The organism is Streptomyces sp. NPDC012508 (assembly GCF_042902595.1).
Taxonomy (GTDB): Bacteria; Actinomycetota; Actinomycetes; order Streptomycetales; family Streptomycetaceae; genus Streptomyces.
This window is the reverse complement of the sequence record NZ_JBIBEO010000003.1, coordinates 278,674-336,344: the sequence shown is the minus strand read 5'-3', so window position 1 is coordinate 336,344 and position 57,671 is coordinate 278,674. Positions and strand designations below refer to the sequence as shown.

The window sequence follows — 57,671 nt, the reverse complement described above, 5'->3', positions numbered from 1 at the left end:
ACCGTCGGTGTAGAGCGCGGCGCTCTGGTGCGGGTTCTCGCCGTAGCGCAGGGACGACTTGCGCTCCCACGTCTTGCCGAGGAACTCAGGCAGCTCCGCGTCCTCGTCGGCCGCGTAGCTGTCGGTGAACCAGGAGGCGACCGCCACGTCGTACGCGGCGGTGTGCTGGAAGGCCTCGGCCGCCAGGCGCTTGCGCGTGGTCAGGTCGAAGCCGCCGTCCTTGGCCGCCGCGAGGACGTCGGCGTACCGGGCCGGGCTGGTGACGACCGCCACGGACGGGTGGTTCTTGGCGGCGGCGCGGACCATCGACGGGCCGCCGATGTCGATCTGCTCGACGCACTCGTCCGGGGTGGCGCCGGAGGCCACGGTCTCCTTGAACGGGTACAGGTTGACGATCACCAGGTCGAAGGGCTCCACGCCCAGCTCGGCGAGCTGGTTGCGGTGGTCCTCCAGGCGCAGGTCGGCCAGGATGCCGGCGTGCACGCGCGGGTGGAGGGTCTTGACCCGGCCGTCCAGGCACTCGGGGAAGCCGGTGAGCTCCTCGACCTTGGTGACCGGGACACCGGCGGCGGCGATCTTCGAGGCGGTGGAGCCGGTGGAGACGAGGGCGACACCCGCCTCGTGCAGGCCGCGAGCCAGCTCCTCAAGGCCGGTCTTGTCGTAGACGCTGACGAGTGCGCGGCGGATGGGGCGCTTCGTACCTTCGGCGGTCACGGGATTGTTACCTTTCGTCCCTCAATGCGGTAGCCGTGCCGGGCCAGACGCCCCACGACCTCGACGAGCAGCGAACGCTCGACTTCCTTGATGCGCTCATGGAGAGCGGCTTCATCGTCCTCGTCCCGGACCTCGACCACGCCTTGGGCGATGATCGGACCGGTGTCGACGCCGTCGTCGACGAAGTGGACGGTGCATCCGGTGACCTTCGCGCCGTACGCGAGTGCGTCCCGCACTCCATGGGCACCGGGAAAACTGGGCAGCAGGGCCGGGTGGGTGTTGACGACCCGGCCGCCGAAGCGGGCGAGGAACTCCTTGCCGACGATCTTCATGAAGCCGGCGGAGACGACGAGGTCGGGCTCGTACGCCGCGGTGGCCTCGGCCAGGGCGCGGTCCCACTCCTCGCGGGTCGCGTGGTCCTTCACCTTGCACACGAAGGTGGGCAGTCCGGCACGCTCGGCCCGCTCCAGGCCGGCGATGTGGTCGCGGTCGGCGCCGACGGCGACGATCTCTGCGCCGTACCCCTCGGGGTCGGCGGCGATGGCGTCGAGCAGCGCCTGAAGGTTGGTGCCGGAGCCGGAGACCAGGACGACGAGGCGGGCGGCGGCCACTGGGTCACTCTTTCCGTGGTGTTTGTACGGTCGCACGAACGAATCGTGCCTCTGGATACGGGGAACCCTACGAAGGGCCCGACCGTCAGCAACGATACCGGCACACGGGAAGGCCCCCACGGGACGGGGGCGTGGCCGGGGGGTAGCGTCGGGGTTCGACGACAGTTCGGCCCGTGGTCGACCCTTGGTGGAAAGAGCAGTTGAGCACGTGGCCGAGCCGGTGGTTGGGCCAGTGGCCGAGCCAGTAGTGGAAACGGCAGTTGAGACAGCAGTTGAGACAGCAGTTGAGACGACAGAGGGAAGACGTTCAGCAGATGCCGGAACGCCAGTCCACGGACGACAACAACCCGTTCGCGCCGCCGCCCGAGGGGCAGCCGGACCAGCCGTGGCAGCCGCGGCGGCCGGAGGGCTCGGACGACGACACGTCGTCCGGGTCGTCCGGATCCTCCGACGGCTCCGACCGCTCCGGGGCCCCGGGCCGCTGGAGCAGCCGCCAGCCCGGCCGCTCCTCCGACGGCTTCGGCCGCCGCCCGGAGCGCCCCGGCGGCCCCGACGGCCAGGGCCAGGGGCCGGGCCCCAGGTGGGACCCCACGGACCCGACGCAGCGGCGGGCGCGGTACGCGCTGCTCGCGGGCATGTGGGCGTTCTTCTTCGCCATCTTCGAGATCCAGGAGCTGGCGCTGCTGCTCGGCGCGCTCGGCATGTACTGGTCGATCAGCGCGCTGCGGTCCAAGCCGAAGGCCCAGGCCCAGGCTCAGACGCAGGGGCAGGCTCCGGGGCAGGCGCCGGGTCAGGTCCCTGCCCCGCCGCAGCCCCTGTCCGCGAGCGGCCCGCAGCCGCCCGCCCAGCCGGGAGGCACGCGGGTCGCGGCCCGCGCCCAGCGCACGGCGGCCGTCAGCGGACTGGTCGCCGCGGTCCTGTCGCTGCTGATCGTCGCGGGCGGCTTCACCCTGCAGATGGTCTACCGCGACTTCTACACCTGCCGCGACGACGCTCTGACCAGGTCGGGCCAGCTGGCCTGCAACGACCTGCTGCCGGAACCGCTGCGGGAGCCGTTCGGCGTACCGAAGTAGGCACGGGAGGGCCAGTAGGCCCGGGCGGCCGGCCCTACGCCTCGCCGTCCGGACCCGCCGGAGACTGGGCCGCCGGAGACTGGGCCGCCGGCGGCGGCAGGGGCAGAGGGGGCAAAGCCGGTTCCCAGGCCGCCGGCAGGTAGTCGTACGGCTCGTACTCGCCGTCGTCGTCCTGCTCCGCCTCCTCGGGGAGCAGGACGGGTACGGGCACGGGCACGGGTACGGGCACGGGTACGGGAGCGGGCGCCGGTACGGAATCCGGAACGGGTCCCGGCGCCATGGCGGCACCGGCCCGCGGCTCCGTCGTCGCCTTCGGCCTGGGCGCCGGTTCCATGCCGCGCCGCGACCAGGCCCGTACCCCCAGCGCCACCGGCACCCCCACCGCCGCACACCACAGCACCGCCGCCGCGCCGGCCTGCCACCACACCGGCCCGAACTCCGCCAGCCGGCCCGTGCCGAGCGGGCCTCCCGCGGCCGCCGCCAGCAGTGCCGTCGCCGCCCCGCACACCCAGGCGCCGATCAGGGCCGTCAGCGCCGTCTCCCGGGCCGTCCAGGTACGCGCCGACCGGCCCACGCCCGCCCCCAGGACCACGGCCGCCACCAGCGGGACCGCCGCGGCGGCCCAGTGCGGCCAGCTGCCCCGGGCCTCGGCGGGGAGGGCCGCCAGCAGCGGGAAGGGCGGGACCGCCGCGGCGCCGGTGAGGCCGAGCGGGGTCGCCGATGCGCCCGTACCGAGTGCGAATCCGGGCCCGAGGCCGTACGACGCACCCCACACCGCCGCGTTCGGCACCAGCGCGGCGGCCAGGAGCAGGACCGACACCTGCCCCGACCACTCGCCCGAAGGGCCCGCGAGCCGGGTGTAGGAATCGTGCGCCGCACCCGCGTGCCAGACCAGCGAGGCGGCGAACACGGCCGCCCCGCCGCCCAGCAGGGCCACGAACGCCGGTCCCGCCGAGCGGAGAGCCACCGCCGTCTGTTCCTGCCTGGGCAGGGGCCGCCCGGCCGACGTCCAGACGCCCAGACCCGTCGCCGCCGCCACCGTCCCGGGCAGCCACAGGCCGGCCGCCAGCGGGTCGGCGGGCAGCGGGCCGCTCGCCGCGTAGACCACGACAGCGGCCGCGACCAGCAGATATCCGCCGGCCACGGCGGCCACCGCGGCGCTCGCGGCGCTCGCGGACGACTGGTACCCGGCCTCCTCCTCGACGTCGGGCCCGAGGGCGTACGGCTCCATGGCGTGCGGCTCCATCGTGTCCCGGGCGGCCCGGTGCAGGAGCCAGCCCGGCAGGACCATGAGCAGCAGCGGCGCCATACCGACGGGCGCGGGCACCCCGGCGAGGGCCTCCGTGCGGATCAGGTCGACGCCGTGGGCGAGCAGCCACAGCCCGGCGGCCGCGTGCAGGGCGCCGCCTGGGCCGCTGTCGGGGTACGGCGAGCTGATCCACAGCCCCGTCACGAGCACCGCAAGGGTTCCGAGGCCGAGCCCCGCCGCGACCGCGCCGCGCACGAAGGCGGTCGCCAGGGCGGCGGACCGGCCGCCCTGGACCACGGTCCCGGCCGCCGGTGAGAGGGGCCGTTCGGTCAGTTGGGTCACGCGCCCATGCTGCCAACGACACGCGCTTTTCTCGCGTAACAGGCAAAACGCCGCTGTGTCGCTCAAGATACGTTTATGTACTTTTCCGCCCGGAACGCTTCGGGAGGTCGACGTCCATGAACCGGAGCATGCCCTCCCCCAAGGAGCGGCGCAGACTGCGCGAGGCCAGAGGTTTGAGCGAGGACCAGGTCGCGGAGGCCATGGGTGTCACACGGGCCACGGTCCGGTCCTGGGAGACCGGCCGCACCACACCACGGGGGCGCAAGCAGGAGGCGTACGCGAAGCTGATCGGCGCGTACGACGAGCAGCGCACGCCGTCCGATCCGTCGCCGGAGCCGACGCCCGCCGGGGCGCCGGAGCCGACGGCGCCGGTCCAGCCCCCGAAGCCCTCCGTGGGCGCCGGGGCCGCGACCGCCAACACCCGTCCGCGGGCCGCGACCAAACGCGCGGCCAAGCCGCCCAAGGCCCCCGCGGCAGCCGCCCTCGGCATCGGCGGCGGCATCGCCGCCTTCGGTGGCATCGGCGGCGGCCACAAGCCCCCACGGGCCGTCCGAGCGGGCGCCCCGGGCGCCCAGCAGCCCCTGGAGAAGCTGAAACCGGTGGAGACTCCCCCACGGCCCCTGCACGCCCCGGCGGAGCAGGCCCCGGCAGGGCAAGTCCCGGCCGAGCCGACGGCGGCCGGGTATTTCCCGGCCGAGCAAGTCCCCGCCGAGCCGTTCCCGGCCGAGCAGGCCCCGGCCAAGCCGTTCCCCGCCGAGCAGGCCCCGGCCGACCAGGCCCCGGCAGGGCAAGTCCCGGCCGAGCCGACGGCGGCCGGGTATTTCCCGGCCGAGCAAGTCCCCGCCGAGCCGTTCCCGGCAGGGCGGGTCCCGGCCAAGCCGTTCCCCGCCGAGCAGGCCCCGGCCGAGCAGTTCCCCGCCGGGCAGGCCCCCGCCGAGCCGTTCCCCGCCGAGCCGACGGCGGCCCCTGAGCAGTTCCCGACCGAGCCGCCTCCCGAGGCTCTCGCGGAGCCCTCCCTCACCCCGGAGGAGGCCTTCGACGCGCTCTACGCGCACGCGGCGCCCGGTCTCCTCCACCAGACGTACCTGCTCACCGGCCGCCGCCGGCTCTCCCGGGAGTCCGTCGAGCACGCCTTCCACCACGCCTGGCAGCACTGGCCCGAGGTCGCGGTCGACCGGGACCCGGTGGGCTGGGTGCGGGCGGCGGCGTACGAGTACGCGCTCTCCCCCTGGCACCGGCTGCGCCGCACCCACAAGCACCCGGATGCCCCGCCGACCGAGGCGAGGCGGCGGGAGCTGCTCGCGGCGCTCCTGGAGCTGCCGCCGCCGTACCGCCGTACCGTCCTGCTCTACGACGGTCTCGGCCTCGACCTGCCCGAGACGGCGGCCGAGACCGAGGCGAGCACCCCCGCCGCAGCCAACCGCGTGCTGCACGCCCGTACCGTCATCGGACAGCGCGTACCCGAGCTCGCCGACCCCGACGTCCTCCATCGGACGCTGGGCGCGCTGGCGACGGAGGCGCCGACGGCGACGCTCCCGGAGGCGCGGTCCGTACGGACCGGCAGCGAGCGGAGCAGCCGGATGTGGACGCGGGCGGTGATCGGGGTGACGGCGGCGCTCATCGCGGTGACCGCCATCACGGCCGCGACCGCGCCGACGCAGTACCTGCCGCTGATCCACCCCGGTGAGACGGTCAACGGCGTGCCGGTCCGCGGCGGCTCGCCGCAGCTCACCCCGGAGGACGTGAAGCTCCGCGACACGCTCCGCTCCCAGCCCCACAACGGGCCGGAGCGGCTGATCCCGGACCCGCACTAGAGCGCGGACCCCGCGTACGCGCGTGGGCCCCGCCCCCTGCCCGGTTTCCCGGGAGGGGGCGGGGCCCACCTGTGCGGTCAGACGATTCCGCTTCAGCCCGCGAGGATGGCGCGCGCCAGCTTGGCCGTCTCGGTCGGCGTCTTGCCGACCTTGACGCCGGCGGCCTCGAGGGCCTCCTTCTTCGCCTGGGCGGTGCCGGAGGAGCCGGAGACGATGGCGCCGGCGTGGCCCATGGTCTTGCCCTCGGGCGCGGTGAAGCCCGCGACGTAGCCGACGACCGGCTTGGTGACGTTCTTCGCGATGAAGTCCGCCGCACGCTCCTCGGCGTCGCCGCCGATCTCGCCGATCATGACGATCAGGTCGGTGTCGGGGTCGGCCTCGAACGCCGCGAGGGCGTCGATGTGCGTGGTGCCGATGACCGGGTCGCCACCGATGCCGACGGCGGACGAGAAGCCGATGTCACGGAGCTCGTACATCATCTGGTACGTCAGCGTGCCGGACTTCGAGACCAGGCCGATGCGGCCCGGCTTCGTGATGTCGCCCGGGATGATGCCGGCGTTGGACTGGCCCGGGGTGATGAGACCGGGGCAGTTCGGGCCGATGATGCGGGTCTTGTTGCCCTTCGACTGCGCGTACGCCCAGAAGGCGGCGGAGTCGTGGACGGCGATGCCCTCGGTGATGACGACCGCGAGCGGGATCTCGGCGTCGATCGCCTCGACCACGGCGGCCTTGGCGAAGGCCGGCGGGACGAAGAGGACGGAGACGTTGGCGCCCGTCTTCTCCATCGCCTCGGCGACGGAGCCGAAGACCGGGACCTCCGTGCCGTCGAAGTCGACGGACGTACCGGCCTTGCGCGGGTTCACGCCACCGACGATGTTGGTGCCGTCACCCAGCATGAGCTTGGTGTGCTTCATGCCCGTGGCACCGGTCATGCCCTGGACGATGACCTTGCTGTCCTTGGTGAGGAAGATAGCCATGGTGTGCTTGACCTCGTCCCTTACTTCGCAGCCGCGAGCTCGGCGGCCTTGTCGGCCGCGCCGTCCATGGTGTCCACACGCTGCACGAGCGGGTGGTTCGCGTCCGACAGGATCTTGCGACCCAGCTCCGCGTTGTTGCCGTCGAGGCGCACGACCAGCGGCTTGGTGACCTCTTCGCCCTTGGTGGCGAGGAGCTCCAGGGCCTGGACGATGCCGTTGGCGACCTCGTCACAGGCGGTGATGCCACCGAAGACGTTGACGAACACGGACTTGACGTCCGGGTCGCCCAGGATGATCTCCAGGCCGTTCGCCATGACCTCGGCGGAGGCGCCGCCGCCGATGTCGAGGAAGTTGGCCGGCTTCACGCCGCCGTGGTTCTCACCCGCGTACGCGACGACGTCCAGGGTCGACATGACCAGGCCGGCGCCGTTGCCGATGATGCCGACCTCGCCGTCCAGCTTGACGTAGTTGAGGCCCTTGGCCTTGGCCGCAGCCTCGAGCGGGTTGGCTGCGTCCTTGTCCTCGAGCGCCTCGTGCCCGGGCTGGCGGAAGTCGGCGTTGGCGTCCAGGGACACCTTGCCGTCCAGCGCCAGGATGTCGCCGGAGGCGACCTTGGCCAGCGGGTTCACCTCGACGAGGAGCGCGTCCTCGGCGACGAAGGTGTCCCACAGGGTCACCATGACCTCGGCGACCTTCTCGGCGACCTCGGCCGGGAACTGCGCCTGGGCGACGATCTCGCGGGCCTTCTCGATGGTCACGCCCTCGACGGCGTTGACCGGCACCTTCGCGAGCTTCTCGGGGGTCGTCGCGGCGACCTCCTCGATGTCCATGCCACCGGCCACGGAGGCCATGGCGAGGAAGGTGCGGTTGGTGCGGTCGAGGAGGTACGAGACGTAGTACTCCTCGAGGATCTCCGGAGCGGTCTCCGCGATCATCACCTTGTGGACCGTGTGGCCCTTGATGTCCATCCCGAGGATGTCCGTCGCGCGGGCGACGGCCTCGTCCGGGGTGGCGGCCAGCTTCACGCCGCCGGCCTTGCCGCGGCCGCCGACCTTCACCTGCGCCTTGACGACCGACTTGCCGCCAAGACGCTCGGTGGCCTCGCGCGCCGCCTCAGGCGTGTCGATGACTTCACCGGCCAGCACCGGTACACCGTGCTTGGCGAAGAGGTCCCTCGCCTGGTACTCGAACAGGTCCACGCGCGTCCGTCCCTTTTCTGATGATCGCGGTTCGTTGTCTGCGTGGGCGTGCCGCGAAGGGCAACGTGACTGCGCTGTCACAAGGGAGGCGTACACGGTGTCCGTGGACGCGGCATGTCCGTCTCGCAGGTTATCCCCGCAGGCCGTGGGTCCCTAAATCGCAGATCACACCGGAGCGGTGATACGAGTCACAGATCGTAGGGGTCCCGGGGCGGTCCGTAGGGGGCCCCTAGGGTGGCTCCGGGGCCCTGACACAGGTGGGAACAGGGGTGTACGGGCCTCACGGCGCGCCAGGATGCGAGGTGAGGGGCCTGCGGACCCGGATGTGATATGGGCCTCAGTGCGCCCGGACACGCCCGCTCGGGTGGTGGATCGGCTACGGATTCCGTAGCGCCTCCGCCGCGTCCGGGACGGGCAGCGGCCGCTTCTCGATCGCCGCCGCCATCACCTCGGGGAAGAGGTCCGGGGTGCAGGCGAAGGCGGGGGCGCCGAGCGCGGCGAGGGCCGCGGCGTGCTCGCGGTCGTAGGCGGGGGCTCCCTCGTCGGAGAGCGCGAGGAGGGCGACGAACTGCACGCCGGACGCCTTCATGGCCGCGACCCGCTTCAGCATCTCGTCGCGTATGCCCCCCTCGTAGAGGTCGCTGATGAGGACGACGACGGTGTCGGCCGGCCGGGTGATCTGGGACTGGCAGTAGGCGAGGGCCCGGTTGATGTCGGTGCCGCCGCCGAGCTGGGTGCCGAAGAGCACGTCGACCGGGTCGTCGAGCTGGTCGGTCAGATCGACGACCGCCGTGTCGAAGACGACGAGCCGGGTCGCGATCGACCGCATGGAGGCGAGGACGGCGCCGAACACGGAGGCGTAGACGACGGAGGCCGCCATCGAGCCGGACTGGTCGATGCAGAGGACCACGTCCTTCTTGACCGACTGCGCCGCCCGGCCGTAGCCGATGAGCCGCTCGGGGACGACCGTGCGGTACTCGGGCAGATAGTTCTTGAGGTTGGCGCGGATCGTGCGGTCCCAGTCGATGTCCCGGTGCCGGGGGCGGCTGATGCGGGCCGAGCGGTCGAGCGCGCCGGTGAGGGTGGCCCGGGTGCGGGTGGCGAGGCGCTTCTCGAGGTCGTCGACGACCTTGCGTACGACCGCCCGGGCCGTCTCCTTGGTCGTCTCGGGCATCACCTTGTTGAGGGAGAGGAGTGTGCCGACGAGGTGGACGTCGGCCTCGACGGCCTCCAGCATCTCGGGCTCCAGGAGCAGGGTGGAGAGCCCGAGCCGGTCGATGGCGTCGCGCTGCATGACCTGGACGACGGAGCTGGGGAAGTACGTCCTGATGTCGCCGAGCCAGCGGGCGACGGAGGGCGCGGAGGCGCCGAGACCGGCGGACCTGTCGCGCCCGGTGCCGCTCTCCCCCGGCTTCCTCGCCCCTCCTCCGTAGAGCGCGGTCAGGGCGCCGTCCATGGCGGCGTCCGTGCCGGTGAGGGAGCAGCCGGTGCCGTCCGCCTCGCCGCCGCCGAGGACCATGCGCCAGCGGCGCAGCCGCTCGTCGTGCCCCGTGCCGTCGATCGTGCCGGTCATCGGTCCACCCCCACCATGTCGATGTCTCCCAGGATCAGCGTGAGCACCGGCAGGACTCCGTCGGCCCGCTCCTCGTCGAGGCCGGTACCGAATCCGGGCAGGCCGGCCTCCGCACGGTCGGCGGTGGCGGACGGGCCGCGGGCGACCAGCTCGCCCAGCGTGCGGCGCACGCCCGGCTCGTACGCCGAGAACGTGCGGCGCAGCAGCGGCAGGACATCGGTGAAGGCGTCCGCCGTGACGCCCGTCAGCCAGGTGTCGACCAGCGCGAGCAGCCGTTCGTCGTGGACGAGGAGCATGCCTCCGCCGGAGGCGCCGCCGACGAAGCCCTCGATCCAGGCGGCGGCGTCGGCGGGCGGGGTCCCGGGCGACAGGGCGAGGCTCATCAGCCGCGCGGCCTCGTCCTCGTCCAGGCCGCCCTCGTCGAGGAGCAGTCGGGCGGCCCGGCCCCGGATGGTGCCCGGCACGCTGTCGCGTGCGGCGAGCCCGCGCAGGACGCCGGCCCATCTTCCGGTCAGCCCCGCGTTGTCGGTGAGCAGCTGGAGCGCGCCGTGGACGCCGTCGAGATGGCCGCGCATCTCGACGGCGGCGTCGGTGTCGAGCCCGGTGCAGGCGGGCGGCAGGCCGACGCAGATCCGTTCGGCGAGCCCGGCCGCGACCTCGCCGAGCGCGGCGGTGTCGGTGGCACGTACGTCTCCGTAGCGCAGGGAGCGGGCGAGCGCGGGGAGGGCCTGGGCCAGGTGGGCGACGTCGGTGTCGAGCGCGGCGCGGTCGGCGAGGGCTGTCATGACGACGGGCAGGGCGCCGCCGAGTCCGCCGAGCAGGCACTGCTCGGCGAGCGCGGTGACGTCGGCGAGCGCGGTGGCCTCCAGGGCGCGGGCCTCGGCCTTGGCGGTCGCGGCGGATTCGACGGTGGTGCCCCAGACGCCGGCCTCGGCGACGCGGACGTGCAGCTCGGGCTCCCAGCGCAGCCGCCAGCTCTCCCGGAAGGTGCCGGTGCTGCCGCGTCCGGCGATGGGGGTGCCCCAGCCGATGCCGAGCAGGCCGAGCCGGTGCAGCAGGCGGCTGCGTGCCGCGTCGTTCTCCTTGCGCAGATCGAGCTCCAGCTCCCGCTCCTGCGCCTCGGGTCTGAGGCGCAGGCTCCGCTGGAGCCGGGCGAGGTCGCGCTGGAGGGGTACGGCGGGGGCGGCGGCCGGGACCTCGCCGAGGACGTCGCCGACGACGAGGCGGTCCCGCACGAGGTCGAGCCGGATGTCGGAGCCGTCGCACATCACGGCCCGTACGGCGTCGGTGGTCTCGCCGAGCCCGGCCAGCGGCCTGCCGCGCATCGCCGCGAGGGTCTCCGCGAGCCGCACGGCCTCGATGACATGGGCGGAGGAGACCATCGCGTCCTCCGCCCTGAGGAGGCCCGCGACCTTCGTCATCCAGCGCTCGATAGGGCGGTCGGGGGCGTCGAAGAGGTGTCCGTACCAGCCGGGGGCGTCGATGCCGGCGCCGTATCCGGAGCGGCGGGCGAGGCGGCGGTGGGTCCAGGGCACCCACGTCATCTCGGTCTTCACCTTGGGCAGGCCCTTGAGCAGGGCGCGGTCGGCGGTGGCGGTCGTCCTCCGGATCAGCGCGGGCACGTGCCAGGCGCCGCAGACGACGGCCACGTCGTCGCCGAACTCCTTGCGGGCGGCGCGGAGCTGGATCCGCATGTACGCCTCGCGGACCAGGTCGCGGGCGTGACCGCCGTGACCGTACGTCTCGCGCAGGGCGCCCATGGCGTCGGCGAGCGCCTCGAAGGGGGTGACGGGGTCGGCGGCGCCGCGCAGCTCGACCACGTCCTCCCACCAGCGCTCGGGGTCGGCGTAGCCGGCGGCGCGCGCGAGCTCGGCGATCGGGTCGATCCGCACTCCCTGGTCGGCCTCGTCCTCCTCGCCGTCGCCCCAGGTGGGGTCGGTGGCGGCGAGGGTGTGGGCGGCGGGGAGGTCGATGAAGCGGACGGCGGCGCCGTGGGCGAGGGCCCAGCGGATCGCCACCCACTCGGGCGAGAACTCGGCGAAGGGCCAGAACGCGGCCCGGCCGGGGTCGTCCACGGCGTGGGCGAGCAGTGCGACCGGCGGTCGCATCCCGTCGTCGGCGGCGAGCGGGAGAAGGGCGTCGGCCTCCGGGGGGCCCTCGATCAGCACGACCGCAGGCTGCCGCGCCTCCAGCGCCCCCCGCACGGCCCGGGCGGACCCGGGCCCGTGATGCCGCACCCCGAGGTAGAGCGGCCCGGACGCCCGGACGGCGGGCCCGGCCGCGCCGGAGGGCGCCGCCACGGAGGGTGCGGCTCCGGCAGCCGCCACAGCCGTGGTGGTCGTGGGCGTCGGCGTGGGTGCCCCGACCTCCTGAGGCGCCCCCACGCCGGCCCCCTGAGGTGTCGTCACCCTCACCGGTGCGACCTCCGCCTGAGGCGCTGTCATGCGCTCACCTCGCGGCAGGCGCGGTAGAAGTCCTTCCAGCCGTCTCTCTCCCGGACGACCGTCTCCAGGTACTCCTGCCAGATGACGCGGTCGGCGGCCGGGTCGCGGACGACCGCGCCGAGGATGCCTGCGGCGACGTCGGCGGGGCGCAGCACGCCGTCGCCGAAGTGGGCGGAGAGCGCGAGGCCGCCGGTGACGACGGAGATGGCCTCGGCCGTGGACAGCGTCCCCGAAGGGGACTTGAGCTTGGTACGGCCGTCGGTGGTGACCCCGTCGCGCAGCTCGCGGAAGACGGTGACGACCCGCCGGATCTCCTCGACGCCCTCGGGCACGGCCGGCAGGTCGAGCGAGCGGCCGAGCTGGTCGACGCGGCGCGCGACGATGTCGACCTCCGCCTCGGGGGTGGCGGGCAGCGGCAGCACCACGGTGTTGAAGCGGCGGCGCAGCGCGCTGGAGAGGTCGTTGACCCCGCGGTCCCGGTCGTTGGCGGTGGCGATGAGGTTGAAGCCCCGTACCGCCTGGACCTCCTGACCCAGCTCCGGCACGGGCAGGGTCTTCTCGGACAGGATCGTGATGAGTGTGTCCTGCACGTCGGCGGGGATGCGGGTGAGTTCCTCGACGCGGGCGGTCAGCCCTTCGGACATGGCGCGCATGACAGGGCTGGGCACGAGCGCGTCCCGACTGGGGCCGTGGGCGAGCAGCTTGGCGTAGTTCCAGCCGTACCGGATCGCCTCCTCGGGCGTCCCGGCGGTGCCCTGGACCAGCAGCGTCGAGTCACCGCTGACGGCGGCGGCGAGGTGCTCGGAGACCCAGGTCTTGGCGGTGCCGGGCACGCCGAGCAGCAGCAGCGCCCGGTCGGTGGCGAGTGTGGTGACGGCGACCTCGACGATGCGGCGCGGCCCGACGTACTTCGGTGTGATCACCGTTCCGTCCGGGAGCGTCCCACCGAGGAGATAGGTGGCGACGGCCCACGGCGAGAGCTGCCAACGGGCGGGCCGCGGACGGTCGGCGGCGGCGGCGAGCGCCTTGAGCTCGTCCGCGAAGGCGTGTTCGGCGTGCGGGCGCAGGACTTCGGAACCGAGGCCTGCCGCGGCCGGGACGGCGCCCGCCCCGGTGTCGCTACCGGCACCGGGCACGGCGCTCGCGATGGTTTCGGACACGGTCATGGATCCCCCTCCAGATCGTTCGACCTGATGTGGGATCCACCGTGCACCATGCCACTGACAGTCGGCCGTCGCCGCAGGTCAGAGGCTGAATCAGGATGCGCTCGGGGCGTCAGCCGGCGATCGGGGAGACCGCGACGCAGCCCCCGGTCATCGCCTCCTCGCCCTTCGCCTCCTTGATGACCTTGCCCTCGTGGATGACCTTGCAGGTGAGGTCGGCCGGGGTGAGCGAGATCGGCATGACGGCCGGCGGCATGATGCCCTTCAGCGTCACCGTCTTCTTCCACGGCGTGGTCGGCTTCGTCTCCTTCTCGAGCTTCGGCTCCATGGCCGTGCCACTGCCGCCGTGGTAGTCGATCGTCTCGATGCCCTTCCCCGTGACCTCGTACGTGACCTCGTAGGTGTCGTTCACGGCCTTGTCGACCTGGTCGGCGGCCTTGTCGGCGGCGGAGCAGGCGCCGAGACCGAACGCGAGGCCGGTGACGGCGAGCGACGCGACGGCGGTGCGGATGGTGCGCTTCATGAGGGATCCCCCTGGTGCGATGGTCGGTGGCAGGCCTCGGCAGAAAACCGTAAAGGACTGGCAAAGTCAAATACCTGGCGATGCGCGTCCGGAGCCGTTGGAGCAGGTCAAGTCCATTGTCAGTGGCGCCCCCTACCGTCGAGGGCATGAAGACACAGGGGGTGCGCTGGACGGCGGATCAGGTGCTGGCACTGGCTCCTGACGACGCCTCGCGCAGAGCGGGAAGCAAGCTCGGCACGGCCGGACCCTGGTCCGGTACGGGCAGCGCGGGCGACGGGGCCGTGTGGGGCCTGTGCAAGGGCAGCGGCAGCAAGCCGTACCGGACGGTCGTCGACACCACGGGCCCGGCCAGTTCGTGCAGTTGCCCCAGCCGGAAGTTCCCGTGCAAGCACGCGCTGGGGCTGCTGCTCCTGTGGGCGACGGACACGGCGGCCGTCGCGGACGCCGACGTACCCGACTGGGCATCCGGGTGGCTGGAGGGCAGACGCGAGCGCGCCGCCGTCCGCGCGAAGGGCGCGGAGGGTGCGGGTCCGGCCGTCACCGCCGACCCCGAGGCCGCGCGCCGCAGAGCGGAGCGGCGGTCGGCCCGGATCACCTCGGGCGCCGAGGAGCTGGAGCAGCGGCTCGCCGATCTGCTGCGCGGCGGCCTGGCCTCGGCCGAGCAGTCCGGTTACGGCCTGTGGGAGGAGACCGCGGCCCGCATGGTCGACGCCCAGGCGCCGGGACTCGCGGGCCGTGTAAGGGAGTTGGGTGCCATACCGGGGTCGGGTCCCGGCTGGCCGGTCCGGCTCCTGGAGGAGTGCGCGCTGACCCATCTCCTCGACCGGGCCTGGCTCTCCGTGGACCGGCTCCCCGGCCCCCTCGCGGCGACGGTACGGACCCGGGTGGGCCTGACCGCCCCCGCCGAGGGCCCCTCGGTGCGGGACCGTTGGCTCGTCCTCGCCCAGTACGACAGCGGAGACGGCAAGCTGACGACGCGTCGCATCTGGCTGCACGGCCGCGACACCGGGCGCACGGCCCTGCTGCTCTCCTTCGGAGCGGTGGGTCGCGCACCCCGACTGGCGCTTCCGGTAGGCGTGGTGATCGACGCCGCGCTCGTCCCGCACGCGGGCGCGGGGGCGCTCAGGGCCGAGCTGGGAGAGCAGTTCGCCGCTCCGGCCCCGCTCGACGCCCCGCCCCGCGGCGGCACCGTCGGCGACGCGCTCACGGCCTACGGCCACGCCCTGCGGGAGGACCCCTGGCTGGACTCCTGGCCGGTGACGCTCTCCGACGTCGTACCGATACCGACGGACCACGGCTGGCAGCTCGCCGACGCGGCCCCGGCCGCGGACGGCGGCGCGGCGCTGCCCCTCAGCGGACCCGCGCTCGGGCGGCCCGGCCTGTGGCGGCTCGCCGCGCTCTCCGGGGGCGGCCCGGTGACCGTCTTCGGCGAGTGCGGACACCGCGGGTTCACGCCGCTCGCCGCCTGGTCGGCCGACGCCCCCGGCGAGACGGTCCCGCTGCACTGACTCCGTACGCCCGACTCGTCACGCGCGCCCCCGTACGACTGCCCTGGTACGACCGCCCCCGTACGCCCCGACTCCGTACAGCCGACTCGACAAACCCGACGCCGTACGACCGGCTCCATACACCCGACGCCGTACGACCGCCCGACGACAGCCTGGAGGATCCATGGACGCCTGGGAAGAACTCGTCACCTCGGCGCTGCTCGGCACGGATCGCCGGCCGCCCGCGCTCCCCGCGACGGCGGCCGGTGGCGCGCCTGTCGCCCTGCTCGACGCCGCCGCGCTGCACACCGTGCGACGCAGGGCGGGCCTGCGGCCCGGGCCCGCCGCTCCGGCGCCCGAGCCCGCGCCGGAGGACCACCGCCGCCCCCTGCCCGACGCCGCGCGCCGCCGACTCGGCCAGTTGCTCGCGGGCCGTGCCGCCCCCGCCCCGTCCGGCGGGCGGCGCGGGGCGGCGCCCGACCTCGCCGAGCTGCTCCCCCAGTGGCTCGCCGCCGCCAACGAACACGGCTACAGGGCACCTGCCTCCGCCCTGCCCGCTCTTCTCGACGCCGCCCGCGCCCGTACGGATCTACGGCCCCAGGCGCTGACCCTCGCCGGGCCGCGCGGACTCTGGCTGGCCCGGCTCAACCCGGACTGGAAGTTCGCCCTGCGCGGCGCGGGAGGCAGCACCACCCTCCCCGACGCCCGGGACCGCGAGGCGGTCGAGGCCCTCTGGGAGGAGGGCCTGTTCGCCGAGCGGGTCGCGCTGCTCGCCTCCGTACGGACCGAGGATCCGGCCGCCGGCCTGGCCCTCCTGCGTTCCACCTGGACGGCGGAGCGTGCCGAGGACCGGCTGATGTTCCTCGATTCCCTGCGGGCCGGGCTCTCCGGCGCGGACGAGGAGTTTCTGGAGGAGGCCCTGTCCGACCGCAGTCGTAACGTGCGGTCCACCGCCGCCGAACTGCTCTCCGCCCTGCCCTCGTCGGCCCTCGCCGACCGGATGGCGGACCGCGCGTCGTCCTGCGTCTCCCTGGACCGTACGGCGGGGCGCGCGACGATCGTCGTGGAGGCGCCGCACGAGTGCGACGCCGGGATGCAGCGGGACGGAGTCGTCGCCGTCCCGCCGACGGGCCGGGGCGAGCGGTCCTGGTGGCTGGGCCGGATCGTCGAGTCGGCGCCGCTGGCCTGCTGGCCGGAGCGGCTCGGAGGGCGTACGCCCGAGGAGATCGTCGCGCTGCCGGTCATGGACGACTGGGCGGCCGAGCTGCATGCGGCGTGGTGCCGGGCAGCCGTCCGCCAGCGGGACGCCGACTGGTCGCGGGCGCTGCTCGGCGCCCCGTCCGCCCCGCCGGCGACCGGCCCGGGCACGTCATCCCTGGCGGAACGGGCGAAGCTGCTCTCGATCCTCCCGCACGAGGAGCGGGCCCGCTGGGTCGCCTCGTTCATCGCGGCCCACGGCCTCTCGGAGGCCTTCCAGCTCCTCGGCGTCTGCACGGTGCCCTGGTCGGATCCGCTGGGCGGGGCGGTGATCGACGCCCTGGACATCGCCCGGGACGCGGGCAGCTACCCCTGGAGCTTCAGCGGGGTGATGGGCCTCGCCGAACGCTGCCTCTCGCCCGACGCGGCCAACCAGCTGGAGTCCCTGACCGCCCTCACGACGGACCCGGAGGACGCGTCCCCGGGCGCCGGCGGGTACTGGTCGGAGGCGTTCCAGCGCCTGGTGTCCACCCTCCGCCTGCGGGCGCAGATGCAGACGGAGCTGACGGAGCCGACGCCGTAGCGGACGGCAGCCGACACCCCACCGGGGTAGCCGAAAGGGAGCGCGGCCGGCGCCCCGGCGGGCGGCGGACTGGGCCGTTCGGGTGATAGAGCGTCACAGTTTCCCGGCGCTTCCCGGCGCCTCGGCGGCCCGCGTCAGGGCCCGCCGTGCGCTCAGCCCCGCCCCACCACCCCGGGGGTTACGCGGCGACGCGGACGTTCGCGTTGACCCACTCCACGATGGACGCCGTCGTCGCGCCCGGCGTGAAGATCTCCGCCACACCCTTCTCCTTCAGCGGCGCGATGTCGGCGTCCGGGATGATGCCGCCGCCGAAGACCTTGATGTCCTCCGCGTCGCGCTCCTTCAGAAGCTCCAGGACCTTCACGAACAGCGTGTTGTGGGCGCCCGAGAGGATCGACAGGCCGATCGCGTCGGCGTCCTCCTGGATCGCCGTGTCCACGATCTGCTCCGGCGTCTGGTGCAGACCCGTGTAGATGACCTCCATGCCGGCGTCGCGCAGTGCCCGCGCGATCACCTTGGCCCCGCGATCGTGGCCGTCGAGACCCGGCTTGGCCACCACCACGCGGATCGGACCGGTCACACCCATCACTGCCTCCACATGCGACCCCCGCGCCTGATTGCCGGGGAGGTGAACGAACGTTATCGCCAGCATCCCGCACGCCGCTGTTTCGCGGTGGGCACCGAGGGGGAAATCACACGGTGGGACATTGTTCGCCTGCGCCGGACCCCCGGGCCCTCCTCCTGGGCCCACCAGCCGCAAGGGTCGTGCGCAAGGGAGCCGCAACGGGGTAGCCGTACGTCCGGGCCGTCAGCCGGCGGCCCGGACGTACGGCTCACCGGACTACCGTTCGGCGCCCGCGTGCCGCTCGGAGGTCGCCGATGGAGCTCACCCGGCTCACCAAGGTCACCACTGCACTGAAGGCCAACGCCCTCGAGCTGGCGATCCTCACCGGCCATCTGCTCCTCTACCCCTCCGGCATCGTCTCCGAGCGCCCCGAGGCCGCCCCCGACCCCGACGCCGCGCCGGGGACCCGCGCCGGGACGGGGCGCCCCGTGGTCCTCCTCCACGGCTTCGTGGACAACCGCAGCGTCTTCGTCCTGCTGCGCCGCTCCCTGGTCCGGCACGGCCGTCACCCGGTCGAGTCTTTCAACTACTCTCCGCTCACCTGCGACCTGCGCGCCGCCGCCGAGCTCCTCGGCCGCCATGTCGAGGAGGTCTGCACCCGCACCGGCCACCACGAGGTGGACATCGTCGGGCACAGCCTGGGCGGGCTCATCGCCCGTTATTACGTACAGCGCCTGGGCGGTGACGCGCGGGTGCGCACGCTGGTCATGCTCGGCACCCCGCACTCCGGGACGACCGCCGTCCCGTGGGCGGGCGCCCACCCCCTGGTCCGCCAGATGCGCCCCGGCTCCGACGTCCTGCAGGAACTCGCCGAGCCCGCGCAGGGGTGCCGGACGCGCTGCGTCAGCTTCTGGAGCGATCTGGACCAGGTGATGGTCCCGGTGGAGACGGCGCGCCTCGACCACCCCGATCTACGGGTGCACAACGTTCAGGTCAGCGGGATCGGCCATCTCGCCCTGCCGGTGCATCCGGCCGTCGCGGCGGGGATCTGCGAGGCGCTGGACATCGACGAGCCCGACACCGCACCGGAAGCCGAACCGGGGGCCGCGTCCGTAGCCTGAACCGGCCCGGCGCCCCGGCATGACGTCAGGACGTCTGACGCCCCATCAGAAGGTGTCTGTTCTTCGAACGTTCCTCGAACACAAGCCAAAGCTCTGTCCCGGGGCCGCCGAAACACGGCCGATTGCCCGTTTCCTGTGGAACCAAAACCCTAGGAAGATTGTCGGTCGCGTATACCGCCGGGTACAGTCGCGCCACTGCTTTACCCCGGGACACCCTCGACGGGCCCGCCCCGGACTGGTCCTGCCGCCGAGGCGAGAGAGAAGTTGGTGAACGACCAGCACCCCCACGCCGGGTACGTCGGAGACGACGCCCACAGCACCGGCAGCTTCGCCACGGACCCGCTCTTCGGCGCCCTCCCGGGCGGCTACGACGCCGGTCACAGCGGTCAGTACGACACCACGCAGTGGAGCGGCAGCCACCAGTGGGAGACCGGCGCGTACGAGACCACCGGTCAGTACGACACGACCGGGCAGTACGGCACCGGCGTCCAGTACGACACCACCGGACAGTGGGACGCCTCCGCCTGGAACGAGGCCCAGCAGACGGGTCAGTACGAGACCGCGCACTTCGCCTCGTACGACACCACCGGCCAGTGGACGACCCCCGCCTTCGAGACGGGTACGTACGACGCCACGGCCTGGAACTACGCCGCGCCGCAGCAGGACGTCCTGGTCGCCGAGCCCGTGGTTCCGCAGCAGTACACCCCTGAGTACGAGTTCGTCCCCGCGCCCGAGCCGCAGGCCGAGCAGACGGACACATACGAAACCCCGTACGAGGACACGAACGAGCAGCCCTACGAGGCTCCGTACGAAGCGCCCTACGAGGACACGTACGAGTACGACTACGAGCCCCCCGCGGAGTCCGGGGAACCGGCCGCCGAGCTCCTCGACGAGTCTCCGGCCGTCCCGGAACCCGCCGCCGCCCCCGTCGGCCGCCCTGTGCGCCGCTCCTCCGGTGGCAGCCGAGGCCGTCGCCGTACGCCCGCCAAGCGCTCCGCGCTCCTGACCGTCGCCGTTCCCTCCGCCTGCGTCATGGGCGTTGCCGGGATCGCCGCCGCCTCCGTCGGCGGGCTCACGGACCCGGGCGCCGACAAGAAGGACGACACGACGGCGCTCGCCGCCGCCGATCCCTCCTCGGTCAAGCCGGTCGCCGCCAACAACAAGCTCGACACCCAGCTCGCGGCGCTCAGCGCCGACGCCCGCGACTTCGGCGACCGCGCCAGCCGCACCCAGGAGCGCATCGACCTCAAGGCGCGCCAGGAGGCGGAGAAGAAGAAGCGCGAGGAGGAGGCGGCCCGCAAGGAGGCGATGCGCCCCAAGTTCGCGCTCCCGGTGAAGCTGCACCAGCTCAGCGCGAGCTACGGCCAGGCGGGCGTCAACTGGATGTCCGTGCACACCGGCATCGACTTCCCCGTGCAGTACGGCACGAAGGTGATGGCCGCGACCGACGGCACCGTCCGCACCCAGTGGAACAGCGCCTACGGCAATATGGCGATCGTGACCGCCCCGGACGGCACCGAGACCTGGTACTGCCACCTGAGCAGCACCAAGATCCGCTCGGGCAAGGTCAAGGCCGGCGACGTCATCGCGTACTCCGGCAACTCGGGCAACTCCACCGGTCCGCACCTCCACTTCGAGGTCCGGCCGGGTGGCGGGGCCGCGATCGACCCGGAGGCATGGCTGCGCAGTCACGGCCTCAACCCGACCGGCTGACGATTCCGTACGGACGTACGCGAGAGGGGCCCCGGCCGAAGCCGGGGCCCCTCTCGCGTACGTACCGCTACAGCTTCTCGACCGGCGCGTACCGCAGCAGCAGCCTCTTGGGCTTCTCGTCACCGAAGTCGATCGTCGCCTGCGCGTCGGCTCCCGCGCCCGTCACCTGCATGACCGTGCCGAGGCCGAACTGGTCGTGCGTGACCCGGTCGCCGACCTGGAGCGTGATCACCGGCTTGTCGGTGGTCCGGCGGGTGGCGAAGCCCGAGGGGCCCGAGCGCGCGCGGGAGGAGGAGAGCGAGGAGGTGATCCCCGAGGTCGGCCCGGCGGGCTTGACCATGGGACCGGTCCGCTTCCACTCCAGATACGTCGCCGGGATCTCCTCCAGGAAGCGCGAGGCCGGGTTGTACGAGGGCTGGCCCCACGCGCTGCGCATCGAGGAGCGGGTCAGATACAGCCGCTCGCGGGCGCGGGTGATGCCCACGTACGCGAGGCGCCGCTCCTCCTCGAGCTCCTTGGCCTGGCCGAGCGCGCGCATGTGCGGGAAGACGCCGTCCTCCATGCCGGTCAGGAACACCACCGGGAATTCGAGGCCCTTGGCGGTGTGCAGCGTCATCAGCGTGATGACGCCGGAGCCCTCCTCGTCCTCGTCGGGGATCTGGTCGGAGTCGGCGACGAGCGCGACCTTCTCCAGGAACTCGGCCAGGGTGCCGGTCCCCTCCTCGCCCTGCTCCTGCTCGAACTCCAGGGCCACGGCCGCCAGTTCCTGGAGGTTCTCGATCCGGGTCTCGTCCTGCGGGTCGGTGGAGGCCTGCAGCTCGGCGAGGTATCCGGTCCGCTCCAGGACGGCTTCGAGGACGACGGCGGGGCCGGCGCCGGAGTCGACGACCGTGCGCAGCTCCTCCATGAGGGCGTTGAAGCGCTTCACCGCGTTCGCGGACCGCGCCGCCATGCCGTACGCCTCGTCGACCCGCTTCAGCGCCTGCGGGAAGGTGATCTTCTCCCGGAGGGAGAGGGCGTCGATCATCGCCTCGGCGCGCTCGCCGATACCGCGCTTGGGCACGTTCAGAATGCGGCGCAGCGGGACGTTGTCCTCGGGGTTGGCGAGGACGCGCAGGTAGGCGAGGACGTCGCGGACCTCCTTGCGCTCGTAGAAGCGCACGCCGCCGACGACCTTGTAGGGCAGGCCGACGCGGATGAAGATCTCTTCGAAGACCCGGGACTGGGCGTTGGTCCGGTAGAAGACGGCGACGTCGCCGGCCTTTGCGTCGCCCGCGTCCGTGAGCCGGTCGATCTCGTCGGCGACGAACTGGGCCTCGTCGTGCTCGGTGTCGGCGACATAGCCGGTGATCTGCGCCCCGGCGCCCGCGTTGGTCCACAGGTTCTTGGGGCGGCGGGACTCGTTGCGCTCGATGACGGCGTTGGCGGCGGAGAGGATCGTCTGCGTGGAGCGGTAGTTCTGCTCGAGCAGGATCGTCGTCGCGTTCGGGTAGTCCTCCTCGAACTGGAGGATGTTGCGGATGGTCGCGCCGCGGAAGGCGTAGATCGACTGGTCCGCGTCACCGACGACGCACAGCTCCGCCGGGTCCAGGTCCTCGTAACCGGTGCCGACGAGCTCTCGTACGAGGGTGTACTGGGCGTGGTTGGTGTCCTGGTACTCGTCGACGAGGACGTGGCGGAAGCGGCGGCGGTAGTGCTCGGCGACGTCCGGGAACGCCTGGAGCAGGTGGACCGTCGTCATGATGATGTCGTCGAAGTCCAGGGCGTTGGCCTCGCGCAGCCGTGCCTGGTACATCCGGTACGCCTCGGCGAGCGTCTTCTCGAAGCCGTCGACGGCCTGGTCGGCGAAGGTCTCCTCGTCGATCAGCTCGTTCTTCAGGTTCGAGATCTTGGCGCTGAAGGACTTCGGCGGGAACTTCTTCGGGTCGAGGTCCAGGTCGCGGCAGACCAGCGCCATCAGGCGCTTGGAGTCGGCGGCGTCGTAGATCGAGAAGGAGGACGTGAAGCCGAGCTTCTTGCTCTCGCGGCGCAGGATGCGGACGCAGGCGCTGTGGAACGTCATGACCCACATGGCGTTGGCGCGCGGGCCGACGAGGTGCTCGACGCGCTCCTTCATCTCACCGGCGGCCTTGTTGGTGAAGGTGATCGCCAGTATCTGGCCGGGGTGGACGTGCCGGGTGCCCAGGAGGTGGGCGATGCGGTGGGTGAGCACCCGGGTCTTGCCGGAGCCGGCGCCCGCGACGATGAGCAGCGGGGTGTCGGTGTGGACGACGGCGGCGCGCTGCTGTTCGTTCAGCCCGTCCAGGAGCGCGGCGGGGTCCACGACGGGGCGGGCGGCTCCGTCGCGGTAGTACCCGTCCCGGGCCGGAGGCGCGTCGAAGCGCCCCTCGAAGAGGTCGTGCGGGACCTCGTCCGCGGCCGGGGCGCCGTGGGCGTGGTGCTCGTCGTCCTCGGGCGGGGGCGGGGGCTCCTCCGAGGAGTGGTTCTGGAGGCTCGCCAGGAAGCTGTCGTCAAAGAGGCTGCTCATCGCCTAACGAGTCTAGGCCGCCGCACCGACAGCGAGTCCCCACCTCCCGAAGTGACAGAAATATCACGGAGGGTGACAGTCCGCTTCAGGTCACGGAAATGTATCGGGCATATCGAACATCGGCCTTCACAGCACCCTCACCGGTTGGCTAGCGTGCTCGCCCAGGCAGCCCGTCCGCTCCGACGGCGAAACGCGCCGAGCGGGCCGCTCACGCCGAAACCGGCCCTGCCCCACGGCAGTTGTCGCCGGTCGTTCCCCTCGGCGGCCACGGAAGGAGATGCCGGTCTTGGCGTCCCATCGCAAGCCGCGCAGCAACCGTTCGCACTCCCCCGCCGTCGGGGTCACGACGGCCGCACTCGCCGGGGTCACGCTGCTGACCACGCAGAGCGCCCAGGCGACACCCGCCGCCCCGTCGAAGCCGACGGTGGAGGAGATCCAGAAGAAGGTCGACGACCTCTACCGGCAGGCCGGCACGGCGACGCAGGAGTACAACCGGGCCAAGGAGGCCACCGACCAGCAGCGTCGCAAGGTCGACGGGCTCCTGGACGACGTGGCGAAGCGGACGCAGGAGATCAACGAGTCGCGGCGGGCACTCGGCTCGTACGCGGCAGCGCAGTACCGGGCGGGGGCCGTCGGCCCGACCGCCGCGCTGATCTTCGCGGACAGCCCGCAGTCTTACTTCGACCAGACCCACCTCATGGACCGGCTCACCGAGCGCCAGCGCAGCGCGGTGGACGAGTACGAGGGCAAGCGCGTCGAGGCGGCGAAGCAGCGCGCGAAGGCGACGAAGAGCCTGGAGACCCTCACCGAGTCGCAGGCGACGCTCCGTACGACCAAGCAGACCGTCCAGCGGAAGCTGGGCGAGGCGCGGACACTGCTGGCCCGGCTGACGGCCGAGGAGAAGGCGCGGCTCGCGGAGCTGGAGCGCAAGCGGGAGGCGGAGGCGCGGCGCAAGGCGGAGGCGCGGGCCAAGGCCGAGGCCGAGGCAAGGGCGGCGGCGGAGGAGGCCGAGCGGCGCAGGCAGGAGGAGGCGGCGAAGGAGCAGCAGCCCACGCAGCCGGCGCCCGGCGGATCGACCGGTGGCTCGGCCGGCTCGACGTACGCGGCGAAGGCGGAGAAGGCGATGGCCTTCGCCCGCGCCCAGATCGGCAAGCCGTACGTGTGGGGCGCGACCGGTCCGAGCTCGTACGACTGCTCGGGGCTCACCCAGGGCGCCTGGAAGGCGGCCGGCGTCGACCTGCCCCGTACCACCTGGGACCAGGTGGAGGTGGGCACCCGGGTCGCGACGGCCGATCTGCTCCCCGGGGACCTCGTCTTCTTCTACGACGACATCAGCCACGTCGGTCTCTACATCGGCGGCGGCAAGATGATCCACGCACCGAAGCCGGGCGCGAACGTCCGCGAGGAGTCGATCTACTACATGCCGATCTACGGCGGCGTCCGCCCGGCCTGAGCCGGTTCCGTCAGGTCCAGAGGGTCGCGATGAAGATGTTCGCGACCGTGAGGCCGCCGACGGCGCCGAAGAGGCCCTTGTCGACCGTCTCCTCGTCCCGCTTCACATAGACGAGGGCGAGGATGACGACGAGCACCGCCATCTTGATGCCGATCTTCACGTTGTTGACGCTCTGGTCGTCCGCCTGATTGAGGCCGACCAGGGCGATGCCGGTGACCAACATGGTGAGCGCGCCGTGGAGCATGGCGGGCGTGAAGCGGGCCGTACCCGCGCCCATCGCCTTCATCTGGGTGAGGAATCCGCCGAGCAGCGAGGCGATTCCGATGATGTGCAGGGCGACGAAGACATTGATGAGTACGTCCATGGGGCGGAGCCTAACCGGGGCCTTAGCACCCTCGTTCGGCCGGGTGCAGCTTGTCCGGCCCTTCGGTCATGCCCGCGCCGGAATGCGCCGCCCACCTGTCGCCGCGGCCGGAGAGGAACGGTCCCGAAGGGACAACTGGCGCCAATAACGGTCAAGGCCCCGCCGCCCCGTGACGGGCAGGTTTAGCGTCCTCCCCCAGGTGGCCGGCTTCCCACCACCGCCGGTCCTCCGGCGGCAGCCGGCCGCCCCCGCCGAGAATCCGGCGGTGGGCCGTCTCCCCTGTGCGGTCCATCGCCGGACCCGGTGGGCATCGACCCCCACAGGGAGAGGATGTGACCCGCCCTCGTGGCATCGCACCGGAAGCCCAGGAACTCCCCCCTCGGTGGCCAGGCGGTAAGGACCGCCGCCACGCTCGCCCTCGCCTCCGCGGCGACGGCGACCGTCTTCGAGGGGTCCGGGCACGCCGAGCCCCGGCTCACCGCCGCCCAGGTCAAGGCGAAGGTCGACCGGCTGTACCAGGAGGCCGAGGTGGCCACCGAGAGGTACAACGGCGCGAAGGAGAAGGCGGACGCGGCGCGGGACGCGCTCGACCGGCTGCGAGACGAGGCCGCCCGGAGGACCGACCGGCTCAACACCGCGCGCAACGGGCTCGGTTCGGTCGCCGCCGCCCAGTACCGTTCCGGCGGCCTCGACCCCGCCGTGCAGCTCGCGCTCACCTCCGACCCCGAGCAGTATCTGGAGCGCGCCGCGCTGGCCGAGAAGGCCGGTCAGCGGCAGGCGGCGACCGTCGCCTCGGTGCGGCGGGAGCTCGCCGGGATCAGACAGGTGCGGGCCGAGTCGGACGAGCGACTGACCCAGCTGCGCGGGCACGAGGCCGATCTGCGGCGCCAGAAGGCGGCCGTGCAGGGCAAGCTCGGCGAGGCGCGCTCGCTGCTGGCCCGGCTGACCGCCGAGGAGCGGGCGCGGTACGAGGCGGTGGCGGCCGGGTCCGGGCGGGGTGACACCGGCGGCTCCTCCACGGGGACGTCGGGCAGCCGGGCGGACCGGGCCTCGGGGGCGCGCGGTCCGGTCACGGCGCCGAGCAGCCGCGCCGCACAGGCGATCTCCTTCGCCCGGGCCCAGATCGGCAAGCCGTACGTGTGGGGCGCGACGGGGCCGTCGGCGTACGACTGCTCGGGGCTGACGCAGGCCGCCTGGCGCTCGGCCGGGGTGGCGCTGCCCCGGACGACGTACACGCAGATCAACGCCGGGCAGCGGGTCTCCCGCTCCGAACTGGCCCCGGGCGACCTGGTGTTCTTCTACTCGGGGATCAGCCATGTCGGGCTCTACATCGGCGGCGGACAGATGATCCACGCGCCCCGCCCTGGCGCGCCGGTGCGGGTCGCGCCGATCGACGAGATGCCCTTCGCGGGAGCGACGCGCGTGTCGTGAGGGCGCGCGCGGCCCGCGGCTCAGACCAGCCGGCGGGCCGTCGCCCAGCGGGTCAGCTCGTGCCGGTTGGACAGCTGCAGCTTGCGCAGCACCGCCGAGACATGCGACTCGACCGTCTTCACCGAGATGTAGAGCTGCTTGGCGATCTCCTTGTACGCGTATCCACGGGCGATCAGCCGGAGCACCTCGCGCTCGCGCTGGGTGAGCCGGTCGAGGTCCTCGTCCACCGGCGGGGCGTCGGTGGAGGCGAAGGCGTCCAGCACGAAGCCCGCCAGCCGGGGCGAGAACACGGCGTCGCCCTCCTGGACCCGGAAGATCGAGTCGACCAGATCGGTGCCCGTGATCGTCTTGGTGACATAGCCGCGGGCGCCGCCCCGGATCACCCCGATCACGTCCTCCGCGGCGTCCGAGACCGACAGGGCCAGGAACCGCACCGGGTTCTCGGGCGCCGTCATCAGGTTCGCGCAGCGGCGCAGCACCTCCACCCCGCCACCGCCCGGCAGGTGCACGTCGAGCAGGACGACCTCGGGGCGGGTCGCGGTGATCACCGTGACCGCCTGGTCGACATCGGCGGCCTCACCGACGACCTCGACGCCCGTGACGTCCGTCCGGCCGATCTCGGCCTGCACGCCCGTGCGGAACATCCGGTGGTCGTCGACGAGCACGACCCGCACCCGACGCTCCGTGGTCGGTGCCGCCGTCGTCCCGGTCCCGGTCTCGTCGCTCATCCGTCCGCCCTCTCCATCTCAAGCTCCACTTCGGTGCCCCCGTCCGGCACGGACCGCAACCGGGCCGAACCGCCGTTGCGCTGCATCCGGCCGATGATCGATTCTCGTACGCCCATCCGGTCGGCGGGCACCGCGTCGAGGTCGAAGCCGGGGCCGCGGTCCCGCACGGAGACGAACACCGTACGGCCCTCGACCTCCGCGTAGACCTGCACCGCCCCTCCCTCGCCACCGTACTTGGCGGCGTTGACCATCGCCTCGCGCGCGGCCTGCATCTGTGCGGCCAGTTTCTCGTCGAGCGGGCAGTCGCCCACGACCACGACCTCCAGCGGGACGCCGTGCTTGTCCTCGACCTCGGCGGCCGCCCGCTTCACGGCCTCGGCGAGCGTCTCGGGCTCCTCGCTCTCGTCCTTGCCCGTGCCCTCCGGCTTGTACAGCCAGTTCCGCAGCTCCCGCTCCTGCGCCCGGGCCAGCCGGCGCACCTCCCCCGGCTCGTCCGCGTTGCGCTGGATCAGCGTGAGCGTGTGCAGGACGGAGTCGTGGACATGGGCCGCGACCTCGGCGCGCTCCTGCGCGCGGATGCGCATGGTCCGCTCCTCGGAGAGGTCCTGCGACATCCGCACCAGCCACGGACCGGCGAGCAGCGCGATGCCGGTGAGCACGGCTATCGCGGCGGTGAGCGCCGTGCCCAGCTGGGCGGCGGATCCCCGGACCACCATGAAGACCGTCAGACCCATGCCGACGAGGGCGACGCCCGCGAACCCGCGGGCCAGTTGGAGGGTGCGCCGGCGGCGGCCCGGCTCGGTCCAGCTCGCGCGGCGGGCGTTGTCCGCCTGCCGCCAGACGAGGACGACGCCGACGCCGATGAGGAGCGTGGGCCAGACATAGCGGTCTGTCTGATTGCCCCAGTTGATGTTGCCCGCGAAGACCGCGGCGCCGATCCCCAGCGCGATCAGGGCGAAGACCTGGCCCCGGTCCGGCTTGCGCAGCCGGCGTCTTCCGTCGGCGGTGGTCTCGAAGACGGGGCGGGGCGCGCTCCGGCCGCCGACACCGAGCGGGACGACGATCCAGAACACCGCGTACAGGAGAGCGCCCAGACCGTCCGCGAGAAGCAGGGCCGCGAACAGGACGCGGACCCAGACCACGGGCAGTCCGAGATGACCCGCGAGGCCGCGCGCGACACCGCCGAGCCACCGTCCGTCGGCGCTGCGGTAGAGCTTGCGCACGGGCGGTTCGTCGGTCTCGGTGGCTTGGGCGGCTGCTGGCATGCACCGATCGTCACACGTGCGGCCGGGCGGGTACATCAGGGTCGATCCCTGAGATCGCCCCTAGGAAGCGGCCCCTGGGAACTTCTCGGGGTGGACCGCCCCCGGAATATCAGGGTCGGGCCAGGGTCGGCCCCGGTGCCGCGGCGGGACGGCGGCCGTCACCATGGACGCATGACGAGTTCGACGCCTTCTTCGCACGAGGCCCCGCCGCCGGCGGAGGCTCCCCCTGCCGCGCCCCTGCGCCGCTCGCGGCAGCACCGGGTCGTGGCCGGTGTGTGCGGTGGCCTCGGCCGGCACTTCGACCTCGATCCGGTGATCTTCCGTATCGCGATCGGCGTGCTGGCCGTGACCGGCGGTTTCGGACTGATCTTCTACGGCTTCGCGTGGCTGCTCCTGCCGCTCTCGGGCGAGGAGGAGAACGAGGGCCGCAGACTGCTCTCGGGCCGGGTCGACGGGGCCGCGCTCGCGGCCGTGCTGATGGCCCTGGTGGGATGCGGTGTCTTCCTGTCGATGCTGCGCAACGGCGGAATGCTCGCGTTCGCGATGATGCTGTCGATAGCGGTGTGCGGCGCGGCGGTCTGGTCCCGGCGGCGGGTGCAGGCCACCGCGGGCGACACCGAGAGCCGCATGGACGCGGCGACGGCGGCCGCGGTCGCGGAGGCACCGCCCGAGACGAAGGCACCCCCGCTCGTGGAGTTCCCCTCCTGGTGGAAGGACCCCATCGTCAAGGACGGCTCGACGGGCAAGGTCGCCATCGGCTACCTCTGGGGCCCGCACGGCGCGGGACCGGACGGCCGTCTCCGGAACGGGGAGATCCCGGTGCCCGGCAGCCAGTGGGGCTCGGACGGCCCGGCGGCCGGGCGTCGGCCGGAGGCGTCGGCGGTCGGGCGCGGGCCGCGCTCCATCGGCGGCCTGGTCTTCCTCCTCGCGCTGCTCGCGGGCGGACTCGGCACGGGGCTGTCCTGGGAGACGCATCCGTTCGGCACGAGCCTGCAGATCGGACTGGTCGCCGCCCTGGGGGTGTTCGGTCTCGGTCTGGTGATCAGCAGCTTCCTCGGCCGGACCGGGTTCGGCACGCTCTTCCTGACCGTGGTCACCGCGGGCCTGCTCGCGGTGGCGGCGGCGCTGCCCAAGGAGATCTCCACGGAGTGGGTCCGTACGACCTGGCGACCCGCGTCGGTCGCCACCGTGGAGCCCCGGTACGAACTGGGCACCGGCGTCGGCACGCTCGATCTGTCACGGCTCGCCGTCCCGGCGGGTACGACGGTCGACACCGAGGCCGAGGTCGGCGCCGGCAAGCTGGAGGTGATCGTGCCGAAGAACGTCACGGTGAAGCTGCGGGCCCAGGTGGGTCTGGGCGATCTGCAGCTGCCGCAGCAGCGCCCCGAGGACATCGACATCGCGCCCGACCGCGACGAGCGCCGGACGCTGCCCCCCGTCGAAGGCACCACGCCCGGGGGAACGGTCGACCTCTCGCTGGAGGTCGGTCTCGGACAGGTGGAGGTCATCCGTGCTGCTTCATGAGTTCCGGCCCGGCCGGCTGATCGTCGGCGCGACCGCCCTCGGCCTCGCCGTGCTGTACGCGGGGGACGCCGCGGAAGCCTGGGAGACGCCCTGGTACGAAGTGATCCCGATCCTCTTCGGCGGCCTGGCCCTGGCCGCCGTGGCGACCTGGATCGCCTACGGTGTGCGCCGCCGCCGCTCGGCGAGAACGGCGTCGAGCGAGAAGTACGCGGCGCCGGCGAGCACGAGCGGGAGCCAGGACATGAGATAGGCGAGGTCGTTACCGTAGTAGTACGGGTCGACCTGCCAGCTCACCGTCAGCCACAGGCTCAGGGAGATCAGCGCCCCGCCGAGCGCGGCCACCCGGGCGAACAGGCCCACCAGGGTGCCGATGCCGACGGCCAGTTCACCGAAGGCGATGGCGTAGCCGAAGCCGACGGGGCTCTTGAGCGCCAGGTCGACGAGGGCGGGGATGGCCGAGGTGTCCCGGACGCCGCGCATCATCTCGCCGATGGACCCGCTGCCGGTGTCGGACATGAAGGCGGAGTCGGTGAGCTTGTCGAGCCCGGCGTAGACGAAGGTGACGCCGAGGAAGATGCGCAGCGGCAGCAGCGCGTAGTGCGAGGCGGCCGCCTTCCAGGCTGTGAGCCCGCCGGACCGGCCGGACCCGCCGTGACCGCCGTGACCCCCGCGCCCGCCATGGCCACCGCCCGGCGCTCCGTACGGACGGGTCGAGCCCGTCGAGCCGGTCGGGCCGGAACCCCCGGGCGTCCCGGACGTTCCATTGCCGTGCTGTGCCATCGTCGGCCTGCCTCTCCACGCCACTGTCCGCGGAATCGATTGTCCCCGGACCCCCTCCCCGTGGATACGTGGAGGACACGCGGATGGTTCAGTCGACGACGTCGATCGTGACCCGGTTGGTCTCCACACCGGAGGCCGTCACCACCGACACCTCGACCCGTCCCGGCTCCACGTCGACCGGCAGCGGAACGGTCAGGACCGTGTCCGTGGGGTTGGCGAAGCCGCCCGGGACGGGGACCAGGGGGACGTGCGCGTGAACCGGACCGACGCGCACGACCAATCGGGTCAACGGGTCAGGTGCCGAGGCCCCGGCCGGGACGAAACCGGTCCCCCGGATCTCGATGTCGTCGCCGATGCGGATCGCGGCGTCCAGGTCGCCCGCCTCGCGGGACCGGACGACGGAGAGGATCGCGGGCCTGCCGCCCTCCGTGAACTTGGCCGCGAGGTACGCGGCCGCCGCCACGGCGACGAGGAGTACGAGGGACCACGGCACCTCGGGCAGCCGGTCGGGCGCGCGCCCCAGCCGCACGGCGGCGACGACGAGGACAGCGCCGGAGACCAGGACGTGGGCGACGTCGGTGAGGCAGGCGCGGCCGTTGTCGTCGCAGAGCAGATCGGCGGCGCGGGGCCGGTCGGCCCGGACCTTCTGCAGCCGCTGCCCCACGACGCGGGCCCACACGATCCGGCGGGCGGCGACGGCGACCGCCGCCGTCAGCGCGAAGACGGTCAGCAGCCCTGCGCCCTGGCGGATGCCGAGGCCGACCCGTTCGGCGCCGGTGACCAGGCGCAGCGCGAGGAAGAGCACGGTGTAGACGGCGAAGAGCAGCCAGCAGGCGGCTACCGCGCGGGAGGTGGAGAGCCGGTTGTCCTCCCCGATCAGCGGGGCGAGGACGCCGCCGCGGGCGCGATGGGCGTGCGCGGCGAGGGTGAGCGGGACGGCGAGGACGAGCGCGGCAACGAGTCCGGCCGTGCGCGATCCGGTCCATCCGGTGCCGAGCGCCGTGAGCGCCTGACCGAGGAGCAGGGCGAGGATCCCGCCCCAGACGGCGCCGAGCGTCGCGTACCGGACCCGGCGGAGCCAGGCGTCGCCCGCCGCGCGGCCGCGCGCCGCGACCGCGCGCGCGGACTGGGCGAGCGCGTCGGAGACCCACTGCCGCGAGGCACCCGGCGAGTGGGCGACGGCCGCGGGCACACCCTGGCCCGCCGCCAGCTCGTCCCGTCGGGCGAGGAAGGCGGCGACCGCTCGCCGGTGACCCGCGCGCCCGCCCTCCGCGCATCCCGCGTGGTCACCGCACTGTCTCGCCTCTTGCACCGCCACGGCGCCCACTTCCCGATCTACCCGTCAACTGACCGTTGAGTACTGGGAATTGTGTCGCACCCGAGAGCCTCCGGCCTGCTCCGTGCGCCCCGCGCGAGAGTGATTGAACCGTCATCACATTGACGTAAGGACAGTTAAAGACAGTTAAGGACAGTTAGGCCACCTTCTACGACAGCAGTCCGGGCTCGGCGCGGCTGATTCGGCGCCACAGCGGCTGGTAGTTGATCCAGGCGGCGAGGTCGGTGCCGAGCTGCTCGCGGGTGGCGACCGCGTCCCTGTGCCCGATCGGCACCGGCTTCCCCGCGGCCCGCGCGGTCAGCTGCACCCGGGCGCACCGTTCCATGGCGATGAACCACCACGCGGCCGCGTCGACCGAGGTCCCGACGGTCAGCAGCCCGTGATTGCGGAGCACGATCGCCTTGTACGGGCCGAGGGCGGTGGCGATCCGCCGCCCCTCCTCCGGGTCGACGGTGACGCCGGTGTACGCGTCGTAGAGCGCGTGGTCCTGATAGAACCCGCAGGCCTCCTGGGTGATCGGCTCGATCAGCTCGCCGAGCGCCGCCAGCGCCCGCCCGTAGGTGGAGTGGCTGTGCGCGACGGCGACGACGTCCGGCCGGGCCCGGTGCACCTGGGCGTGGACGGCGAAGGCCGCCTGGTTCACCGGTGCCCTGCCCAGCACCACCTGCCCGTCCCCGTTGACCAGGACCAGGTCGCTCGCGGTCAGCTCGGCGAAGGGCGCGCCGAAGGGGTTCACCCAGAAACAGTCGGCGTACTCGGGGTCCCGGGCGGTCACATGACCGGAGACGCCCTCCTCGTACCCGAACTGTCCGAAGAGTCTGAGTGCGCCCGCGAGTCTCCGCTTGCGGTACGTCCGCTCCTCGTCGACGGTCTCGTGGACGGGCGGCATGGCGACATGGAGGTGCTCGGAGGGTACGGGTGCCGGTGCATCGCTCATGCGCGGGAAGGTAACGCCGGGCCGTACAACTGACCAGAGAGATCACACGAAGAAGCCGCCGAGCACGCCGAAGACGCCGGGACGACGAAGCCGCCGCCCCCGGATGGTGGGGGCGGCGGCTTCACACGCCTACGGGAGTGACCGGCGGTACTACTCCCACTCGATGGTGCCCGGCGGCTTGCTCGTCACATCGAGCACCACACGGTTCACATCGGCGACCTCGTTGGTGATGCGGGTCGAGATCTTCGCCAGGACGTCGTACGGCATCCGCGTCCAGTCCGCCGTCATGGCGTCCTCGGAGGAGACCGGACGCAGGACGATCGGGTGACCGTACGTCCGGCCGTCGCCCTGCACGCCCACCGAGCGCACATCGGCGAGCAGCACGACGGGGCACTGCCAGATCTCGCGGTCGAGACCGGCGGCCGTCAGCTCCTCGCGGGCGATGGCGTCGGCCTCGCGCAGCAGGTCCAGGCGCTCCTTGGTGACCTCGCCGACGATACGGATGCCGAGGCCGGGGCCCGGGAACGGCTGTCGCTGGACGATCTCCTCCGGCAGGCCGAGCTCCTGGCCGACCATGCGGACCTCGTCCTTGAACAGCTGGCGCAGCGGCTCGACGAGCTCGAACTCCAGGTCCTCGGGGAGGCCGCCCACATTGTGGTGGGACTTGATGTTCGCGGTGCCGGTACCGCCGCCGGACTCGACGATGTCCGGGTAGAGCGTGCCCTGGACGAGGAACGCGACGTCCTCGCCGGCGCCCGCCGACTCGGCGACGATCTCCGCCTGCGCCTGCTCGAAGACACGGATGAACTCGCGCCCGATGATCTTCCGCTTCTGCTCGGGGTCGGAGACCCCGGCGAGGGCGGCGAGGAAGCGCTCCTGCGCGTCGACGACCTTCAGCTGGACGCCGGTCGCGGCGACGAAGTCCTTCTCGACCTGCTCGGTCTCGTTCTTGCGCATCAGACCGTGGTCGACGTACACGCAGGTGAGCTGCGAGCCGATGGCCTTCTGCACGAGGGCGGCCGCCACGGCGGAGTCGACGCCACCGGACAGACCGCAGATGGCGCGCTTGGTGCCGACCTGCTCGCGGATGGCCGCGACCTGCTCGTCGATGACGTTGCCGGTGGTCCAGGTCGGCTCGATGCCGGCGCCCCGGTAGAGGAAGTGCTCCAGGATCTGCTGGCCGTGCGTGGAGTGCAGCACCTCGGGGTGGTACTGGACGCCGTACAGCTTCTTCTCGTCGTTCTCGAAGGCGGCGACCGGTACGACGTCCGTGGACGCGGTGACGGCGAAGCCCTCGGGGGCGGCGGAGCAGGCGTCACCGTGCGACATCCACACGGACTGCTCGGTCGGGGTGCCCTCGAAGAGGGTCGATCCGGCCTTGGAGACGTGCAGCGGCGTACGGCCGTACTCGCGGGCGCCCGTGTTGTCGACGGTGCCACCGAGGGTCGTCGCCATCAGCTGGAAGCCGTAGCACATGCCGAAGACGGGGACACCGGCCTCGAAGAGCGCGCGGTCGAGGCGCGGGGCGCCTTCCGCGTACACGGAGGACGGGCCGCCGGAGAGGATGATCGCCTTCGGCTTCTTGGCCAGCATCTCGGCCACCGGCATGGTGGACGGGACGATCTCGCTGTAGACCCGCGCCTCACGGACGCGTCGGGCGATGAGCTGGGCGTACTGGGCGCCGAAGTCGACAACGAGGACTACGTCCGGGTTGGAGACGTCGGGCGCGGCAGCGGGAGTCGCTGATGACACTACGGCGGCCTTCCGGCGGTAGGGAGGGGTTCCCCCGAAGGGGGCTATTTGTCGATTCTACCGGCGCGCCGGGCTCGCTTTTCGTCTCACCATCCGAACCCGGGTTGTCCCGGCCGCGGCGGCGGGGTCCATACTGTCCGCATGCGCAAGCTCACGACCTTCGTCTTTACCTATGGCACCGGCCCGTCCGGCTGCCATGGTCGTGCTGCTTGAGCAACTGACAAGCGACTTCCCAGGCGCCCCGGGCCGACAAGGCCCGGGGCGCTCTGTCGTTTCCGGGCCCTGCCGCTCCGGGGCACCCCACGAAAAAGGAGCCCACCATGACCGCGATGACCCAGACCCCCGCGACCCCGACCGAGAAGACCGGCGCCCGCACCGACGAGGCCGCCGCGCTCATCGGCGACGCGCGCGAGCGGATCGACGCGCTCGACGACCGGATCATCGGCCTGATCCAGGAACGGATGGCCGTCTCGGCCGTGATCCAGGAGGCCCGGATCGGCTCGGGCGGCCGCCGGGTGAACCTCGCGCGCGAGATGGAGGTGCTCGGACACTTCAGGGACGCGCTGGGCAAGCCGGGCACGGCCCTGGCGATGACGATGCTGGAGCTCTGCCGGGGCCGTATCTGAGGACACGCGCACGTCCGAGCTGAGGACACGCGCCCGTCCGACCCGAGGGCACGCGCACGTCCGATCCGCGTACCCGGGTGCCCCCCGCGGGCGGGGTGACGGACCTGAGTTCGGGCCCGCTCTCACCCGTACGGCGCGTGACCGCCTCGCGGACCCCTTCGTTGGTCCCGGTGTCCGTGCCAGCCAGGGGCGGGCCCGAAAAAACCACGCGTGGCTTCGCTGGGGCGTGTGACGTACCGCAAGTACGTCGTGGGACCTCGCCCCAGCGCGCGTGACCGGACGGCAGGGGACAGCAGCCCGGTCACCCATAAAGGGCGGTCGGCCCCGGGGACGCCCGGGGCCGACCGCAACCGGTCCAGACGGATGCGCCGGCGTCCGTCCAGCACGAACACCTCCCACCCCTCCCCGTCCCTCCACCCCACGCCACCCTCGCGGCGCGACCCCCGGGCGCCGCGCTCCCCCGGCACCGCCGCCGCCCTGACACCGGTGCCGATCGCCAAGGGCCCCGTGCCGCGACCGGAATCGCGCCACGGGGCCCTTGCGCTGCCCGGGAACGGCACCCTCCGGAGCACGTGACGCGCGTCACATGAAGATTTCTCCGATCGCCTACAACCAATCCCTCTGGACACAGGTCATGTATGCAGCACCACCCAGAAGCTGGAGAGGCGCTGCACTCGGAGGGGGGTGCAGCGCCTCTTCCGTGTCCGGAACCGGCTACGCCTTCTTCGGCGGAACTGCCGGCATCCCCAGGAACGGCAGCTTCAGCGCGCCGAAGGCGTCCGCCGGGACCGCCGGGGACTTCGGGGCGACGGCCGCGACGCGGACGTACGCCTCGCCCTGGCCGGGGCGCGGGTCCTCCTCGCCCTTGTTCGGCCACAGAGACATCGCCCGCTCGGCCTGCGCCGTGATCGTCAGCGACGGATTGACGCCGAGGTTGGCCGAGACCGCCGCCCCGTCGACGACCGAGATGCCCGGGTGGCCGAAGAGCCGGTGGTACGGGTCGATGACACCGGTCTCCGCGTCCGCGCCGATCGGGCAGCCGCCCAGGAAGTGCGCGGTGAGCGGGGTGCCCATCAGCTCGCCGATGTTGGAGCCGGCGAAGCCGTTGATCTCCTCGGCGAGCAGGGAGGCCGCGCGGGTCGCCTCGGGGATCTGGTTCGGGTTCGGCGCGCCGTGCCCCTGGCGGGCCGTGAGCAGGCCCTTTCCGACGCCGCCCGGCTTGCGGTAGGTCGTCAGGGAGTTGTCCAGGGACTGCATGACGAGACCGATGATCGTCCGCTCCGACCAGCGGCGGTTGGAGAGGGCGCGGAGGGCCAGGGTGGGGTGCTTGACCATCTCCAGGAGCCAGTTCCGTACGCGATGCGCGCCGTAGGGCACCTGGAGGACCGTCATGCCGCCCATGGCGTTGGAGCCCTTGCCGTAGCGGACCGGCTCGATGTGGGTGTTCTCGTCCGGGTGGATGGAGGAGGTGATCGCGACGCCGCGCGTGAAGTCGACCTTCGCCGCGCCGTGCTTCTTGCGGTAGCGCCGGTCGGTGGTCTGCGAGCCGACCAGCGCCTCCGAGTTGGTACGGGTCAGCTCGCCGAGCCGGGCGGAGATCCGGGGCAGCAGCCCGGTGTCCTTCATCCGGTGCAGCAGCGACTGCGTCCCGTACGTACCGGCCGCGACGACGACCCGTGGCGCCGTGAACGTCCGGCCCCTGCCCCTCTTCCTGTCGTCCGTGGGCAGCGTCTTGACGGCGTACCCGCCGCGCGAGTCCTCGGTCAGGGCGACGACCGAGGTCATCGGGTGGACGACGGCGCCAGCCTTCTCGGCGAGGTAGAGGTAGTTCTCGTTGAGGGTGTTCTTGGCGCCGTGGCGGCAGCCCGTCATGCACTCGCCGCACTCGGTGCACGCCGTGCGCGACGGTCCGACGCCGCCGAAGTACGGGTCGGCGACCTCCGTGCCCGGCTTCGCCTTCACCGCGCCCCCGGCGTCCTCGCCGTCACCGAAGAAGACCCCGACCGGCGCCATGTGGAAGGTGTCGCCGATGCCCATGGCCTGCGCGGTCGCCTTGAGGTGGACGTCCGAGGGGGTCATGGTCGGGTTGAGCCGTACGCCCAGCATCCGCTTGGCCTGGTCGTAGTACGGCGCCAGCTCCTCCTGCCAGTCGGTGATGTCCTTCCACTGCGGGTCCTGGAAGAACGGCGTGGGCGGTACGTAGAGGGTGTTGGCGTAGTTCAGCGAGCCGCCGCCCACGCCCGCGCCGGCCAGCACCATGACGTTGCCCAGCAGGTGGATGCGCTGGATGCCGTAGAGGCCGAGGGCGGGGGCCCAGAGGAAGTTCTTCAGGTCCCAGGAGTTCCTGGGCAGTTCCGTACGGGTGAAGCGGCGGCCCGCCTCCAGGACGCCGACCCGGTAGCCCTTCTCGGTCAGGCGCAGGGCCGTGACCGAGCCGCCGAACCCGGAGCCGACCACGATGACGTCGTAGTCGTACGCCGAGTCCAGGTCGTCCTCGTCCTGATTCTGGGCAGGGGGTACCGCGGTCATGGCTCTCCTCGTGCGAAAAGGGGCGGGAAGGGGCAGGCAGGGCGTCAGCGCAGGCGCAGGGCCTTCATCGCCTTCAGGGACAGGCTCATGAACGCGGCGTACTTCTCGTCGTCCATCCCGAAGGAGGGGGCGAGCGGGATCAGCCGCTGCTGGGCGACGGTCTGGGCCTCGGTGAACTTGAGGATGCCCTCGGAGCCGTGGCGCCGGCCGAGCCCGGAGTCCTTCATGCCGCCCATCGGTGCCTGGACGCTGCCGTACGCCGGCGCGTACCCCTCGTTGATGTTGACCGTGCCGGTGCGCAGCCGGGCGGCGATGGCGTGGCCGCGCCGCGAGTCCTTCGTCCAGACGGAGGAGTTGAGTCCGTACGGGGTGGCGTTGGCCAGCTCGACGACCTCGCCCTCGTCCTTGAAGCGGTAGATCGAGACGACCGGTCCGAAGGTCTCCTCGGTGCAGACGGCCATGGGCGCCTCGACGCCGTCGAGGATGGTCGGCTCGTAGAAGAGCGGGCCGATGTCCGGGCGGGCGACACCTCCGGCGACCAGCTTGGCGCCCTTGGCGACGGCCTCCTCCACATGCTTCGTGACCGTCTCCAGCTGCCGCTCGCCGACGAGGGAGCCCATGTCGGCGCCGTAGGAGAGGGAGTTGCCGAGCCGCATCGCCTTCGTACGGGCGGCGAAGCGGGCGACGAAGTCGTCGGCGACCGACTCGTGGACGTACAGCCGCTCGATGGAGATGCAGAGCTGGCCGGCGGAGGAGAAGCAGGCGCGGACGGCGCCGGCGGCGGCCTTCTCTATGTCGGCGTCCTCGAGGACCAGCATGGCGTTCTTGCCGCCGAGTTCGAGGGTCACACCGACGAGCCGGGCCGCGGCGCCCTGGGCGACCTGGCGGCCCGTACGGGTGGAGCCGGTGAAGGAGACGTAGTCGGCGTGCTTCACGACCTCGGGGCCGACGACCGGGCCCTCGCCGAGGACGACCTGGAAGACCTCGGCGGGCAGCCCGGCCTCGATCAGCAGGTCACGGGCCCAGAGCGCGGTGAGCGCGGTCTCGGTGTCCGGCTTCATCACGACGGCGTTGCCCGAGACGAAGGCGGGCAGCGCGTCGCCGACCGACAGCTCCAGGGGGTAGTTCCAGGGTGCGATCTGGCCGACGACACCGCGCGGCTGGCGCAGCTCGGTGACCTTGGTGAGGGTCGGTACGACGCCGGTGTGGTGCTTGGGGCGCAGGTAGGCGGGGGCCTTGCGGCCGTAGTGGCGGGCGGCGACCGCGACGGCCAGGACCTCTTCGTGGGCGTGCAGACGGGCCTTGCCCGTCTCCAGCTGGATGAGGTCGAGGACCTCGCCCTGGCGCTCCAGGACCAGGTCGTGGAAGCGGAGCAGGACGGCCGCGCGGGCCTTGACGGGAGTCGCGGCCCAGACGGCCTGGGCGGCGCGGGCGCGGGCAAAGGCCTCGGCGACGTCCTCGGGGGTGGACTCGGGCAGGTCGGCCAGCTTCTCCCCGGTGAAGGGGGTGTGGTTCGAGGTGCGGCCGGAACCGGCGACACCGCGGGTGAGCTGGGCGACCACCTCGGGGGTGACCACGTCGGCGGCGGTACGGGCACCGGCCGGCGAGGGCGCGAGGGGGTTCGTGCCGAGGGCGGCGGTGGCCAGGGCGGTGGGTGCCTGCGAGTCCGTCATGAGGGCGAGAGTAGGCCGCATTCCGCCCTTTGGGTACCCGTCGGTAACGCGTTTTCACCGGGTGCGCACAATCGCGCCAGCGATCGCTGGCACATAAGCCCTGATCAGCGGCTTACGGTCGGCCGGGAGTGCGAATCCCGCTTGCTCAGCCCGTCTGCTCGCCCGGCGCCCGCCAGTACTTCAGGACGACGTCGAACTGTTCCCGGGTGGTCTCCCAGCTCGACTCCGGCGAGGACATGTACACGGCGTACTCGGTGCCGTCGTCCGCGAAGTACAGCTGGTCGATGGCGTGTCTCGGGCCCGGGAACTCCTGCTTCTCGTACCAGGTGAACTCCCACCGGGCGGAGCGGACCTGGTCGCGGTAGGTGTTCTGGTTCAGCTTGATCCGCTTGTACTGGAGCCGCCTCTTCAGCGTCTTCTCCAGGTCCAGCACGTGCACGTACGGGTTCTCGAAGTCGGGAGTGGGGTCGACACTGATCCGGATCCGGTGCCGTCCGTTGTCCGGCGTGTAGTCGATGCTGTCGCCCTCCGTCTGGCGCTTCCAGCCCTTCGGCACCGCCAGGCTGAAGCCCTTCTCGTCCTCGACGCGGTGCCAGCCGTCCGGGAGGGTGTCCTTGGCGGCCTTCGTCACCTCGGGCTGCGTGGTGTGACCGGCGTTCCCGGCCTTGCCGCCTCCGCCGGAGTAGTGCATGGCGGCGAAGACGGCTCCACCGGCGACCAGGCCGGCGAGAACGGCCGCCAGGACCGCCGAACGCCACCGGCCGCGGCCCTTGGGCTCGCGTCCCCCGGGGCGGAGCCCGGCGGCGGGGGTGGGGACGGGCGGGGGAACAGGGGTCGAGACGGGGGTGGCCGTGGGACCGGGGGGCTGCTGTGCCGGGAGCTCGGCGGTCGCGGAGACCAGCTCCTCCTGCCCCACCCGCCGCGTCGGCACGTACGCCTGCGCGGCCTGCGGCGAACGGCCCTCCATGGCGTCGAGCAGCATCCGCTCGGCCTCGTCCGCGCGCGGCCGCTCCGCCGGGTCCTTGCGGAGCAGCGCCACGATGACGGGGGCGAGCGCGCCCGCCTTGGCCGGATGCGGCGGCTCCTCGGTCACCACGGCCTGCATGGTGCTGATGGGCGAGGTCCGCCGGAACGGCGAGGTCCCCTCCACCGCCGAGTACAGCGTCGCGCCCAGCGACCAGAGGTCGGAGGCGGGGCCGGGGTCGCCGCCCCGTACCCGCTCCGGCGCCAGGTAGTCGATGGAGCCGACGAGTTCACCGGTCCGGGTGATCGTCGAGTCGCCCTCGATGGCCGCGATACCGAAGTCGGTGAGCAGCACCCGCCCGTCGCGGGCCAGCAGGACGTTGCCGGGCTTGACGTCCCGGTGCAGGACCCCCGCGGCGTGCGCGGCGCGCAGGGCACCAAGGACGTGCAGGCCGATCCGGGCCGCCTCGCGGGCCTCGATCGTGCCGGCCTCCTTCGCGGCGTCCGCGAGCGAGGGTCCGTCGACGTACTGCATGACGATCCACGGCCGGTCGTCGTGCTCCAGGACGTCGTGCACGGTGACCACGCCGGGATGGGTGATCCGCGCGGCCGCGCGGGCCTCCTTCTGCGTACGGGCGTGCAGGACGAGGCGGTCGGCCTCGGCCACGAACCGACCCGCCGTCAACTCCTTGACCGCCACCACCCGGTGCAGTACTTCGTCGTGCGCGCGCCAGACCTTGCCCATGCCGCCGCGGCCGATGGCCTCGCCCAGCCGGTACCGCCCCGCGAGCAGAAGTCCCGCGCCCGTGTCCGCACCCTGAGAATGTTCCACTGTCCCCCGCCTGTTCCTTCGGATGCCAGGTTACGGAGGGGGGCACGGAGGACGGAACCTCGGGGCTGGCAAAGGAACCGCACCGTGACCGACGGGTGCCCGTTCACGTGACCGCAGAGGGCCGCTCCAGGTGACCGAGGTGGCCTGTTCAGGTGGCCGACGGGGGGCTTCGTCACCTGACCGGAAGGCCTGTTCGCGGGGGCCGACGTGTCACCGCCGGGCCCGGTCAGCGGGTGGCGCGGTAGACCTTCACCGCCTGGTCGTAGATCTCCGACACCTTGTCGCGTTCGCTCTCCGGACCGATGACCTGGACGACGTGGTAGCGGCCGTCCTCGATCAGGGCGAGGTTACGGACGAAGACATCGCGGCCCGTGCTGTCCTGCCAGGTGAACTGGCCCACCGCCATGGACTGCTGCCCCACGTCGATCCGCCGCAGACCGGTGGCACCGGACCAGCTGGAGTCCCGCCACGGCTGGAGCTCGCGCTCCTTGGTCCGCTGGTACGCCATCGGGTCCGAGCCGTTGGCCTGCACGGTGTCCCGGCCGGGAACGACGATCAGGGTGAAATCTCCCCCGGTGTAGCGGACTTGCCCGGCGTCGTTGATCGGGCTGCGGCGCCAGTCCTTGGGGACACCGACCTCGAACCCTTCCGGGTCCTTCCGGAGCGTGTACCCGGCGGCGAGGGCGGGCGCGCTCGGGGTGGCGGCCGGCGGATTCGTCTTCGTGGGACCGGGCGTGGTGCCGGGCTTGGTGCTCGGCCCGGGGCTGGGCCTGCCGGACGGCGGGGACTGGGGCGCGGTGGTGGGCGCCCCCGTGTGGGCGGCGGGCTGCCCGCCGTCGGCACCGTCCTTGGGCAGGAACAGCACGGCGTACGCGACGGCTCCGACGAGCAGGAGGAGGACCAGGAGCAGGAGCGTGAGGCCGAGGGAGCGCGGAGAACGGCCGGCTCCGCCCGCGCCCCGCGGCGCTCGGGGCGGGCGGGGAGCACGGGGCGCCCGCTGAGGGAGTTCCTCGTGGAAGCGCTCCTGGGCGAAGTCCTGGCGCGGCTGCCGCTGCCCGGGCTCGCGTCGGACGGCCTGGGGCTCATGGCGTACGCCCTGGCGCTCGTGCCGTACGGCCTGGGCCTCGTGTCGGGCCTGAGGCTCGTCGTGGGCGGGCAGCTCCTGGTGGCGCCTGCCCTTGCGGTGCCGGTGCCGGCCCCCCGCCGCTCCGCCGCGGCGCCTGCGCACCAGCTCGCCACGGCGCCGTACGACGGGCAGCCGCGTCGCGTCCACGGACGGCAGAGGGACGATCCCCATGCCCGCCTCCGGCTCCGGGGCGGACCGTACGAGCGAGCGCAGCCAGCCGCGCAGCTCCTCGAAGTCGGGGCGCTCGGTGGGGTCCTGGCGCAGCAGGGACTCGACGACGGGGCGCAGCGGGCCGCACTCCTCGGCGAAGGCCGGGGGCTCGGCGCAGACCAGCTGGACGAGTTCGGCGGCGTTGTCCTCGGGGTACGGGGCATGGCCCTGGACGGCCCGGTAGAGAAGCGCGCCGAGCGCCCAGAGGTCGGTGGCGGGGCCGATGGGCGGGGCAAGGCGCCAGTTCTCGTGGACCGGTCCCGCCTGCTCGGGCGCCCAGCGCTCGGTGACCGCGCCGACGACGGCGATCCGGGCCTGGCGGGCCCGTTCGGCGGCGAGCCGGGTGGCCGGGCCGCGGTAGACGGACGTCGGTGCGCCCGCTTCGGCCGGTCCGTCCCACCCGCCGGAGGCGGGGGCGGGTACGGGGACGTGCTCGGGGACGGGGGCCGGGGCGTAGCCGGCGGGGAGGGCGGGCAGCGCGTGGCCGCCGCCCGCGGGGACGGGTCCGGAGGCGTCGCGCGAGGCGTGCGGGCCGTCGCTCCAGGTACCGGCGAGCAACGCGCGGGGCGGTCCGCCGCCTTCGCTGCCGTACCCCTTGCGGTACGGGGCCGGGTACTCGTCGTCGGTGTCGTCCTCGTCCTCGTCGTCGCCGGTCTGGGACCACCAGCGCGGCTCCGGGCCGAGCCCCTGCGCGGGCACCGGCGCGGGGGGCGTCGGAAGGGCGGCGGGAGGCTCCGGGTCGTGGGCGGCCCGGGGGTCGGACTCGGCGGCGGGCTCGGGCGCCGGCCGCTGCACGGGGACGGCGGCCCCGGTCTCGCCGATGTGCGCCGCGGCGCGCGCTCCCGCCCGGTACGCGGCGATGGCGCCCGCGCGGGCCGCCCGCACGTCCGTGGCCGGAGGGGCGCCGCCCGCCGGGAGTTCGGGTCGTGCCGCCGGTTCGTTCGCCGGAGGCGCGCCGTCGTCGTCATCCGTACCGGTACGCGCACCCCCCGGGCCGTCCTCGTCCCCGTGTCCCTGCTCGTACGCGTACCGCTGCCCGTCCCCGTAGGCCTGCTCGTCCCCGTGCCGCGGCGAGTCCTCGTAGCCGTGCCCGCCCTCGTACCCCTGCCCGCCCTCGTAGCCCTGCTCGTCGTCGTACCCCTGCTCGTCGTCCTCGGCGAGCGGCACCGGGGCGTAGCCGCACAGGGCCTCCTCCGCGGCGCCCGCCGCGAGCCCGGTCAGGAGCACGCGTCCGTCGTCGCAGACGAGCACCGTCCGCGGGGTGATGTTCCGGTGGGTCCAGCCGTGCGCGTGCAGTGCGCGCAGGGCGGTGAGGACGTCGGAGCCGATCTCGGCGGCGCGGTAGGGGGTCAGCGGGCGCTCGGCGAGGAGCGCCGCGAGCGGCCTGGCCGCGATCAGTTCACTCACTATCCACAGCGAACCGGCCTCCGCGAACACGTCGAAGACCTGGTCGAGTCGCGGGTGGTCCGGGATCTGCGCGGCTGCCTGCGCCGCCTCGACGGCGCGCCGCACCGCGGGGTCGGCGGGCCGCCTGGTCGCCCGGCCGGAGGCGGGTCGGTGCGGGGTGAAGCCGGTGCCGTCCTCGTCGACGACCTCGGCGTCGATGACCTCGGGCAGGGGCACCTGGTGGACCAGGACCTCCTGTCCGCTGTACGTGTCGAAGGCGCGGGTCTCGACGAGTTCGTACGCGTCCTGCGGCGGTACGGGCAGGCGATAGCGGTCGGCGAGCACCCTTCCCGCGTAGTCGTCCACGACGCCTCCCCACCGAGCGCGCTGTCCCCCGGGTCGCACGGATCCCGTTCAGCTCATGAATCGCACGGAATACGCGAAACCGTCAATTCCGGTCTTGGCCCGTACAGTTGACGATGCTTTTCGGCTGCGTACGGTCCACGTCCTCTCACGATACGTGGCGCCGGTCAGTCCTTGGGGCTGAACGTGGCGAACGCGGTGTCCCGCAGCGTCTTGCACGCCGTGGCGTTCCACTCGTCCGCCTTGCAGCTGACCATGATCGAGTAGCCGTGCGTGGCGTCCACCTTGAAACCCCGGTTCAGTATCCGGACGCGCATGCCGTTCTCATTGCGCTCGAACTCCCAGTCGGCGACCGTCGGGTACCCCTTGTACGAGACGGCCTTGATGCCGATGTGACGGTAGCCGTTGCTGGACGCGGAGACGCCGGCCACGGCCGCCGCCCATGCGGCGGCCGCGTCGTCCTTGGGGCTGCCGTTGTAGTCGACCTGGACGCGCGGGTACCCGCCGCCGGCGTTGAAGATCCCGCCCGAGTTCCGGCCCGCTATGCCGGCGAGCTTGAACGAGGACGGCATCGCCATGGCGAAGTGGAACCGGCTGTTCGTCACCATGACGTACCCGGCGGGAAGCTGCGTGCCGGGGGCGCCGGTGCTCGGCTTCCCCGACGGCTTGCCGGTCTGCCCGCCCGAACCCGAACCCGAGCCCGAACCGGGGTCCGAACCCGAGCCGGACGGCTGGTCGCCGCCCTGCTGACCGGGGTCGCTCGGGGTCTCGCCCTTGCCCTCGGTGTCGCCGTCGCCCGCCGTGGCCCCGGCCGAGGTGGTCTTGTCGGTGCCCTTGCCCGCCGTGCCGTCCTTGCCGTCGTCACCGCCGCCGAGCGCGACGGCGAGGATGGTGCCGAGCAGGGCGAGGACCACGATCCCCGCGATGATGACGAGCGTGCGGCGCGGTACGACGTCGGTCAGCGAGGCCCGCGGCTGCGCCGGCCTGCTCCCGCCCTGCAGCGGCTCGGGGCGCGGCTTGGGCCTCTGCTCGGGCCGGACCGATGCGGCCGCGTTCCGTACGGACTTCAGCGCGCCGCGCATCCGCTCGGCAGCGTCCGCGGCCTTCTCCTTCGGGGCGGTCGCCGACCCCTTCGGCGGCTCCGGCGGAACCGGGGGCAGCGGCACGACACGGGTCGCCTCGGGCGACGGCTCGGGCACCACCGGGGCGGGCGCGGGCGCGTCGAGCACGGCCCTGAGCAGCACGCGCGCGCCGGCGTCGTCGAGCCGCTGGTCGGGGTCCTTGGCGAGCAGGCCGTAGATGACCTTCTCCAGGAGCGGCCCCGCGTTCTTCGGCGGGTCGACGGGCTCGGTCATCACGGCGGTGAGCGTCGCGATCGCGGAACCCTTGTCGTACGGGGGGCTGCCCTCGACGCTCGCGTACAGCAGTCCGCCCAGCGACCACATGTCGGCGGCCGGGCCGGGCTTGTGGCCGCGGGCCCGTTCGGGCGAGATGTACGAGGGCGCGCCGACGAGCATGCCCGTGGAGGTGATCGACGGGTCGCCCTCGACCTGCGCGATACCGAAGTCGGTGAGGACGACGCGGCCGTCCTCGGCGATCAGCACGTTGGACGGCTTCACGTCGCGGTGCAGGATGCCCTGACGGTGCGCCGAGCGCAGCACGTCCAGGATCGCGAGACCGACCTCGGCGGCGCGGTGCGGGGTGAGCGTGCCGTCCTCGCGGACGGCGTCGGCGAGGGACTTGCCCTCGATGAGCTCCATGACGATCCACGGCCGGTCGTCCTCGTCGACGACGTCGTAGACGGTCACGGCGCCGTTGTTACGGATCCGGGCGATGGCCTTCGCCTCGCGCAGGGTCCGGGTGATGAGGCGTCGCTTCTCGTCCTCGTCGATGCTGTTGGGGAAGCGGAGCTCCTTGACGGCGACCGTGCGGCCGAGGGTCTCGTCGACCGCGCGCCACACGGTGCCCATGCCGCCGCGCCCGAGGACGCCGTCGAGCCGGTACCGCCCGGCGAGCAACCGGCCCTCGGTCGTCGCCCCGGCGCGCTCCGCCGAGCCGGAACGCCCGCCACCGGCGGGCTTCCTGAGCTTGGGCGCCTCGGCCTTCGACGCCGCACCGGGCACGGCGTCGGACGGCTCGGCGCCGGCCCGCTGGGCACCGGAACCGGCGCCCTTGGCCCCGGACGGCACGGCGTCCGACGGCGCGGAGGCCGTCGACTTCTCCGCCCCCGGCGCCTTCTCCGCTCCGGACGCTCCCGACGCACCGGACGCTCCGGGCACACCGGAAGCTCCGGGCGCACCGGCCCTCGCGGCCCCGGACGACTTCTCCGGCCCGCCGGTCGTACCGGCCTCGGCCGTACCGCGGGTCCCGGCCGGCCCGGCCGCACCCGCCACCGCGGCCGATTCCGTGCCCGACTTACCGTCCGGCTCCGCCTCACGTGCCGCGGGAACCACACCTCGGTCGCCGTCGGTTCCGGCACCCGCGCCGGCGTCCCGCCGAGGGTCCCGCGCCGTGTCCCGCGACTGCTCCGCCTCCGACATGCGTCCCCTCTGCGATCCCTGATCTTCGCCCGCGTCTGCCGCTTCCCGCGATGCGGTAACCCGCCCTGGAAGAGAGCCCATTGTCTCTCACCCCGGGACCGATCCCGCTCCGGGGTCCGCACTCCGAGAAGAGGGCCTCGCGGGAAAGCGCTGCCGTCATGGCACCCGACGCCGAAGCATCCCCCTCGGGTTCCGTACCCGTACGAACAGGATGCCGCAGACGCCTCTCAACGTCCCCTCCCCGAAGCCGAGTTCGTCCGAGGCACGCCGACGGCTCCGTCGGACGGGTCAGATCGGCACGATGTCGGGGGCGCCGAGCCGGGCCGCGTCCGCCGTCAGGTCGTCCGGCTGCCGCTGCGACTCCCGCTCCGCCTCCACCCGCTTCTCGTAGTGCTCCACCTCCTTCTCGATCTGGTGCGTGTCCCAGCCCAGCACGGGCGCCATCAACTCGGCGCACTCCCGCGCGCTGCGCGTCCCGCGGTCGAAGGTCTCGATGGAGATCCGGGTGCGCCGGGTCAGGACGTCGTCGAGGTGCCGGGCGCCCTCGTGCGAGGCGGCGTAGACGATCTCGGCGCGGAGATAGTCCTCCGCACCCGCCAGGGGCTCGGCAAGGCCGGGGTCGGCGGCGATGAGCGCCAGGAGCTCCTCGGTCATCGAGCCGTACCGGTTGAGCAGATGCTCGACCCGGACGACATGGAGTCCGGCCCGGGCGGCGATCCTCGCTCTGGCGTTCCACAGGGCCCTGTACCCCTCGGCGCCCAGGAGCGGGACGTCCTCCGTGACGCAGGCGGCGACCCGCTGGTCGAGCCCGTGCACGGCCTCGTCCACGGCATCCTTGGCCATCACCCGGTAGGTCGTGTACTTCCCGCCGGCCACGACGACGAGGCCCGGCACCGGGTGCGCGACGGTGTGTTCGCGCGAGAGCTTGCTCGTGGCGTCCGACTCGCCCGCCAGCAGGGGTCGCAGGCCCGCGTACACACCCTGGACGTCGTCCCTGGTGAGCGGCACGGCCAGGACGCTGTTCACATGCTCCAGGAGATAGTCGATGTCGGCGCTGGACGCGGCCGGATGCGCCTTGTCCAGGTCCCAGTCGGTGTCCGTGGTGCCGACGATCCAGTGCCGTCCCCACGGGATCACGAACAGCACGGACTTCTCGGTCCGCAGGATCAGTCCGGTGTTCGAGTGAATCCGGTCCTTGGGCACGACCAGATGGATGCCCTTCGACGCCCGCACATGGAACTGACCGCGCTCCCCGATGAGCGCCTGGGTGTCGTCCGTCCACACCCCGGTCGCGTTGACGAGCTGCTTCGCGCGGATCTCGTACTCCCCGCCCGCCTCGACGTCCTGGACCCGGGCACCCACGACCCGTTCACCCTCGCGGAGGAAGCCGATCACCCGGGCGCGGCTGGCGACCTTCGCTCCGTAACTGGCGGCCGTACGGACCAGCGTGGTGACGAAGCGGGCGTCGTCCATCTGGGCGTCGTAGTACTGCAAGGCGCCGACCAGGGCGTCCTTCTTCAGACAGGGGGCCACCCGCAGGGCGTTGCGCCGGGAGAGGTGGCGGTGGACCGGCAGTCCGCGGCCGTGGCCCGAGGAGAGCGACATCGCGTCGTACAGCGCGACGCCCGAGCCCGCGTAGAGCCGCTCCCAGCCCTTGTGCTGCAAGGGGTAGAGGAAGGGGACGGGCTTCACCAGATGGGGTGCGAGCCGCTCCAGGAGCAGGCCGCGCTCCTTCAGCGCCTCCCGCACCAGCGCGAAGTCCAGCATCTCCAGATAGCGCAGGCCGCCGTGGATCAGCTTGCTGGAACGGCTGGAGGTGCCGGATGCCCAGTCGCGGGCCTCCACGAGGCCGGTCGAGAGTCCTCTCGTGACCGCGTCGAGTGCCGTCCCGGCGCCGACCACGCCGGCGCCCACGACCAATACGTCCAGTTCACGCTCGGCCATGTCCGCGAGCGCCTCGGCGCGCTCGGCCGGTCCCAGTGTCGCTGTCCTCACCGCTGCCTCCCGTCGTCCCCCTGCGTGATCGGGCTCTCAGACTCGATTCTGTCCCGCCCCTCCGACTTCAGCCACCGCCTGTGGATAACACTCGGCGACCTTTGACCACGCAATGCGGCATATCGGTCATATTTACGCCTAGTCTGACATTGCACTCGCCCCGTTCTGTCCACCGGGCTTGCGCGTCTCGTCCCCTCCGGCTATTGGGAAGGACGGCCCACCCTCATGCCCGCTGATCTCGCCGTCATCGGCCTCGGCCACCTCGGACTCCCCCTCGCCCAGGCCGCGATCGCCGCCGGCGTCGACACCATCGGATACGACACCGACCCCCGGCCCGTGGCCGAACTCGCCGCCGGCCGCCCGCCCGTCGACGGCTCGCTCACCGCGTCGGAGATCCGCCGGATGCTCTCGGGGGGCTTCCGGCCCACCACCAACCCGGCCGAGCTCGGCAGGGTCCGTACGGCCGTCATCTGCGCCCCGACCCCGCTCGGCCCCGACCGGACCCTCGACCTCACCGCCGTCCTCGACGCCGCGCGTGCCCTCGCCGCCAGGCTGCGCCCCCACACCACGGTCCTGCTCGAATCCCCCGTCCACCCCGGCACCACCGAAGGTGTGCTGAGGGACGCTCTGGAAGAGGGCTCCGGGCTGCGCGCGGGCCGCGACTTCCACCTCGCGTACTCCCCCGGCCGGCTCGACCCCGGCAACCGCGCGCACGGCTTCGCCGGCACCCCGAAGGTCATCGGCGGGCTCACCCCGGCCTGCACAGAGTCCGCCGCCACCTTCTACGGCCGGCTCACCGACAAGGTCGTACGCGCGCGAGGCCCGCGCGAGGCCGAGACGGTCAAGCTCCTGGAGACCAACTTCCGGCACGTCAACATCGCGCTCGTCAACGAGATGGCGGTGCTCTGCCACGAACTCGGCGTCGACCTCTGGGACGTCATCCGCTGCGCCGAGACCAAGCCCTTCGGCTTCCAGGCCTTCCGCCCCGGCCCCGGCGTCGGGGGCCACGGCGTCCCCGTGGAGCGTCTGGGGACCCACCGCCCGCTCCGTATGGTCGAACTGGCTACCCAGGTCAACGAGCGCATGCCGCAGTACGTCATCCAGCGCTGCGCGACGCTCCTCAACGAGCACGGCAAGTCGGCCCGTGGAGCCCGGGTGCTTCTGCTCGGCATCACGTACAAACCCGATCTCGCCGACCGGGAGGGCTCCCCCGCCGACGAGATCGCGCGCCGTCTGATGGACCTGGGCGCCGTCGTCAGCTACCACGACCCGCACGTCCTGGACTGGCGCGTCCGCGACACCCCGGTCCCCCGCGCCGACTCCCTCTACGAGGCCGCCGCCCACGCCGACCTGACGGTCCTTCTTCAACACCACCGCACCTACGACCTCCAGGGGCTGGCGGTCAAGGCGCAGCTCCTCCTCGACACCCGCGGCGCCACCCCGGCGGGCGCGGCCCACCGGCTCTGAAACCCCCGGGCGGAGTGTCGGAGCGGACTGTTACTCTCCGGGCTCTTGATCGCACAACCGTGCGCCCGTGTCCCTGGGGGGATCAGCACCATGTCTCAGCCCGTTCCGCCGCCCGGCAACCCCTTCGCCGAGGGCGCCGCGCCCACCCCGTACCCGGCCGCTCCGCCGCCGGCGCCCGCCCGCGACAACGTGGCCCTCGGCCTCGTCGCCGCCCTGGTCGCGGCTCTCGTCGGCGCGGGTCTCTACGGCGGCCTCGCCGGGGCCGTCGACCGGGAGATCGGCTACGCCGCCGTGGGTGTCGGCTTCCTCGTCGGCTTCGCCGCCGGCAAGGTCGGCGGCCGCAACCCGGTCCTGCCGGTGGTCAGCGCCGCACTGTCCCTCGGGGCCGTCTACCTCGGCCAGCTCCTGGCGATCTCCATCATCTTCGGCAAGGAGCTGGACGTGTCCGCGACGGACATGTTCTTCGAGCAGTTCGACCTCCTGATGGAGGTCTGGAACGAGAGCAAGGACTTCATGACGTTCGTGTTCTTCGCACTGGCCGCGTTCGCCGCATTCGCGGGCTCGAAGAAGGCGTCCCAGTAACAGCCGTACGCGAAGGGGCCCCGCACCGGACGGTGCGGGGCCCCTCTCCGTCATGGGACGGACGGACGTCAGCGCTTGTGCTGCGAGTCCGCGACCGTGACCTCGACGCGCTGGAACTCCTTGAGCTCGCTGTAGCCCGTCGTGGCCATCGCCCGGCGCAGCGCGCCGAAGAAGTTCATCGAGCCGTCCGGGGTGTGCGACGGACCGGTGAGGATCTCCTCGGTGGTGCCGACGATGCCCAGGTCGACCAGCTTGCCGCGCGGCACGTCCTCGTGGACGGCCTCCATGCCCCAGTGGTGGCCCTTGCCCGGCGCGTCCGTGGCGCGGGCCAGCGGGGAGCCGATCATGACCGAGTCGGCACCGCAGGCGATCGCCTTCGGCAGGTCGCCCGACCAGCCCACACCACCGTCCGCGATCACGTGGACGTACCGGCCGCCGGACTCGTCCATGTAGTCACGACGGGCCGCGGCCACGTCGGCGACCGCGGTCGCCATCGGGACCTGGATGCCGAGCACGTTGCGCGTGGTGTGCGCCGCGCCGCCGCCGAAGCCGACCAGGACACCCGCCGCGCCGGTGCGCATCAGGTGCAGGGCCGCGGTGTACGTGGCGCAGCCGCCGACGATGACCGGGACGTCGAGCTCGTAGATGAACTGCTTGAGGTTCAGCGGCTCGGCCGCGCCCGAGACGTGCTCGGCCGAGACCGTCGTGCCGCGGATGACGAAGATGTCCACGCCGGCGTCGACGACGGCCTTGGAGAACTGCGCGGTGCGCTGCGGGGAGAGCGCGGCGGCGGTGACCACACCCGAGTCGCGCACCTCCTTGATGCGCTGCCCGATCAGCTCCTCCTTGATCGGAGCCGCGTAGATCTCCTGCAGACGGCGGGTCGCGGTGGACTCGTCCATCTCCGCGATCTCGTCGAGCAGTGGCTGCGGGTCCTCGTACCGGGTCCACAGGCCCTCGAGGTTCAGCACGCCCAGGCCGCCCAGCTCGCCGATGCGGATGGCGGTCTGCGGCGAGACGACCGAGTCCATGGGGGCGGCCAGGAAGGGGAGCTCGAAGCGGTAGGCGTCGATCTGCCAGGCGATCGAGACCTCCTTCGGGTCCCGGGTGCGCCGGCTCGGTACGACGGCGATGTCGTCGAACGCGTACGCCCTGCGGCCGCGCTTGCCGCGCCCGATCTCGATCTCAGTCACGATGTGTGGCCTTTCCCTCTACGTCTGCGCCTACCAGTATCCCCGACACAAGCGCGTGGGGCGGTTCCGGCCACATGCCGGAACCGCCCCACGCGTCGCGCTGCGTTACTTCCTGCTGTAGTTCGGCGCCTCGACGGTCATCTGGATGTCGTGCGGGTGGCTCTCCTTGAGGCCCGCGGAGGTGATCCGGACGAACCGGCCCTTGGACTCCATCTCCGCGACGGTGGCGGCACCCACATAGCCCATGGTCTGGCGCAGACCGCCGACGAGCTGGTGCAGGACGTTGGAGAGCGGGCCGCGGTAGGGCACCTGGCCCTCGACGCCCTCGGGCACGAGCTTGTCGTCGGAGGCGACCTCGGCCTGGAAGTAGCGGTCCTTCGAGTACGACCTGCCCTGGCCACGGGACTGCATGGCGCCGAGCGAGCCCATGCCGCGGTACGACTTGAACTGCTTGCCGTTGATGAACAGCAGCTCGCCGGGCGACTCCTCACAGCCCGCGAGGAGGCTGCCGAGCATCACGGTGTCGGCGCCGGCGGCCAGCGCCTTGCCGATGTCGCCGGAGTACTGCAGACCACCGTCGCCGATCAGCGGGACACCGGCGGGACGGGCGGCGAGAGAGGCCTCGTAGATGGCGGTGACCTGCGGGACACCGATGCCCGCGACCACGCGGGTGGTGCAGATCGAGCCGGGGCCCACGCCGACCTTGATGCCGTCGACACCGGCGTCGATCAGCGCCTGGGCGCCGTCACGCGTGGCGACGTTGCCGCCGATCACGTCGACGTTCACGCTCGACTTGATCTTCGCCATCCAGCTCAGGGCGTTGCTGTTGTGGCCGTGCGAGGTGTCGACGACCAGGAAGTCCACGCCGGCGGCGGCGAGCGCCTGGGCGCGCTCCAGCGCCTCGGGGCTGGCGCCCACGGCGGCACCGACGAGCAGGCGGCCCTCGGCGTCCTTGGCCGCGTTCGGGTACTTCTCCGCCTTGACGAAGTCCTTGACGGTGATCAGGCCCTTGAGCACGCCCTCGTCGTCGACCAGCGGCAGCTTCTCGATCTTGTGGCGGCGCAGCAGCTCCATGGCGTCGACGCCGGAGATGCCGACCTTGCCGGTGACCAGCGGCATCGGCGTCATGACCTCGCGGACCTGACGGCTGCGCTCGCTCTCGAAGGCCATGTCACGGTTGGTCACGATGCCCAGCAGCTTGCCGTCCGGGTTGGTGACCGGGACACCGCTGATGCGGAACTTTGCGCACAGGGCGTCCGCCTCGGCGAGCGTCGCCTCCGGGTGCACCGTGATGGGGTCCGTGACCATGCCGGACTCGGAGCGCTTGACCAGGTCGACCTGGTTGACCTGGTCCTCGACGGACAGGTTGCGGTGCAGCACACCGACGCCGCCCAGCCGGGCCATGGCGATGGCCATGCGGGACTCGGTCACCTTGTCCATCGCCGCCGAGAGCAGCGGGATGTTGACCCGGACGTTGCGGGAGATACGGGACGAGGTGTCGACCGCGTTGGGGAGCACCTCGGATGCTCCCGGCAGCAGCAGTACGTCGTCGTAGGTCAGCCCGAGTGTCGCGAATTTACCGGGCACTCCGTCGACGTTTGCAGTCATGACACCTTCCCCAATGGCCTTGATCGGTGCGGATGTCCATGCTAACGGGCCTCGACGGTGTCTCATTCCACGATCAAGATCAGAGAGCAGCTTTGGACGTTCGTACGTATACGTGAGGGCCACCGGCCCTCGTCGACCCTTACTGCTCGGCCAGTGCCCGCAGGCGGCTGAGCGCGCGGTGCTGCGCCACCCGTACCGCTCCCGGTGACATCCCGAGCATCTGGCCGGTCTCCTCGGCCGTGAGACCGACCGCCACCCGCAGGACCAGCAGCTCCCGCTGGTTCTCCGGGAGATTGGCGAGCAGCTTCTTGGCCCATTCGGCATCGTCGCTGAGCAGCGCGCGTTCCTCGGGGCCCAGGGAGTCGTCGGGCCGTTCGGGCATCTCGTCGGAGGGCACGGCCGTCGATCCCGGGTGCCGCATCGCGGCCCGCTGCAGATCGGCGACCTTGTGTCCGGCGATGGCGAAGACAAAGGCCTCGAAGGGCCTGCCCGTGTCCTTGTAGCGCGGCAGCGCCATCAGGACGGCGACGCAGACCTCCTGCGCGAGGTCCTCGACGAAGTGGCGAGCATCACCGGGCAGCCGGCTCAGCCGCGTACGGCAGTAGCGCAGCGCGAGGGGGTGCACGCGCGCCAGAAGGTCGTGCGTGGCCTGCTGGTCGCCGTCGACGGCGCGGTGGACGAGCGCACCGATCTCCCCTGGCCCTACGGGCATGGGGGACCCCATGGTCTCGTCGTCGCGCATCGCTCCATGGTGCCTTGACGCCTGAGCGTTCGCGGCACCGCGTCCGTTGTTGTGCACCGAAGCGTTATGAGCAGGTGCGCCGGAACTCATCTCCTGCGCCCTCCCCTTCCGCTCGATCGACTCGTCCCCGAGGAACTCCACATCTCAAGGATGCGTCATCCCGCGCGGAAGTGACACAAGCCGCCGCGACGGAGACCCGAGCTGCCGCCGTGACGGGGCCCGGGCTACCGCCCCGTCCGCACGCCGCGGACGGGGAAACGGCTGGTCGGCGCCGCCTAGCGGACCAGGCCCCACCGGAAGCCGAGGGCGACGGCGTGCGCCCGGTCCGATGCGCCGAGCTTCTTGAAGAGCCGCCGCGCGTGCGTCTTCACCGTGTCCTCGGAGAGGAAGAGCTCGCGCCCGATCTCCGCGTTGGACCGGCCGTGGCTCATGCCTTCGAGCACCTGGATCTCACGCGCGGTGAGCGTCGGCGCCGCGCCCATCTCGGCCGACCGCAGCCGTCGCGGGGCGAGCCGCCAGGTCGGGTCGGCGAGGGCCTGGGTGACCGTGGCCCGCAGCTCGGCGCGCGAGGCGTCCTTGTGCAGATAGCCACGGGCACCGGCGGCGACCGCGAGCGCGACACCGTCCAGGTCCTCGGCGACGGTGAGCATGATGATGCGGGCGCCGGGGTCGGCGGACAGCAGCCGGCGGACGGTCTCCACGCCGCCCAGACCGGGCATGCGTACGTCCATCAGAATCAGGTCCGAGCGGTCCGCGCCCCAGCGGCGGAGGACTTCCTCGCCGTTGGCCGCGGTGGTCACGCGCTCCACGCCGGGCACGGTCGCGACCGCACGGCGAAGAGCCTCTCGGGCAAGCGGGGAGTCGTCGCAGACGAGGACGGATGTCATGGCCGCCCTCCGCAGCTGATGCGCGTCACCTTGAGCCTCCAGGGCTGGTACGTATCGTCACCTGTGCGGTTGACGCTCTCGGACACCTGCCCGAGCGCTTGTTCCTTCAACCGCCTCCGCACTCTCAACGACGGTCACTCGAAAGAGTTACGGGTCGGACGGCCGCCTTCGGCACTCTACGTGAGGGAGCGTGCGCGGAGGAGAGCGCCGCAGGTCATTCGTCCTTCACTGGACGCTATGCCCCATTTAGCGGGTTTTCTTCCCTTTTTGTGGTGTCTGTGGCTAGATTCGCAATGAGTCATATTTACATCTACTTAGACAGTAGTTGTACGGTCGGGTCGTATCCGCGAGAGCGGGTACGCGAGACCCACGGGGGGTGAAGGGCCCCCGGCACATCAGCCATCAACCCGCCCACCAATCCGTTCGACACGGTTTCAAGGGGACAAGCGCAATGGCAGATTTCTCCCGCCTTCCCGGACCCAACGCCGATCTTTGGGACTGGCAGCTGCTTGCGGCCTGCCGCGGAGTCGACAGTTCCCTGTTCTTCCACCCCGAGGGAGAGCGCGGCGCGGCACGGAGTGCGCGTGAGAACTCGGCGAAAGAGGTCTGCATGCGGTGCCCCGTACGCGCGGAGTGCGCGGCACACGCACTCGCCGTACGCGAGCCCTACGGCGTATGGGGCGGCCTCACCGAGGACGAACGCGAAGAGCTCATGGGACGAGCCCGCAACCGCCTGATCACGGCTTCGGCCACGGCGCCGGGTTCGGCCGGCGTAGGGCGCGCCTGAAACTCTGAGCGCCCGAAGGCATGAAGGAACGTTTCTGCCCTTGATTGGGGCCGGGGCCGCGCCTCACCCGGCCCCAGGGGGCCGCGCCGCATGCGGCCCGGGGGCGTGCGGCGCGACAGGGTAGTCGTCACACGTATGTCGTTCCGCGTACGGGGTAGCCCGCACGTCGTCACGCGTACGTCGTCACACGTACGTCGTCGCGCGTCCGGCCGCCCGGGTCAGTTCGTCGAGGGTCGCCGCGACCGCCGGGACCTGGGCCAGGTCGGGCAGGGTGAGGGCGACGATCTCGCGCTCCACGGCCGGTTCCACGACCACGGTCCGCGCCCCCTTGGGGCGTACGGACTCGATGGCGAGCTGCGGCAGGACCGCGACGCCCAGGCCGGCACCGACGAGCCCGACCACGGCCGGGTAGTCGTCGGTCGCGAAGTCGATGCGCGGGGTGAACCCCGCCTCCTCGCACACCTCCACCAGCTGACGCTGGCAGCGCGGGCAGCCCGCGATCCAGGACTCCTCGGCCAGTTCGGCGATGCCCACCGCGTCCGCGCCGGCGAGGCGGTGCCCCTCCGGCACCAGGCCCACCAGGCGGTCGGCGAGCAGCGGCCGGACGATCAGGTCGTCCCACTCCGCCGGACCCGCGCCGTACCGGAAGGCCAGGGCCACGTCGCAGTCGCCCTCGCGCAGCATCTCCACCGAGCGCGGCGGCTCGGCCTCCACCAGCGAGACCCGCGTGCCCGGATGCGCCGCGCGCAGGGCGGCGAGGGCGGTGGGGACCAGCGTCGAACTGCCGCTGGGGAAGGAGACCAGCCGGACGCGCCCGGCGCGCAGCCCGGCGATCGCCGCCACCTCCTCCTCGGCGGCGGTGAGGCCCGCGAGGATGCCCGAGGCATGCCGGACCAGGGCCTCGCCCGCCTGGGTGAGCCGCATCTCGCGGCCGGTCCTGATGAGCAGGGGCGTTCCGGCGGAGGCTTCCAGCGCCTTCATCTGCTGGCTCACCGCGGGCTGGGTGCAGCCGAGTTCGCGCGCGGCGGCCGAGAAGGAGCCGGTCGCGGCGACGGCGCGCAGGACGCGGAGATGGCGGGCCTCGATCATACGTCGAGCATAAGCGATACTTGGGCTTCACTGCGAATACCTCTCGGCATCTTTGAGTTCAAGGGGGCTTATGGTGCCGTTATGAAGGTTCTGAGCGTGAATGTCGGACGCGCCATGGCCGTGGACTACACGGATGCGGTGTCCGGCATGACCGGCATCGACAAGCATCCGGTGGAGGGTCCGGTACGGGTCGAGGCGCCGGGCCCGCGCGGTGTCGGGGGCGGCGGGCTCGCCGGGGACAGCGTGTGCGACCTGCGCTTCCACGGGGGGAACGACCGCGCCGTCTCCGCCTTCGCCCGCGAGGACATGGACGCCTGGGAGCGCGAGCTCGGCCGGCCGCTCGCCAACGGCTCCTTCGGCGAGAACCTCACCACGCTCGGGCTCGATGTGAACGGGGCTCTGATCGGCGAGCGTTGGCGGGTCGGCCCCGAGGTGGTCCTGGAGGTGACCGGCGGACGTATCCCCTGCCGTACGTTCGGTGGCTTCCTCGGGGAGAAGGGGTGGGTCCGGCGCTTCACGCGGTCGGCGGCCGGTCCGGGGGCCCTGCTGCGCGTGATCGAGCCGGGCGCGTTCACGGTCGGCGACCCGGTGGAGGTCGTCCACCGCCCCGACCACGCCGTCACGGTCT

Annotated in this window: 44 protein-coding genes (2 of these 44 only partly in view); 15 read left to right on the top strand and 29 right to left on the bottom strand. The window is 72.4% G+C overall.

Annotated elements, in window-relative coordinates; translation table 11 throughout:
* Positions 1–714, bottom strand: the 5' end (the start) of a protein-coding gene (gene purH / locus ACFY8U_RS11960; RefSeq protein ID WP_361442679.1) for a bifunctional phosphoribosylaminoimidazolecarboxamide formyltransferase/IMP cyclohydrolase. It extends 855 nt beyond the left edge of the window; the window shows 714 of its 1,569 coding nt (coding positions 1–714); the start codon lies at positions 712–714; its stop codon lies beyond the left edge, outside the window.
* A complete protein-coding gene (purN, locus tag ACFY8U_RS11955) occupies positions 711–1,325 on the bottom strand; it encodes a phosphoribosylglycinamide formyltransferase (RefSeq protein ID WP_361667738.1) in 615 nt (204 codons plus the stop codon). Before purN ends, purH begins: the two co-directional genes overlap by 4 nt.
* A gap of 314 nt (positions 1,326–1,639) precedes the next feature.
* Between purN and ACFY8U_RS11950 the strand changes: the two genes are divergently transcribed.
* Entirely contained in the window at positions 1,640–2,398 is a 759-nt protein-coding gene (locus ACFY8U_RS11950; RefSeq protein ID WP_389568873.1) for a hypothetical protein, read from the top strand.
* Between the two features lie 34 nt (positions 2,399–2,432).
* On the opposite strand, the gene ACFY8U_RS11945 is transcribed toward ACFY8U_RS11950, so the two are convergent.
* Positions 2,433–3,989 carry a DUF6350 family protein gene (locus tag ACFY8U_RS11945; protein WP_389568870.1) on the bottom strand — a complete coding sequence of 519 codons (1,557 nt, stop codon included), beginning with the start codon at positions 3,987–3,989 and terminating at the stop codon, positions 2,433–2,435.
* Between the two features lie 116 nt (positions 3,990–4,105).
* On the opposite strand from ACFY8U_RS11945, the gene ACFY8U_RS11940 reads away from it, so the two are divergent.
* On the top strand, positions 4,106–5,803 hold the full coding sequence (locus ACFY8U_RS11940) for a sigma factor-like helix-turn-helix DNA-binding protein (RefSeq protein WP_389568868.1): 1,698 nt from the start codon (positions 4,106–4,108) through the stop codon (positions 5,801–5,803).
* 92 nt (positions 5,804–5,895) lie between these two features.
* Here ACFY8U_RS11940 and sucD read toward each other — a convergent pair whose 3' ends face one another.
* From sucD to ACFY8U_RS11910, 6 genes are all read right to left on the bottom strand, one after another.
* A complete protein-coding gene (gene sucD / locus ACFY8U_RS11935) occupies positions 5,896–6,780 on the bottom strand; it encodes a succinate--CoA ligase subunit alpha (RefSeq protein ID WP_260229316.1) in 885 nt (294 codons plus the stop codon).
* 20 nt (positions 6,781–6,800) lie between these two features.
* A complete protein-coding gene (sucC, locus tag ACFY8U_RS11930) occupies positions 6,801–7,979 on the bottom strand; it encodes an ADP-forming succinate--CoA ligase subunit beta (RefSeq protein WP_361442666.1) in 1,179 nt (392 codons plus the stop codon).
* 376 nt (positions 7,980–8,355) lie between these two features.
* Complete coding sequence (locus ACFY8U_RS11925) at positions 8,356–9,552, bottom strand: VWA domain-containing protein (protein WP_389568864.1); 1,197 nt, start codon at positions 9,550–9,552, stop codon at positions 8,356–8,358.
* Positions 9,549–11,996: a DUF5682 family protein gene (locus ACFY8U_RS11920; RefSeq protein ID WP_389568861.1), complete on the bottom strand. Its 2,448-nt coding sequence runs from the start codon at positions 11,994–11,996 to the stop codon at positions 9,549–9,551. The genes ACFY8U_RS11925 and ACFY8U_RS11920 overlap by 4 nt, the downstream gene beginning before the upstream one ends.
* Entirely contained in the window at positions 11,993–13,162 is a 1,170-nt protein-coding gene (locus tag ACFY8U_RS11915) for an AAA family ATPase (protein WP_389568858.1), read from the bottom strand. Before ACFY8U_RS11915 ends, ACFY8U_RS11920 begins: the two co-directional genes overlap by 4 nt.
* A 109-nt stretch (positions 13,163–13,271) precedes the next feature.
* The gene (locus ACFY8U_RS11910) at positions 13,272–13,682 is read right to left on the bottom strand and encodes a hypothetical protein (RefSeq protein WP_389568857.1); all 411 of its coding nucleotides are present in this window, start codon (positions 13,680–13,682) and stop codon (positions 13,272–13,274) included.
* A 146-nt stretch (positions 13,683–13,828) separates the two neighbouring features.
* On the opposite strand from ACFY8U_RS11910, the gene ACFY8U_RS11905 reads away from it, so the two are divergent.
* Both ACFY8U_RS11905 and ACFY8U_RS11900 read left to right on the top strand, forming a co-directional pair.
* Complete coding sequence (locus tag ACFY8U_RS11905; protein ID WP_389568854.1) at positions 13,829–15,190, top strand: SWIM zinc finger family protein; 1,362 nt, start codon at positions 13,829–13,831, stop codon at positions 15,188–15,190.
* Between the two features lie 163 nt (positions 15,191–15,353).
* Positions 15,354–16,949 carry a DUF5691 domain-containing protein gene (locus tag ACFY8U_RS11900; RefSeq protein WP_389568851.1) on the top strand — a complete coding sequence of 532 codons (1,596 nt, stop codon included), beginning with the start codon at positions 15,354–15,356 and terminating at the stop codon, positions 16,947–16,949.
* 178 nt (positions 16,950–17,127) lie between these two features.
* Here the strand turns inward: ACFY8U_RS11900 and ACFY8U_RS11895 are convergent, their stop codons facing one another.
* Positions 17,128–17,535: a cobalamin B12-binding domain-containing protein gene (locus tag ACFY8U_RS11895; protein WP_361442645.1), complete on the bottom strand. Its 408-nt coding sequence runs from the start codon at positions 17,533–17,535 to the stop codon at positions 17,128–17,130.
* 293 nt (positions 17,536–17,828) lie between these two features.
* Between ACFY8U_RS11895 and ACFY8U_RS11890 the strand changes: the two genes are divergently transcribed.
* Positions 17,829–18,635, top strand: a complete 807-nt coding sequence (locus ACFY8U_RS11890) for an esterase/lipase family protein (RefSeq protein ID WP_389568849.1) — start codon at positions 17,829–17,831, stop codon at positions 18,633–18,635.
* Positions 18,636–18,902: 267 nt separating this feature from the next.
* Entirely contained in the window at positions 18,903–20,348 is a 1,446-nt protein-coding gene (locus tag ACFY8U_RS11885) for a M23 family metallopeptidase (protein WP_389568846.1), read from the top strand.
* A gap of 67 nt (positions 20,349–20,415) precedes the next feature.
* Here the strand turns inward: ACFY8U_RS11885 and pcrA are convergent, their stop codons facing one another.
* Positions 20,416–22,875: a DNA helicase PcrA gene (pcrA, locus tag ACFY8U_RS11880; protein ID WP_389568843.1), complete on the bottom strand. Its 2,460-nt coding sequence runs from the start codon at positions 22,873–22,875 to the stop codon at positions 20,416–20,418.
* A 277-nt stretch (positions 22,876–23,152) separates the two neighbouring features.
* On the opposite strand from pcrA, the gene ACFY8U_RS11875 reads away from it, so the two are divergent.
* Complete coding sequence (locus ACFY8U_RS11875; RefSeq protein ID WP_389568840.1) at positions 23,153–24,328, top strand: NlpC/P60 family protein; 1,176 nt, start codon at positions 23,153–23,155, stop codon at positions 24,326–24,328.
* Between the two features lie 10 nt (positions 24,329–24,338).
* Here ACFY8U_RS11875 and ACFY8U_RS11870 read toward each other — a convergent pair whose 3' ends face one another.
* A complete protein-coding gene (locus ACFY8U_RS11870) occupies positions 24,339–24,692 on the bottom strand; it encodes a hypothetical protein (RefSeq protein ID WP_389568838.1) in 354 nt (117 codons plus the stop codon).
* A gap of 345 nt (positions 24,693–25,037) precedes the next feature.
* Between ACFY8U_RS11870 and ACFY8U_RS11865 the strand changes: the two genes are divergently transcribed.
* On the top strand, positions 25,038–26,123 hold the full coding sequence (locus ACFY8U_RS11865; RefSeq protein ID WP_389568836.1) for an NlpC/P60 family protein: 1,086 nt from the start codon (positions 25,038–25,040) through the stop codon (positions 26,121–26,123).
* A 20-nt stretch (positions 26,124–26,143) separates the two neighbouring features.
* Here the strand turns inward: ACFY8U_RS11865 and ACFY8U_RS11860 are convergent, their stop codons facing one another.
* Together ACFY8U_RS11860 and ACFY8U_RS11855 are read right to left on the bottom strand one after the other, a co-directional pair.
* The gene (locus tag ACFY8U_RS11860) at positions 26,144–26,851 is read right to left on the bottom strand and encodes a response regulator transcription factor (protein ID WP_361442624.1); all 708 of its coding nucleotides are present in this window, start codon (positions 26,849–26,851) and stop codon (positions 26,144–26,146) included.
* Entirely contained in the window at positions 26,848–28,116 is a 1,269-nt protein-coding gene (locus ACFY8U_RS11855; RefSeq protein ID WP_361667695.1) for a PspC domain-containing protein, read from the bottom strand. The genes ACFY8U_RS11860 and ACFY8U_RS11855 overlap by 4 nt, the downstream gene beginning before the upstream one ends.
* Before the next feature lie 171 nt (positions 28,117–28,287).
* On the opposite strand from ACFY8U_RS11855, the gene ACFY8U_RS11850 reads away from it, so the two are divergent.
* Together ACFY8U_RS11850 and ACFY8U_RS11845 are read left to right on the top strand one after the other, a co-directional pair.
* Entirely contained in the window at positions 28,288–29,640 is a 1,353-nt protein-coding gene (locus ACFY8U_RS11850) for a PspC domain-containing protein (protein ID WP_389568832.1), read from the top strand.
* Complete coding sequence (locus ACFY8U_RS11845) at positions 29,627–29,890, top strand: hypothetical protein (protein WP_389568830.1); 264 nt, start codon at positions 29,627–29,629, stop codon at positions 29,888–29,890. The genes ACFY8U_RS11850 and ACFY8U_RS11845 overlap by 14 nt, the downstream gene beginning before the upstream one ends.
* Here ACFY8U_RS11845 and ACFY8U_RS11840 read toward each other — a convergent pair.
* The 4 genes from ACFY8U_RS11840 to guaA all read right to left on the bottom strand — a co-directional run bounded on the left by ACFY8U_RS11840 (position 29,797) and on the right by guaA (position 34,445).
* A complete protein-coding gene (locus ACFY8U_RS11840) occupies positions 29,797–30,420 on the bottom strand; it encodes a DoxX family protein (protein ID WP_389568828.1) in 624 nt (207 codons plus the stop codon). The genes ACFY8U_RS11845 and ACFY8U_RS11840 overlap by 94 nt on opposite strands.
* A gap of 88 nt (positions 30,421–30,508) precedes the next feature.
* Positions 30,509–31,738 carry a hypothetical protein gene (locus ACFY8U_RS11835; RefSeq protein ID WP_389568825.1) on the bottom strand — a complete coding sequence of 410 codons (1,230 nt, stop codon included), beginning with the start codon at positions 31,736–31,738 and terminating at the stop codon, positions 30,509–30,511.
* Positions 31,739–31,904: 166 nt separating this feature from the next.
* Positions 31,905–32,693 (bottom strand): class II aldolase/adducin family protein, encoded by a 789-nt coding sequence (locus tag ACFY8U_RS11830; protein ID WP_389568822.1) that lies wholly within the window; start codon positions 32,691–32,693, stop codon positions 31,905–31,907.
* A 150-nt stretch (positions 32,694–32,843) separates the two neighbouring features.
* Positions 32,844–34,445, bottom strand: a complete 1,602-nt coding sequence (gene guaA / locus ACFY8U_RS11825) for a glutamine-hydrolyzing GMP synthase (RefSeq protein WP_361596401.1) — start codon at positions 34,443–34,445, stop codon at positions 32,844–32,846.
* A 329-nt stretch (positions 34,446–34,774) separates the two neighbouring features.
* On the opposite strand from guaA, the gene ACFY8U_RS11820 reads away from it, so the two are divergent.
* Entirely contained in the window at positions 34,775–35,071 is a 297-nt protein-coding gene (locus ACFY8U_RS11820; protein ID WP_361442986.1) for a chorismate mutase, read from the top strand.
* Positions 35,072–35,785: 714 nt separating this feature from the next.
* Here the strand turns inward: ACFY8U_RS11820 and ACFY8U_RS11815 are convergent.
* The 6 genes from ACFY8U_RS11815 to ACFY8U_RS11790 all read right to left on the bottom strand — a co-directional run bounded on the left by ACFY8U_RS11815 (position 35,786) and on the right by ACFY8U_RS11790 (position 48,688).
* The gene (locus tag ACFY8U_RS11815) at positions 35,786–37,600 is read right to left on the bottom strand and encodes a GMC oxidoreductase (protein WP_389568819.1); all 1,815 of its coding nucleotides are present in this window, start codon (positions 37,598–37,600) and stop codon (positions 35,786–35,788) included.
* Positions 37,601–37,644: 44 nt separating this feature from the next.
* Complete coding sequence (locus ACFY8U_RS11810) at positions 37,645–39,273, bottom strand: succinic semialdehyde dehydrogenase (protein WP_389568817.1); 1,629 nt, start codon at positions 39,271–39,273, stop codon at positions 37,645–37,647.
* Positions 39,274–39,418: 145 nt separating this feature from the next.
* Positions 39,419–41,068, bottom strand: coding sequence for a serine/threonine-protein kinase (locus tag ACFY8U_RS11805; protein ID WP_389568814.1), 1,650 nt, complete (start codon positions 41,066–41,068; stop codon positions 39,419–39,421).
* Positions 41,069–41,294: 226 nt separating this feature from the next.
* Positions 41,295–44,156, bottom strand: coding sequence for a serine/threonine protein kinase (locus ACFY8U_RS11800; RefSeq protein WP_389568812.1), 2,862 nt, complete (start codon positions 44,154–44,156; stop codon positions 41,295–41,297).
* Positions 44,157–44,320: 164 nt separating this feature from the next.
* Positions 44,321–46,693, bottom strand: coding sequence for a serine/threonine-protein kinase (locus tag ACFY8U_RS11795; RefSeq protein WP_389568809.1), 2,373 nt, complete (start codon positions 46,691–46,693; stop codon positions 44,321–44,323).
* A gap of 288 nt (positions 46,694–46,981) precedes the next feature.
* Positions 46,982–48,688: a glycerol-3-phosphate dehydrogenase/oxidase gene (locus ACFY8U_RS11790; RefSeq protein WP_389568806.1), complete on the bottom strand. Its 1,707-nt coding sequence runs from the start codon at positions 48,686–48,688 to the stop codon at positions 46,982–46,984.
* 225 nt (positions 48,689–48,913) lie between these two features.
* Here ACFY8U_RS11790 and ACFY8U_RS11785 point away from each other — a divergent pair, with 225 nt between their 5' ends.
* Positions 48,914–50,155, top strand: coding sequence for a nucleotide sugar dehydrogenase (locus ACFY8U_RS11785; RefSeq protein ID WP_389568803.1), 1,242 nt, complete (start codon positions 48,914–48,916; stop codon positions 50,153–50,155).
* 90 nt (positions 50,156–50,245) lie between these two features.
* Positions 50,246–50,737 carry a hypothetical protein gene (locus ACFY8U_RS11780; protein ID WP_389568801.1) on the top strand — a complete coding sequence of 164 codons (492 nt, stop codon included), beginning with the start codon at positions 50,246–50,248 and terminating at the stop codon, positions 50,735–50,737.
* A gap of 68 nt (positions 50,738–50,805) precedes the next feature.
* On the opposite strand, the gene ACFY8U_RS11775 is transcribed toward ACFY8U_RS11780, so the two are convergent.
* From ACFY8U_RS11775 to ACFY8U_RS11760, 4 genes are all read right to left on the bottom strand, one after another.
* Positions 50,806–51,930 (bottom strand): GuaB3 family IMP dehydrogenase-related protein, encoded by a 1,125-nt coding sequence (locus tag ACFY8U_RS11775; RefSeq protein ID WP_361596371.1) that lies wholly within the window; start codon positions 51,928–51,930, stop codon positions 50,806–50,808.
* A 105-nt stretch (positions 51,931–52,035) separates the two neighbouring features.
* Complete coding sequence (guaB, locus tag ACFY8U_RS11770) at positions 52,036–53,538, bottom strand: IMP dehydrogenase (RefSeq protein ID WP_361442577.1); 1,503 nt, start codon at positions 53,536–53,538, stop codon at positions 52,036–52,038.
* A gap of 139 nt (positions 53,539–53,677) precedes the next feature.
* Entirely contained in the window at positions 53,678–54,280 is a 603-nt protein-coding gene (locus ACFY8U_RS11765; protein WP_361442574.1) for a sigma-70 family RNA polymerase sigma factor, read from the bottom strand.
* A gap of 275 nt (positions 54,281–54,555) precedes the next feature.
* Positions 54,556–55,167 carry a response regulator transcription factor gene (locus ACFY8U_RS11760; protein WP_003948568.1) on the bottom strand — a complete coding sequence of 204 codons (612 nt, stop codon included), beginning with the start codon at positions 55,165–55,167 and terminating at the stop codon, positions 54,556–54,558.
* Positions 55,168–55,618: 451 nt separating this feature from the next.
* On the opposite strand from ACFY8U_RS11760, the gene ACFY8U_RS11755 reads away from it, so the two are divergent.
* Positions 55,619–55,954, top strand: a complete 336-nt coding sequence (locus tag ACFY8U_RS11755) for a WhiB family transcriptional regulator (protein WP_361596362.1) — start codon at positions 55,619–55,621, stop codon at positions 55,952–55,954.
* 183 nt (positions 55,955–56,137) lie between these two features.
* On the opposite strand, the gene ACFY8U_RS11750 is transcribed toward ACFY8U_RS11755, so the two are convergent.
* On the bottom strand, positions 56,138–57,043 hold the full coding sequence (locus ACFY8U_RS11750; protein ID WP_389568797.1) for a LysR family transcriptional regulator: 906 nt from the start codon (positions 57,041–57,043) through the stop codon (positions 56,138–56,140).
* 81 nt (positions 57,044–57,124) lie between these two features.
* Here ACFY8U_RS11750 and ACFY8U_RS11745 point away from each other — a divergent pair, with 81 nt between their 5' ends.
* Positions 57,125–57,671, top strand: the 5' portion of a protein-coding gene (locus tag ACFY8U_RS11745) for an MOSC domain-containing protein (RefSeq protein ID WP_389568794.1). The gene runs 131 nt beyond the window's last position; only the first 547 of its 678 coding nucleotides appear in the window; it begins with the start codon at positions 57,125–57,127; the stop codon falls past the right edge of the window.

Bases quoted from the DNA above. Each gene is read 5' to 3' on its own strand.
- ACFY8U_RS11840 (WP_389568828.1), bottom strand. From the start codon at position 30,420: ATGGCACAGCACGGCAATGGAACGTCCGGGACGCCCGGGGGTTCCGGC.
- guaB (WP_361442577.1), bottom strand. From the start codon at position 53,538: ATGACTGCAAACGTCGACGGAGTGCCCGGTAAATTCGCGACACTCGGG.
- ACFY8U_RS11890 (WP_389568849.1), top strand. From the start codon at position 17,829: ATGGAGCTCACCCGGCTCACCAAGGTCACCACTGCACTGAAGGCCAAC.
- ACFY8U_RS11860 (WP_361442624.1), bottom strand. From the start codon at position 26,851: ATGAGCGACGAGACCGGGACCGGGACGACGGCGGCACCGACCACGGAG.
- ACFY8U_RS11925 (WP_389568864.1), bottom strand. From the start codon at position 9,552: ATGACCGGCACGATCGACGGCACGGGGCACGACGAGCGGCTGCGCCGC.
- ACFY8U_RS11900 (WP_389568851.1), top strand. From the start codon at position 15,354: ATGGACGCCTGGGAAGAACTCGTCACCTCGGCGCTGCTCGGCACGGAT.
- ACFY8U_RS11820 (WP_361442986.1), top strand. From the start codon at position 34,775: ATGACCCAGACCCCCGCGACCCCGACCGAGAAGACCGGCGCCCGCACC.
- ACFY8U_RS11785 (WP_389568803.1), top strand. From the start codon at position 48,914: ATGCCCGCTGATCTCGCCGTCATCGGCCTCGGCCACCTCGGACTCCCC.
- ACFY8U_RS11950 (WP_389568873.1), top strand. From the start codon at position 1,640: ATGCCGGAACGCCAGTCCACGGACGACAACAACCCGTTCGCGCCGCCG.
- ACFY8U_RS11750 (WP_389568797.1), bottom strand. From the start codon at position 57,043: ATGATCGAGGCCCGCCATCTCCGCGTCCTGCGCGCCGTCGCCGCGACC.
- ACFY8U_RS11905 (WP_389568854.1), top strand. From the start codon at position 13,829: ATGAAGACACAGGGGGTGCGCTGGACGGCGGATCAGGTGCTGGCACTG.
- ACFY8U_RS11755 (WP_361596362.1), top strand. From the start codon at position 55,619: ATGGCAGATTTCTCCCGCCTTCCCGGACCCAACGCCGATCTTTGGGAC.
- ACFY8U_RS11810 (WP_389568817.1), bottom strand. From the start codon at position 39,273: ATGACGGACTCGCAGGCACCCACCGCCCTGGCCACCGCCGCCCTCGGC.
- ACFY8U_RS11850 (WP_389568832.1), top strand. From the start codon at position 28,288: ATGACGAGTTCGACGCCTTCTTCGCACGAGGCCCCGCCGCCGGCGGAG.
- ACFY8U_RS11780 (WP_389568801.1), top strand. From the start codon at position 50,246: ATGTCTCAGCCCGTTCCGCCGCCCGGCAACCCCTTCGCCGAGGGCGCC.
- ACFY8U_RS11815 (WP_389568819.1), bottom strand. From the start codon at position 37,600: ATGACCGCGGTACCCCCTGCCCAGAATCAGGACGAGGACGACCTGGAC.
- ACFY8U_RS11915 (WP_389568858.1), bottom strand. From the start codon at position 13,162: ATGACCGTGTCCGAAACCATCGCGAGCGCCGTGCCCGGTGCCGGTAGC.
- ACFY8U_RS11920 (WP_389568861.1), bottom strand. From the start codon at position 11,996: ATGACAGCGCCTCAGGCGGAGGTCGCACCGGTGAGGGTGACGACACCT.
- ACFY8U_RS11765 (WP_361442574.1), bottom strand. From the start codon at position 54,280: ATGCGCGACGACGAGACCATGGGGTCCCCCATGCCCGTAGGGCCAGGG.
- pcrA (WP_389568843.1), bottom strand. From the start codon at position 22,875: ATGAGCAGCCTCTTTGACGACAGCTTCCTGGCGAGCCTCCAGAACCAC.
- ACFY8U_RS11895 (WP_361442645.1), bottom strand. From the start codon at position 17,535: ATGGGTGTGACCGGTCCGATCCGCGTGGTGGTGGCCAAGCCGGGTCTC.
- ACFY8U_RS11795 (WP_389568809.1), bottom strand. From the start codon at position 46,693: ATGTCGGAGGCGGAGCAGTCGCGGGACACGGCGCGGGACCCTCGGCGG.
- ACFY8U_RS11875 (WP_389568840.1), top strand. From the start codon at position 23,153: ATGCCGGTCTTGGCGTCCCATCGCAAGCCGCGCAGCAACCGTTCGCAC.
- ACFY8U_RS11760 (WP_003948568.1), bottom strand. From the start codon at position 55,167: ATGACATCCGTCCTCGTCTGCGACGACTCCCCGCTTGCCCGAGAGGCT.
- ACFY8U_RS11940 (WP_389568868.1), top strand. From the start codon at position 4,106: ATGAACCGGAGCATGCCCTCCCCCAAGGAGCGGCGCAGACTGCGCGAG.
- ACFY8U_RS11910 (WP_389568857.1), bottom strand. From the start codon at position 13,682: ATGAAGCGCACCATCCGCACCGCCGTCGCGTCGCTCGCCGTCACCGGC.
- ACFY8U_RS11830 (WP_389568822.1), bottom strand. From the start codon at position 32,693: ATGAGCGATGCACCGGCACCCGTACCCTCCGAGCACCTCCATGTCGCC.
- ACFY8U_RS11870 (WP_389568838.1), bottom strand. From the start codon at position 24,692: ATGGACGTACTCATCAATGTCTTCGTCGCCCTGCACATCATCGGAATC.
- sucD (WP_260229316.1), bottom strand. From the start codon at position 6,780: ATGGCTATCTTCCTCACCAAGGACAGCAAGGTCATCGTCCAGGGCATG.
- ACFY8U_RS11855 (WP_361667695.1), bottom strand. From the start codon at position 28,116: ATGCCAGCAGCCGCCCAAGCCACCGAGACCGACGAACCGCCCGTGCGC.